We start from the raw sequence: 55,689 nt of genomic DNA, 5'->3' as shown, positions 1-55,689 counted from the left end.
AGGTAACCGAGCTGGAATCGTTTTGATGCGTCAGGTGCAACCAGTATTGCGTCGTAATCTGATTGAGAACAATACTCATGGTGGTTTAGTGGTTAATGGTAGGGCTAGACCAGATTTAGGCAATTCTCAAGACCCAGCGGGTAATATCCTGCGCAATAATGGTAAGGCTGATCTCCAAAATAGCACCTCTGTCAGCTTAGTTTCGGTGGGCAATCAGCTCAATCCATCTAGAATTGAGGGTGCGGTAGAGTTACGTTCATCTCAAGTTCCAGTCCGACAGACTGGTCCATTTCAATTCAGTGATTTGGCAGGTCATTGGGCAAGCCAGTTTATTGGAGAATTAGTGATTAGAGGACTAGTTAGTGGCTTTGGAGATGGCACATTCAAGCCAGAAGCCAACCTCACGCTTAGCACAGTATGCAGCAATTATTGCCAAAACATTTGAAAGCCCACGGCAGGTGGGTAAAGGCAGAGGGGAGTTTGTGGATTCGAGCGCGAAATTTTGGGCATCACAGGCAATTCGGAAAGCAGCAGTTATGGGTTTTATTTCCGGATTCCCCGATCGAACATTTCGCCCCCAGCAAAATCTGACCAGAGTGCAAGGTCTGGTATCCCTAGTGAAGGGTTTGGGGTTAACAGGTGGTGAGTCTAGCGAACTCGGGTTTTATCGCGATCGCACTCAAATTCCCAGTTATGCTACCCAAGCGGTAGCCACAGCAACTCAAAGACGAATGGTAGTGAATTATCCCCAACCCAATCAGCTCAATCCCATGAGGCCGATTAACCGTGCTGAGGTGGCAGCATTGATTTACCAAGCATTGGTAGCCACAGGCTCTGCAGATGCGATTGGCCGTAGGCCACGCGGGGCGCGTTCGCATCTCCTTATATTGTTAACCCTAACCCTGACATTACCTCCTTTAGCGATATACCTGGACACTGGGCAGAAGATTTTATTCGCCGCCTCGGTAGTCTAAACCTGATTAGTGGCTTTGCCGATGGCAGCTTTCAACCAGATGCCCCTCTAACTTGGGCTGATTAAGCTGCCCTACTGGTGAAAGTGTTTGACCCCAATCCAATCCGTCCAGTTACCCAATTTATTGATGTCCCCCTGAATTTCTGGGCATTACCAGCTATCAACCAATCCTATCGTGGTGGTTTTCTCTCTCGATACCCAGACCAAACCTTCCATCCTCAGCAGACCTTGCGCCGTGTTGATTTGATTGCCTCTCTAGTCAATGGGCTGTCTTTAGCCAAAACTCTAGGGAAGTCAGTGAAAGAGTCTTCTGACATTTCTAAAATTTATGAAGATTGGAAGGATATTCCTGCTTATGCTACCGAAGCAGTTGCGTACGCTACCATCGCCAAAATTGTCGTTAACCACCCCAACCCAACCCTGTTCCATCCCAAGGGAGAAGCCAAAGCGAGCTGATGCGATTGGCCGTAGGCCACGCGGGGCGCGTTCGCATTTATCGATCAGGCCTTGGTGAAGACAGGACGTGTCACTGAGTTCAACTCACCGTATAGTGTTGTCATAAGTCCTAAGTCCTGATTTCACTGACCAACCAACTCACTACCAAAACTAGTTGCAGGTTCTAGGTTACAGGTTGCTGGTTGCTGGTTGCTGGTTGCTGGTTACAGGTTGCAGGTTGTAGGTTACAGGTTGCAGGTTGCAGGTTACAGGTTGCAGGTTGCTGGTTGCAGGATATAGGTTATATTACCAAGCGACGTTGCCAGAAGCCGCTGTGCGTCAATAATTTGCCACATGTGCGACCTTTCCACCTGGAATCGTACCACCTTCCCACCTTGAGCCCTTTTACCCATGACCAATGACTCAGATTTAGCCATTGCCTATGCCCTTGCCTTGCTCAGTCACTATGGGTTTGAGCTCAGGGGTTACACTGTAGAAGAATTAGTCAATCTATGGCTTGAGAACTATCCTGCCAATTGGGTGCGTCTAGCGGTGATTGAGGCACTTTATCAAGGGCGTTACAAAGCGATATCTGTAGAGCAAATTTTGGCAGTCTGGTTACGACGAGGACAGCCTATATATCGCTTTAATCATGAGTTTGAGCGGATGGTTTGTCGTAAATTTCCCCAAAATTTAACCGCTCCGGTTGATAGTAGATCCACAACCGAGAGCTTAGAACTAAGTTTACAGTGGGTAGACAATGTTGCTGAAACCTCTCTAGGTACTAGTTCCGATGAAACTACACCAGAGCAAGGGATGCTTGAGTCAAAGACACTCCAAGCACCACCAACAGGCCAACAGGACACTTCCCCCCCAGCCAAGAGCATATCATCCAAAATACCTGAAAAATCAGTCAAGCCCAGAGAAAGCTTCCCAAAGCCTCTGACCAAAGCCCGTGCTAGTCCTAGCTACAATGTAGATTGGTCAAGTTATGAGCTTAACAAGAAGCCAATTCACCAATTTCATCCACCACCAGACTCTTCAGATGTCTACCAAAAGCTGAAGGCAGTTGTCCAGCACCAAGACTCTGGTACAGTCACAGCTACCGTAGTCGATAAGCAGGTCAGTGATTCAGCGGAAGATCAGGAGGTTGAAAATAGGTCAGAGGCACAGAGTCTTTCTCAGGCCACTGTTAACTTGGATCAAAGTTAACCATCCCACGATTAATCCCCGTGGGATGATTGGCCGTAGGCCACGCTACGCGATTGACCTTTGGTCACGCGGGGCGCGTTCGGAGCTAATCATACCAAATCCTCCCTGATCCCCCTATGGCATACCCCATTGTGATTAAATTATTTTTTATAAACTTTCATCAAACTATCAAGTAATCTTCATTAATATTTAATATATTAGGTATATATCTAGCGATTAATTTATATAATTAATTCCATTATAAAGTCCTTTAGTCACAGTAAATAGAGGTAAATTGGATGCATGAAAAAAGTTTTTATTTTCCCCTATTTTCTGGTTTAATAGCCGGACTAATTTTTGGAATACAGCTGACATTATTTGCCCAAATAATTTTTGAAAACTACTCTGCCCGAGCCTGTGCTAAGATTCCTGATGGCAAATTTGCTGTTTTTGTACCAACAAGTTATTTATTGAATAAAATAAATCTTAAACGAGTCGTTATATCTAACAAATGGGCTTACAATTACAATTGTAAGCTATTTAAATCAAAACATGATTATATTAAAAATTCTCAGGTGATTAAGTCTGATTCATTTATAAAAGATAACTATGCCCCAGCCGGTTATATACAGGTGCCATCAGAGAGATATATGCTCAGGAAAGTGTGGCGAGGTACCCTGATTGGCTATTTTTCTGAATATGAGGCAAATTTAGTCAGGAACAAAGTCCTGGAAAGTGCTTACAGTAAAGAACCAAAACCTATCGATAAGCCTTTTGTAGTCAATAACATAAATACTAATAATTGAGACTATAAGCATTCAGCGGTCAGCGGTCAGTGGTCAGTGGTCAGCGGTCAGCCGTGAGCTTTTGGCTCACGCTACTTGAGGTGCCTTGTGGCACAGGCTTCGACCCTGGGAGGTAACTCAGATTAAACCAATGCTTACCTGTTTTATTCAAAAGCACCTCAAGTAGCGATGCAGTCGGCCAAAGGGGGTTTCCCCCACTCGCTATTGCATCAAGACAGCGTGCGCGTAGCGCTAATCGCTGTTCGCTGATAGCTGATAGCTGATAGCTGATAGCTGATAGCTGATAGCTGACTGAATGCTTACCTTTCAGGTAACACCAAGACGAATTTCTGTGGCCAAAGAAGCCATGGTTAATTGCCCCCCCTGCTGGAGAACGTTAGTTCGTAAGCGAAAGTTAGGGCTAGCAAACCAAAAACGTTCTTCAGCATATAGAGTTTTCCCCTCTGTAATCATTGTTAAAACATCATCCTGGCTGATACTGTAACGACATTTTAGCGATGCAGTCGGCCAAAGGGGGTTTCCCCCACTCGCTATTGCATCAAGAAAGGAAGTTTCTTCAACATCACCATTAGTTCGCAATAGTTTGCCAATGTCAGGATTTTCTGGGTTGGGAACAGCTACAACAACAGTGGAACCAGTTTGCTTTTTCTGCTCTCCTACTACTGTACCGTCCCAAATCACTTTTAAACCAAATATAGCCATACCAGGCTCTATTTGGTATTGTTTACAGAGTGTTATCACCTCTGGGGCATCACCAGATAGCATTTCCATAGTGATGTTGGACTTACCATTTTTCATGGGTTGAGAGGTAATATGATTACTAGTACGTTGAGAAAACCATCTGCCAGCACTCTGCTCAAAAAACTCTTTAATATCCATTGGCTAAGATTGTAAAAATTTGTGGTAGATCGTGGTAGATCAGTGATGTTGGTAATTGGAATCAAGTGGTGCACTGTTGATTCTATCGCGCTATGATTAGCCCAATTACCAGGATGCTACACTAGCTTGAGGCTTCAGACAAACGCAATATAGCCATTTGAGCAGCTTCAGACACTTGAGGATGGCTGTCTTTTGCCAAATACTTTAATGCCGAGATACTTTTGTCCTGACCCAGTTGACCGAGGGCTTCTGCTAAACGTTGACGCACTATCCAATCCTCTGACTGGGCAAAGCGTAGAATATCGTCTATAGCTTCTGTAGCTTTGATTTCCCCCAAAGCAGCAATAGCAGCTTGTTGGACTAGTACTTCCTGACTATCTAACGCCTTGGTCAGCACATCACGAGCACGGGGATCTTGGAGATTACCTAGGGAAACAGCAGCACTAAAACGTACCAACCATTGAGTATCTTCGTAGAACGCCCTAACTAGAGGTTCAAAGGCTTTGGGGTCACCTAGATATCCCAAAGCCCCAGCAGCAGCAGCACGAATTCCGTAATCTGGGTCAGTTGCCATGAATTTGACCAAAATTGGGTAGCATTCTTCCGTAGGCTTGACTCCCAGGGCGAATATAGCCATAGAGCGAACTGGTAAATTGGGATCATCAAGTACCTTTTTAATTAGGGGCACGGCATCACTGGCTTGAACATCCCGTAGTGATGCCAGAGCCATCAAGCGATCGCGCATGTTAGGGCTTTCCAGCTGAGCCGAAAGTTGTTCTAAATTAGAGGACATCGTAGTTTGTTGGGGGTTTGGTTGACAATTAACCTCAGGGGAGTATGAGCAACGGTTGTGATCCGTTAAGAATCTACTCAGCTGTCTGGTAAAGTAATCGTTCTGACCTGCTTGCTAGATCAATGTTTCTACACAATTGTCGCTCTGAGTCATAGTTTTGGGAATGCTATGGCTGTATATATGGAAATTTTTTAGTCAACTAGCTATGGCAAATCAATTCAACTTTCTGCATCTGAGTACAGGTAAGAATAGAAAACAGGCTGATGTGAGAAATACAACCACCCCAGTCACTACAGCTACATTTGCTGATGGTAACTGTTGAATTGAGAGCTGATCGTTCGATTTTGAGACATCAATGATGAGATTAGAGCAGTTCCAGATTCTACGTGAGCTTACAGTCGATGAAGCAGCTTGTGAGCAGCTTCAAGAAATTTTATTAGCTCAGGAAACCAAATACCAAAAGGCACAAGAGCAAATTCACTTTCAGGCTTGTTTATTAGATAACTTACCTATTGGGGTTATTGCCATAGATATGGATGGAACAATTATCCATTGGAATAGTTATGCCTGTAAGCTATATCAATGGCAAGCCCAAGATGTTATTGGGTCGCAGCTATCCGAGATCATGTTTCCCCCTAGAAGTCATGCTGCCATCAAAGAAATTTTTGCTCAATTGTCCCAGTTAGAGTTTTGGCAGGGTGAGTTGCTCATTCAACGCCAAGACGGTAGCCAATTGGCTAGGGATTTTAGGATTAGTGTCCTGGAAGATCAGGTAGGGAAACAGATTGGTTTTGTAGCAACTGTCGTTGATGCTAAAGAGGGCAAACAGGCAGAGATTGACCGTAGGTCACGCTACGCGATTGGCCATAGGCCACGCTACGCGAACGCACTGTCTAACCAGGTGGCTCAAGATAAGCTGAGGCAGGCAATGGGTGATTCCCTTCGGGAAAACTTTGCAGCCCGCATTCGTAAGTCTTTAGATGTGGAGACAATTCTAAATACCACAGTTAATCAAGTTCGTCGATTGTTACAAGCAGATCGGGTAGCAGTTTATCGCTTCGAGTCGGATTGGAGAGGTAGATTCACAGTAGAGTCTGTAGAATCACCCTGGCAGCCGATTACAGGTAGGGAAATGTATAATCCCCACTTCTGGGAAACCCATGCTAATCAGTACCGGTATGCTCCAATCCAAGCGATTGAAGATATCTATTCTGATTCTGGGGGCTTGTCCTCCTATGAAGTTAATTGCCTAGCTCAGTTTCAAGTCGTTGCTAACTTGGTAGTTCCGATCATTTGTGACCCTCAACTAGACCAAAACCAACCTAAAGACTCACCTCTGTGGGGACTACTGGTTGCCCATCAGTGTAGTAGACCACGACAGTGGCAGTTTTGGGAAAGAAATTTGTGGAAATCAGTAGCAGACCATGTAGGAATTGCGATTCAGCAGGCTCAAATTTATCAGGAAAACCAACTCAAAGCCCAACGGGAAGCAACGCTCAATCAGTTTACTCAAAAGATTCGTAGCTCTCTTGATTTAGAGCAGATTTTTAGCACAGCCACTCAAGGAATTAGTCAGCTGTTGGACGTTGACCTAGTAGAAATTCAAGAATATCTGCCACAGCGGCAGGTTTGGTTAACGGTATCTCAATGTAGTAAACACCCTAACTTGAGTAGCCCTTTGGGGGCTGAAACTCCCGATGCGGACAATGAGATTAATCGCAAGATCAAAAATCTCGAAGTGGTGCGTATTAACAATAGCTGCAACTTAAACCTTGAGGATAGTTGCCATGGGTTACTTGTACCACTAAGGTTTCAAAACCGCCTTTGGGGAAAACTGTGCCTGATCAAGATTGATAGTGATTACCAATGGTCTGATGGCGCAGTGACTTTGGTGCAGTCGATGGCTGAGCAACTTGCGATCGCAATTCAGCAAGGCCAGCTTTATCAGCGTCTGGCTAACCTCAACACCGACTTAGAACGGCAAGTACTTGAGCGCACCCAACAACTACGAGAGAGAATCCAGGAACTACAGAGACTAAACATGCTCAAAGATGATTTCTTAAGTACCGTTTCTCATGAACTGCGCACACCTCTATCCAATATGAAAATGGCAATACAGATGCTCAAAATTGCTCCGGAGAGTCAACGACGACAGCGCTATACAGAGATTTTAGAATCTGAGTGTTACAGAGAAATTGAACTAATCAACGATTTACTCGACTTGCAGCGTTTAGAAACCGCCTCTTATCAGGTTTCGAGAACAGTAGTAGACTTGAAAATATGGTTACACCAAATCATTGATTCCTTTTGCTCCCGTATCCAGGCACAACAGCAAATCCTGAAGTTGACTCTGTCAGATAATTTGCCATCGGTTTTGATTGACAAGACCAGCTTCGGGCGAATTGTGACAGAACTGTTCAACAATGCTTGTAAATATACTCCAGCCAACAGGCAGATTATTCTTGAGTTTTTTTACCAAAACAATCAGGATTTGGTCGGATCATATACCGTACCCAAGGTAATATTTAAAATCAGCAATCAAGCTGAGATTGCTGATACGGAATTACCCCACATCTTCGATAAGTTCTATCGCATTCCTAATGCTGATCCTTGGAAGAGAGGTGGTACAGGATTAGGTCTAGCTTTGGTAAAGGAGCTAGTCAAGCAGCTCGACGGCATCATTCAGGTAGAAAGCTCTCAGAGATGGACTACATTTACCGTGCAAATTCCGGCTCCTCAAGGCTCCGAACTCAATGGACACGACAACAGTTTGACGATCAAGTTTTAATCTACCTTCTATGCTTAAGGGAATGCTTGGTCTGTTGCCCAAGGCTATGTTTTGCCTAAGGGTAGCGGTTAACTGATAGTTGAGTTGTGCTACCCTAATCGCTTGTGACTTTCCCGGTTTGAATGGAACACCATTTTCTTAGTCTTCATGTTCTTCAAACTGATCTACTAATTCCGCTGAAGGGGGTCCAAAAGCGGTGTAAATGGATATACCAGTGATACCGATCACAAAAACAAGGATAACAATGCTAAGGACTATTGCGGGTTCCATGGCTGAAATAAAATATTAGTTTGTTTTCTTTTTGAGACTCTGCTCTCTAAAACCTCGACAAACCTCCACATTTAGCTGACTACTTGAGGGAGAGCATGGGAGCAGCTACCCCTACCTGTGCTTTAACGATCAGGCCAAACGCGAGCTAAAGGGGATCTATTGTTAGGAGTAGAATCAGAGTCAATGGTAGCTTTTTTTGATGTTGTCTTAACAAATTTTAGTTTTATTGCTTTTTTTTAAGAATAGCACATAATCTTAACACTGTTAACAGACATGGCCAAACTGATAAATACTATACAGTGTTAGACAGTGTTCGACAATATTTTAGATTTTCGTGTACTTTTGTTGATGTTTGTTGATAAAAAAATCCTAGTCCCTCAAAAAGATTACTTGTGGTGAACGGCAGGCTTGACAAATATAAGGTACTGTGTTAATAATGTGTTAATTGTCTTGGGAAAAGGTGACGTGGCGCGTCATCACTGGGTATGTAGCCCCACATCCGGCAAATATAAATTTGTAATTTCCACGACCCTTACCTCACCAGGTACTTAGGCAAAAACCACGCTTTGATAGTCCTGCAAGTTAAACATGTCTTAAGGATGTGCAGCTGGCGCAAACTCTCTCAAACTATTGCCGAGTCTGGATTCATTGAATTCAAGCGGCTTGTTGAGCATAAATGTCTTTGGTTTAGTGCCTCCTTAGTGTAAGCTGATACATGGTATCCATCGACTAAGGTCGGTAGCTCACAAAATTTCCAACCTACACAAGGCTTGGGGTCTCCCGTTATACCCGTGTTAAGCAGCGTCTGGCAGTGCCAGTAAGGGTTAGCGGGTTAGAAGTTACCGTAAGATAGGGTCGCCTTTATAGGTGATGCTCGCCCATAGCCGCTCCGCGAACCGTCTTGCATAAAAGGGTTAAGTCTTTTGTAATAAGGCGACCCTATCTAAGGTTTCGTCTCCGGGGAATTGCCTGACGGGGTCTCTTGATTTTGGACTGAAACAGTGGTATCAATATTGAGGTGCGACCCAAGGCCGGGTTCCCCGGCCATTGGAAAATGCACCTATTGAATCGTGGATTAATGGCGGTTGGACTGCCGCTCAATGGCTGTGGTAAATCGGTACAGGATATCGAACGCGCCCCGCGTCGGCTTCCGCCGAGGAGCAGCAATTCTCATTCGTGAGTAAGAGCGCGCCCACATCATAATCTTTAATTTGATGTGGGAGTAGTCACAATATCTATTAACATAAATCTAAATTTACCATAAACTCAATTTACCCATGGCACAAAGAACTCGGCTAGGAGATATTCTCAAACCCCTTAACTCGGAATATGGTAAAGTTGCCCCAGGTTGGGGCACTACTCCTGTAATGGGAGTCTTTATGGGGCTATTTTTCGTCTTTTTGCTGATTATTTTGCAGATTTACAACAAATCAATCCTCATTCAAGGTTTCAATGTTGATTGGACAAGCCTAGGGCAGTAGTATACTGCCAGGCTCAACTGCTAATCAAACATTTCAAATATTTCAGCTCCCTCCCGGCTTGTCCGGGTTTTTTAATGCTGTTGACAGCAATGGATAGGCTAGGAAGTCCCTGGGATTAATACCTTTAGTTAAAATAATTTGGTTAAATTGGATTAGTTCAACTGGCTTAGTTCAACGGAACAGCGGTCAATTTGGGTCAAATGTGGAATACTAATAACAGCAAACTAGTAACAGCAAACCAGCACTTGACAAATCCCAGGAGGTTATATAATGAACGTTTTTGGTATGGGTTTACCGGAAATGGCGTTGATTATGGTCATTGCCCTATTAGTATTTGGCCCTAAGAAGTTGCCAGAAATTGGTCGTAGTCTGGGTAAAGCGATTAGAGGCTTTCAAGATGCCTCCAAGGAGTTTGAAAATCAGTTTAAGCTAGAGGCACAACAGATAGAGCAAGGGCTGAACACCCCTACCCCAAGTGAATCTGATCAAATTACCACCAAAGAAGTTGCTACAGCAGAAGTTGATACAGCAGAATCAAACAATCATGCTACGACTCCCTCTCAAAAAAGCTAATCCCAGGGACTTCGAGCCATTTCAGCAAGAGGCTAGACCAAAGCAGGGATGATGACTAGTACTGCTGCGGGGAATTAAAAATTATGGTATTAACAATTCTTGAATGCTTATTACATAAGCGTTTTGCTATTTTTGAATCCTATCTTTATTTCCGCCGTGCTCTACTAGACGACTCTTTAACTCTAGTCCGGTAACTCAGTAGTCGATTGCCTTGGCAACCATTGACGCTCCACGAGCAAGGGGTTTGAATAGTCGTGGAGTGTCAACAATGAGTTAGCTACTGGATTTACCATTTTTCTCATTCTTCTTAGTAGAAGGTGCCTCAAACTTGTAGCCAACACCTCGAACTGTCTGAATCAAGGAAGGGTCACTGGAATTCACCTCAATTTTACGGCGAATTTGACCGATATGGACATCAACTACTCGCTGATCTCCCACATAATCGTACTCCCAGACTTCCTGGATTAACTCAGAACGGCGCAAGACCCGACCCGGATGACAGGCCAGAAAATGGAGTAGATCAAATTCCAGAGCAGTTAGAGGGATAAGTATTTCGTCTATAGTTACCTCCCTGCGCCCTGGGTCGATGACTAAATGGTCGAAGACTAGGCGTTCTGCTTCAGTAGCAGTAACAGCCCGCTTCCGTTTCAAAATTGCTCTAACTCGATTTTCCAGCTCTTGTAAATCAAAGGGCTTGGTGATGTAGTCATCAGCACCTTGTTGAAATCCTTGATTTTTGTCAGCAGCATCCGACCGACTGGTGAGCAAGAGGACAAAGACATCAGTGCGGCTCTGCATTTGCTGACACAGGTTGTAGCCAAGGGCGTCAGGCAAATTCACATCTAGAATGACTAAATCTGGATTAAATTGCTCAAATGTGGCAAGAGCCGTCTTGCCATCTTGAGCAGCCTGCATTTGAAAATTCTTTTGACTTAAGAAGCGTAGAATTAAATTTCGGATTGCCGGATCGTCATCTACGACAAGAATCTTGGCGGCGGTCATAACTTTCCACGGAAAACGGGATCACAAATTTAAGACGCAGAGTGTTTTGACACCAACGGTGCTGTTGGGCATTGTAGACAATTATCCTCAGATTATTAGGCAATGCCAATAGTTGGTCAATCGCATAGGCAGATCAGTTATTTTCAAAATTCCCCCACAGTAGGACTTCCCGAACCACGGCAAAAAGTCTTTTTTTCTTGTTCTAAAGAGCAAAAAACCCATAGCCTTGATGAGTCTATATGGATTTACTAACGGTTCTAACATTATTCAGGAATTCTCCGGTGATTTGGCCAAAAAACTGAGATGCACCGGCATTGTGTTGACTTCACTGCGGCACTGCTGTTTGAAGATCAAGCTACACTAGCACCCAGGGGCATTGACACCACCCTCAACCAAGACGACTCTGTGAACAGTGGTTACCCAGAGCAAGGTTGAGAGTTTCTCGTGCCTAACCTTAACATATACATAACTAGTTTAAAGTTGCTGTCATACTAATGAAAAGAAGGTATGTGAAAACAAGGGATGTCTCGGAGGTCTTGAATGAGTGATAACAATCCCTATGATCAGCTTGGGGTTACGGAAGAAGCGTCCTTTGATGAAATTCAGGATGCCAAAGGTCGCCTGATCCAAAAGCATCGTGGTAACCAAAAGCTTTTAGATACCGTAGAGGCGGCCTACGATGCCATTATTATGGATCGACTTAGGATGCGCCAGGAAGGAAAGATTAAAGTTCCTGATCGCATTCGTTTCCCGGAGAAGGCTTCTCAAGCTCCACCGAGTTTTCCCCAAACACCAGTTAATAACTCTCCTGAGTGGCTGAAACGGTTGTGGGATACTCCGACAAGAGAAGACATAATCTGGCCGAGTGCAGTGTTCTTAATCTTAAGCAGTGCTACTGTCCTTGACACCTCATCCGGAAACTCGATTTTGCCGTTGGTGATGGCTATAGGCTTCGGATTCACGATCTATTTCCTCAATCGGAAAGAACAACAATTTGGTCGTGCGGTGTTGCTAACCCTGGCAGGTCTGTTTTTAGGTGTGGGATTGGGAAGTTTGCTGGGGAATTCTCTGGAAAGCCAATTCACCAACCTAGACTTGAAAACAGAAGAACTGGCTACATTGGTGACATTTGTCTTGCTTTGGGTGATTAGTTGCTTCTTACGTTGAAAATAGCCATGGGGGATTGGGGATTAGGACGTGCCTCCAAAAGCACTAACTTGTCTCGTAGTGGTGCTTTTCCCCTTGATGTGATATCTCCCAAACTTCTCTACCCTTGCCTGGGTTTGCCCCGTGGAAACCAAGCCAGTCGCTCATGGGGAGCGACTGCATCATGACCATGAAAAGCAGTTTTCATAAAAATTGCTTTTTTAAATCACCACAAGCCCTGTAAGCCAAGACTTTAGCGCGATTATTTTATAAATATTTTTATTTTATAAATATTTATCATAGCCACAGGCTAGAGAGCCAATTTTCTTAACTGTGTTAATAAAATTAAAGTTGATCAAACCCTTTCTGTTAACTGATCCGAAGTTCCCTGGTCTGCACGGCGAGTTAGTGATATAATTTCCTAAATTTTGAGATAATTTAACCAAGCCATTTTTTGAAATAAAAAATCACTTGAACTTTCACGGTTCATTTCATCCCACCCTGACCGAGGGTCAGGTGTAGGGCGCGCTCTAGCCGGATCAGCTAAAATCGCACAATCATACGGCTTGTAGCAGTGCTGTGTCTAGAACTAAATCTACCGCTTCAGTGAGATTATTGACGATAAAATCTGGTTCGTAGAGATTGAGCTGAGTGCGATCGCGTATTCCAGATAAAACTCCAATTGCTTTAATACCGTGGGTTTTGGCAGCCACTATATCCGCTTCTGTATCGCCAATCATCCAGACATCAGAGGCAGCTGGGAGTTTTTTTAGGGCTTTTGCCATTAGCAAAGGTTTATCTTTAGTGTCACCGGTCTTAACATAGTCGTTACTCAGGCAATACCGTCGGTTAGGGGGGAAAAATTGCTCCAGGTCTAAGCGACTGAACGCTTCATCAAGCTCTCGCACCCGACGCATGGTCATGACGGCTAAATCTATACCTGCTTGTTGTAATTTTTCCAGGGCATCTATCGCTCCGGGAACCGGTTGATCATGGACTAAGTAGGGCAGAGTGTGTACAGTTTGACGGCGCAGCTGAGCAAATGCTTCAGCTTGGCTGGGATCGAGACCTGAACGAATACCAATAATTATCTCCGGAACACGCCCCCTCTTACACTGCCAAAACTCCGCCTTGGACATGGGCAGGATTGGCTGGTTAGGGCGTTGGATTTCTTTGAGACAAAACTGGTAAACCCGATAGTAACGCTCCGACACATTCATGATCGGACCGTCAAAGTCTGTAAATACTCTAATCATTATCTAACAAAATGTAATATTTATTTACATTATTATCTCATCCCGTGAGTATTTATCACTAAAGTTACGAATTTGTAACATTGCCTATGTCTTAGGACTTACCCATTACTCCTGACAGGGGTAGGTTTTTGAGGTTTGGGTCGGGAGTCGGGAGTCGGGAGTCCGGAGTCGGGAGTCGGGAGTCGGGAGTCGGGAGTCGGGAGTCGGGGAAACGCCCTCAGCTGGGCGCACCCGTCCCTTAAATTCTTGTAGATTTGGATATCTATATTATTGGAGTTTTTTGGCAATGAAAGTACGTACTCCCCCCAAAGTTAAAAACCTACCCGGGCATCTTGCGTGGAACGAGCATCTTGCGTGGAACGGGCATCTTGCCCGTTACTGATCTTGTCGGGCAGGCAGGATGCCCACCCCACTTATTCATATTGATCCAAAGATTCAGCAATGCTGGATTTTTTACCGATTCCCGACTCCCGATTCCCGATTCCCGATTCCCGATTCCCGATTCCCGACTCCCGACTACTCTAGAGTTTTTACTGTTCAATAACTACCGCATTCAACCCGTCTAACCGTAAAGCCACTTGATAAGCTTTACCAACTTTCTTCAGTTTAAACGCTCCTAAGGATTGCAAAAATTTGGGGAATGTACCTTTTAAATTTAAGTCTCTCATCAACTGAGTAATGGGTCGAGAGTATTGTTTTTTAAATTCAGTAGCTATATGAGCGATCGGAACATAAGGATCTTTATAGTTTGTCTTCAAATCCTTGAGGAGTTTAACTAGTATCTCTTCCAAATCTGATTTAGATTCAATTTTAGATAAAGGCTTAACAGTAGGCTTTAACTGAATAGTCTTTAAAGAAGAGGTCTTTTTAATGAAAGAAATTGGCTTTTCAAATAGAGTTATATAAAAATTTGAAGTCCCCGGTATGTGATGAGTAACAAATTCCTTGGGGTAATCACTAAAAATATCGGTTGTTAGTTTTCCCGGCAAGCGCAGGGACACAACTTGATTGATGGTAAGCTGATACTTAGACTCAAATAGATAAGATAGTCTAGACAGGTTTATCCAAGCATTGGAAGTGCGTTTTTGTTCAGCTTTGAGGATGTCTTTGAGCTGATTAATAAATTCTTCAAGGGTGGGAATTTCTGGTACAGAAACCAGAGAATGGGCTTTAGTTTCACGAGTTTTGTTATTTAAAACAATGATTTTATCGTTTTGTTTACGCACCAAATAGACTGTTAGTCCATGGGTTTGTAGGGTGGTGCAAAGATGAGTCATTACCCCATCAGAGGAACAGACTAAGACTTCCTTGGCGGTTGGATAATGGATAAAGATAGAAGCGCCAACGGTAGCCATCTTAAAATCAGCGCTGTCCTTTCCTGGTGGGACATGAATTAGCTCATAGCCACGAGTATGCAGTTCAGTGTCATACTTACCCATAGCACGCCAATTGGCAACAGCAATTTTGATTTGGATCGGGTAGGAACAAATTTGAGCTAGGAACTTTTCGGTTTCAGTATTGAGCCGTAAATTTTCGGCATCTAGCAGTAAGATGGCAATTCCTGTGCCTAGCTTTGGCGAAGGGGAAACCGATGTTGGGGTTTTATTATTAGTAGAGACACCAGTAGAGACAGCTAAGTTATGGGAATTATTGGCTGGCTTGGGTCGGATAGAGTGACGAAGTTTTTGGGTCAGTTCCCTAAAGCTGGGGGATTTGAAATAACCAGGAATAAACAGAACTTGCAGTAATTTCCTGACTTTGATAACTCGTCGGGGCCAATCTTGCTCTTGGCTGAGTTCTGATTTGAACTTGGCCAGGAAAGCCGATTGATGACGGGGCTTATCCCAAGCGATTTTTCGGTATTTTTCCTTGAGTAATTCGGACTGCTGCTGCTGAACCTCAAGGATGGCTTGGTAGAGGTAAAGGCTAATTTCGTTGATCGCGGCAGAGTCATTCACGAATGGTTTCTGGTAGATTTGGTGAGTAATTTTGGGCAGAATATAAAAGCAGATCTATGAACCCAGTATATGTGAATAGCAAAGGGAACAGGGAGTAGGGAGTAGGGAGCGGTGCGACCCGTGGCGAATTTAATTCGCCTACGGAAAGCGCACCGAGGGAGTAGGGAGTGGGGAATATGGCATCAAAAATTATCACAATTCATTTAGGTACCCTAAATATAAGGAGTGGGTAGTGGAAAAATACGAGTTCCATAGAACTCAGGTGTTGGTAGATTGAAGGAGCTTCCAGCCAGAAGCCAGGAGTCAGAATCCTTGATAACGGAAATGTTTTCCGATCACTCGGTTTTTTGACGGGGTTAAATTTGCTATTATAGCGCTTCTCGGAGTAATAAGGTATACAGAATTTTTCCCCTGTTCCCTATTCCCTGTTCCCTACTCCCTGCTCCCTGCTCCCTACTCCCTACTCCCTACTCCCTACTCCCAATTAACCCAAGACTAAAGTCCCTCAGCCAATTGTGAACTGGTATAGTAAGAGGGACTCAGCTTAACAAATTGTAATCATGGCCAGAGACCTAAGGGGATTTATCCAAGAGCTAGAAGAGAAGGGGCAATTGCGGCGGATTAAGGCTTTAGTTGACCCAGATTTGGAAATTGCTGAGATATCAAACCGGATGCTACAAGCGGGTGGACCTGGCTTGCTGTTTGAGAATGTAAAAGGGTCATCCTTTCCGGTGGCGATTAATTTAATGGGAACAGAAGAACGGGTTTGCTGGGCGATGAACCGGTCAAGCCCGGAAGATTTGGAAACTCTGGGCAAGAAGCTAGGGATGCTGCAACAACCAAAGCCACCTAAGAAAATTTCCCAGGCGGTGGAATTTGGCAAAATTTTGTTTGATGTGGTGAAAGCTAAACCAGGTCGAGACTTTTTCCCTCCTTGTCACCAGGTGGTGGTCGAGGAAAATGATTTGGATTTGAATACATTACCCCTGATTCGCCCTTATCCCGGTGATGCTGGCAAGATTATTACCTTAGGATTGGTGATTACGAAGGATTGTGAGACTGGTATTCCTAATGTGGGGGTTTATCGGCTACAACTGCAGTCTAAGACTACGATGACTGTGCATTGGCTGTCGGTTAGGGGTGGAGCACGACATTTGCGCAAGGCGGTGGAGAGAGGACAGAAATTAGAAATTGCGATCGCACTCGGTGTTGACCCCCTGATTATTCTGGCCGCTGCTACTCCCATACCGGTTGACCTTTCCGAATGGCTCTTTGCTGGACTCTATGGTGGGTCTGGGGTTAACCTAGCCAAATGTAAAACCTTAGATTTAGAGGTACCAGCGGATTCTGAGTTTGTCCTGGAAGGCACGATTACTCCAGGGGAAATGTTGCCAGATGGTCCCTTTGGTGACCACATGGGGTATTACGGTGGAGTGGAGGATTCCCCGTTGATTCGCTTCCACTGTATGACTCACCGCAAGGATCCGATTTATTTAACTACCTTTAGTGGGCGTCCACCGAAAGAAGAAGCGATGATGGCGATCGCACTCAATCGGATTTATACCCCGATCCTGCGGCAACAAGTCTCAGAAATTGTGGATTTCTTCTTGCCCATGGAAGCTCTGAGTTATAAAGCCGCCATTATTTCCATTAAGAAAGCCTATCCAGGACAAGCGCGACGGGCTGCTTTGGCGTTTTGGAGTGCTTTGCCTCAATTTACTTACACCAAGTTTGTGATTGTGGTAGATGAGACTATTAATATTCGCGACCCCCGTCAAGTGGTGTGGGCGATTAGTTCTAAAGTTGACCCAGTGCGGGATGTGTTTATTTTGCCCAATACTCCCTTTGATAGTTTGGATTTTGCTAGTGAAAAGATTGGCTTAGGGGGACGGATGGGTATTGATGCTACTACTAAGATTCCACCGGAAACGGAACATGAATGGGGCGCAACTTTGGAGTCAGATGGGGATGTAGCAGCTATGGTAGATAGGCGTTGGGCTGAATATGGGTTAGGGGATTTGGATTTGAAGGATGTTGATCCCAATTTGTTTGGGTATGATATGTAATTTATACATCAGCGGTCAGTGGTCAGCGGTCAGCGGTCAGCTTCAAATAGATGACTAGAAAGCTTTGCTGAATCTTCGGATGAATAGCAGTAGAGTGGGCATCCTGCCCGCGCGAAAATATATTGAAAGTAGAGTGGGCATCCTGCCCGCGCGAAAATCTATTCAAAGTAGAGTGGGCATCCTGCCCGCGCCAAAATATCTTGAAACTGGCAAGATGCCAGTTCTACCAAGATGCCAGTTCTACCAAGATGCCAGTTCTACCAAGATGCCAGTTCTACCAAGATGCCGATTCTACAGGTGCGACCCAAGGGCGAATTTAATTCTTAATGCGAAACTGGCAAGATGCCAGTTCTACCAAGATGCCGATTCTACAGGTGCGACCCAAGGGCGATTTACTCGCCCATTGGAAAGCGCACCTACTCTTACAATCATTCAATAATTAAGCAATGCCTACTAAAAAGCGATTGACCGTAGGTCACGCTAAGCGAGTCACGCGATCGCATATATCTCCTAAGGGCTTCTATCTCAACTCATCCCCTGGGATAGGTTCTGTATCTGGTACTGATGCTAATATTGCATCAAAAGCGATGCAGCGCGGTCTTGGGGGTTTCCCCCATGAGCGACTGCATCAAGACACGCTTATAATCTGCTTTTTCAGCATAACTCTGCATTAGTTGTACAACTTTCTGAGCATGAAGCTTCCACCACCTGAACGAGGTGGTGGTGTCCTATGCTAACTTAGAACTACTGCTAGTCCACAAGTCACACAGGCAAGCCCAGCTTCCAGGCGGTCGTCCAGGTCTTTTGCTGGAACGACCCTCCTCGCCATTTCTGCGAGTGAGCTTAAACACACCTCTGGCACCGATATTGTAAGCCCCATTTAAATCTGCATTAAACCGCTTACCTGAAGGGAAGGTTGCCAAAGAGTATTTTTTTGAATTTCGTTTTACCGTACCCGAGCCATCAAAAGCCAACTTTGAAGTATAGGCCGCGACAATCTCTATCACCTTTCCACCTAACTCAGCCCATTTCATTTCCGTGAAGTTGCGGATTTTTGCCTTAAGCCATCCGTGGAATCTTTGCCTTAGATTAGATCGCTTTCGTCCACCTTTTGGCTTCCACCCCTTGAGATTCTCAAAGACAATTGCTTCAGAATTAAATTTATCCGCAATCTCTACAATTCGCTTGGAAACAACATGGCTGATTTGATTGTTAATTCTTTGGCACTTTTGATAAGTGTTGGAGCAAAAACCTTTATGTAGTTTCCCTCCTTTGCCCATCGTTTTTGATGCTCTTCTGGATACGGACTTTAGTCGTTTGTCTCTGCAGTCTATGTCTCTTCCAAGGTGAATAAAATCACAATGAATTACAGTGCCGTCATGAGTTACGACTGCCACGGTAGCCGTAGTGTTTATCCCTAAGTCTACCGCAGTAACATTGGCCTCGGGTTTGCGTTTCTCTGGCCTGCAAGTGAATGGAACAGATAAATGACAGTACTTATCGTTGAAAATCAACGACGGGGACATCATTTTGTTTGTAGTTACCTGATGGCGCTCTCTTAATCCTGCAATCTGAACTATAGTCCAGACCCAGTTTTTTCCATCAAAAACCTTAATTTCTACTTGGTTGAAGCCATGTAATTTGTAACACTGTCCCTTGTATAAGACTGGATAGCAGCCCGCCTCAGCGTTCAGTTTCGGCGGCTTACTACTTCTTTTTTTTCTATTCCCAGACTGCCATTCCCTATATCTAGTAACAAAGCTACTAACCTGCCCAGCCGCAAAAGCAATTGCAGCTCGACGGTAATAGCTAGGAAACTTGTAGAAAGCTTTATTGAATTGTGGGTATTTGATATTTGGACGTTTAGCTGTCTCATGCATCAACTTCTCAACAGCGGGAGTTAATTGCTCTGCTGTCAGTCCACCAAGATCAGACCAATGAACATAAACAATGCCAATTAAGTATCTACAAGCCTGACGATAAACTTTGAGTGTCTCCTCAAACAGTTCCTTCTGTTTGTAGGACGGGTTCAGTTTCCATTTGTCAGTTCTGATAACTTTAGTTGACGTTTTCACTGGCCTTGTAAAGCTTACTAGTTGAAATTTTAACCTACAGAAATATAGACGACAACAAATTAGCTGAAGTTCCAGTTTTTCTTGCTATTATTGTCGGCGTGGACTAACCCCCACTTGGACGTTCGCGTAGCGTGGCCTGCGGCCAAGTGGGGGGAATGCGTCTCACGTCTTGTTCAATTTTTTCGGTAACAGCACTCAGTAACCACTGCTCGATAGAAACTTGATTTTCTTGAGCAAGACGTTGAATTTCTTTCAACAAGGTCTCAGGTAATTCTAAAGGATAATAACTCATTCTATAACTTGCTCCTGTAAATTGAGAGAGTGAACCAACTCTCCTGGTCGAATAACTTCAATCCCGAAATATTGGGCAGCATAAAAAAAATCTTGTGTGGCTGATTCTGGCGATGATTGAGCCCCCCTAGCCCCCCAATTTTGGGGGTAACAAAACTCTTAAAGTCCCCCAATGTTGTATGATTAAGCCCCCCTAGCCCCCCAATTTTGGGGGGAACAAAACTCTTAAAGTCCCCCAAAGTTGTATGATTAAGCCCCCCTAGCCCCCCAATTTTGGGGGGAACAAAACTCTTAAAGTCCCCCAATGTTGGGGGATTTAGGGGGCTTGCCCAAAACCAGATGATCCCGCATTAATACTTCAATTCAGCAACGCCAAAAATCTTGTAAATTATAGCGCTTCTCATAGTAATTAGATACACACAATATTTTTCCCGACTCCCGACTCCCTACTCCCGATTCCCGATTCCCCTAAAGCGCCTCACCAATCAAGGTAAATGCCGCCCAATCTTTCGGATTACCTGACTTCGGAATCATGGTCAACATCGCTTGGCGCAACGCTTGAGCTTTATCCCCTGTGCTGTTCAGATTCCGATAAAACTCGGTCATCAATTCTGTGGTTTTATCATCAGGAATTGACCACAAGGAAACCATCACACTGGGAACACCCGCTGCAACTAAGGAACGAGATAAACCAATAACCCCCTCACTGTTGATGTGACCGACTCCGGTCTCGCAGGCACTGACTACTACTAGTTCCGCACTGAGTTTCATAGTAAAGATTTCTTCAGCAGTTAGCTTCATCCGCTCTTATGCCTCACATCTCAATGCTACGCCATGAGTGTCAGATGAATTGCGGACAGAATCTTGATCGTTTATACTAGATATAGTAGGGAAGACAAATTAAGAGCTAACCGCCACCTACGTGCCTAAGAAAAAACTCATTGTATGTTCCGGTGCGGAGGGGCATCCCGTATCGTTAATAAAGCTTACCGAGTATCCGAACTGTTGGGTGGAGTTGGTAAGAAGCCCACACTATAATCTTCGGCAAAGCCGACGCTACGCGAACGATTTAGTGTGGGAGTATGTCACTAGTCCGTTCTCTCCTAGAGAAGGAGTCAAGGCGATCGCACTCCCAATAGACATCTCCAAAAATTAACCTCAAACCCTTGCACTGCCTGGGTCAAAACCAAGTTTCTGGAGATGTCTAATACCTCCAATACCCTTCGGACCAAATAACCCATTAAGCATAGTTAGTTTAGGTAGCAAGCTTTAACTCACCACTAATCAGACAAGCTAAAATACCAGGTGAAAATCTGGATTACCTCACCCTCTACGGTTGAGGGGATCATGGGGGCAGGGGATAATTGGAGCAATGGGTAAGTCCTGTATATAGCCTATGGTGTTGATATGCCATTATTAAGGCGAATCATTCTCAGTATCCTGGTTATTGTATGGGAGCTGGGGAGGGAGCGATCGCCTTTGGCGATCGCTGAAAGGGGCTGCCAAAGGGCAGATCGCCCCCATCATTCTTATAAATAACCAGTTAACGAGAGGATGAACTTAGCTGGCTGGTTTCCTCAGTTTCTTCTTCTTCGGTATTGTCATTTGCTCCACTACTTTCTGTTGTGTCTATTTCAGTTGTGAACGTGATTCGCTCCAAGCTGAACTCTAGCTTGCTATTATATTTCCCTTTGAACTGAGATTTGGCAATCATGTGAGGTCCTAGGTTAGGAATTATAACAGATATCAGTAGTAAGGCAATTCCCGAGATGAAAAATGGCCTTACTACTGGGGACTCACCGTTTTTATCAGTTGTTGGAGTTGTGACTACAGTAGTTTTTTCTCTATTCTGTTGCGTATTATTCTGTGCCTTAAAAGTGCTAGTAAATTGCTTTAGTAAGTTGGTCATGGTTTTGTCCTGATGCTTGATTGCTTATAACACCATCCTAGATTTTGCAGATGGGTTTATCAAGCCCAGTAAAGGACAGATAAAGGACAGATAAAGGACAGATAATAAGTGTCTTTTTATAACTTCGATATTGCACCAAGTTTAAAATTTACCTGTAAAGCCAGAGAATAGGAAAAAGTAATAATATTTGATGATTTAAGTACTTAAATTGATTGTTATTGCTTCTGTTATTAAGTTTTTTTGTACTGTTGCAAGATCTCAGTCTAACTTCTTGAGTGACAGTTTTGGATCAATAAGTGTCCTTTTCTGTCCTTCTGAACAAGGACAATCACACGGATTGATGATCTATGAGTCAAAAGGGCAAGCTTGGTAGCATTAGAGCCACTCCTAAAGGAATAAGGCGTCTTAACCAAGCTAGAGCCAGTCAAAGAGATCACGAAGGTAAGCCCCTAACTTATCAGCGCCTTGCACCAAGAGCAAGCTGAGCGCTAAAATAGTTCAGCAACAGTAAAGCAAAGATAGATAAGTGTCCTTTTCTAAGCTCTTGAGTCATAGTTTTGGACTTATTGACTGACTTTACTCCTAAAACCCTTGATTTTACCTAGAGCGGTGGATCGGTAGCGAGGGTGCATCTCACTTTTGTAAATTTTGCTAGTGGTGCTTTAGGGACGGGCTCGCCCCCATTTTCTCGGTAGCCAGTTTTAGGACAGTGCGTCCGGAAATGAAACGGGCAAGATGCCCATTTCACCCGTGATGCCTGTTCCATGCCTGATGCCCGTTCCACCCACCGGGTCAAACAGCTTTAATCAGATGTACCCGGTAGTGAAACCCAACCAAACCATTGCCAGGGTTGGGTTTCACTCTGTTCCACCCAACCTACTAAGCCAGAAAAGTCAGTCAAGCAGCAGTTTTGGATCAATAAATGTCCTTTTCTGTCCTTCTCAACAACGACAATCACACGGATTTGTTATCTATGAGTAAACAGCGCAAGCCCCGTGGCGTTAGTGCCAGTCCTGAAGGACTAAAGCTTCTTAAAGATGCTAAAGCCAGTGGAATATATGACGAAGGTAAGTCCCTAACTTTTGACCGCCTTGCAGAAAGAGCAAACGAAATCAGCGATAGAACAGTTAAGCGCTTCTTCAAGGGAAAACCTGTGGATCTCGATTCTGCGATCGCAATTATCAAAGCTTTAAATCTAAAACCGGAAGATGTACTATTTTCAGAAGAATCCTTGCTATCAGAATCTATAGAACAAATCCAAGCCAAGGATACGGGAGACTCGGAGCGTGCGGGGGAGTTCATTAAGGGAATAGAGACAGGACTAAGTAAGTTTGAAAAACGTAAGGAGGCTAGCCTTGAAGCTATGGAATGGCTCAAGGCTAACCAAAAAGCTTTATCCCAAGAAGCTGCCGAAGCAGCTTTAAGGAAGCATTATGAACAGAATCAAAACAATGTAGATACAGATTACTCAGGAGATATTGAGGTATTTTCTAAAGAAATCCGAAAATACTTGAAGTTGATATATTTTTGTTTAGACGTAAGAAGTTGGGACTTGATGGATAGAGCAATAAAGGAATTAAAGATTCCTGTGAATAGGGATTTACAGCTTTATGTAGATGCACTAGATTTTATTAAAAACCAAAAGGTTAGTATAAGGTTTGCTCCCGAAGAAGCTAAATATCTAACCCTTTGCTTGAACTATCTCATCAAGATAATTCCTATAAGATGCTAAGTCGCTTTTTGAGTTAAAGCTTATATACAAAGTGTTATAGTTTTCCATAAATGTTTACCAGTCTTCATCCTCATCCTCTAGCCTTTGAAGCCTTGCTTTAATTTCTGCTTCCTTTACTTGTTCAATTTGCTCGATTGCCAACTCTAATATTTTAGCAGATTGTGGAAAGTAATAAAATTGTTTAACAAGTTCCTTTAAGTAAGTAATTAATTCGTCTTGAGGAAGTTGTGGCATCTTGAGTTTCTCTGTTTTATAAATTTTATATAGCTAAGCTAGCTTGAAATAAACTATAAAATCCAGGACAGTTAGGGACAGATAACTAAGTGTCCTTTTCTGTCCTTTTATAGTTCATTAACCCTGGTTTGCCCCAAGGCACAATCAAGATTGGGTAGAAGATAAATTATCCAGAAGCGATTTATGGTTTTCCATATCCTATAAATTTTTTCGGGATTAAAATCAGATATCCGGAGATAGCTAATTTTTTTTTAGAACCCCTAACTGTAGTAAATATCTTCACTAACCCAGTGGTAAATGCTGAACATTAACATTACTATTGACGGAAATAATCACAAATAAGTTCCAGCATTATCTCTTGAATCTATCCCCTAAAAATATCAACTTCTGCACCGCTATCCCATTAACTCTATCCTAGATAAGTTGTCAAAAAAATTTCCAAAAAACACCATCAGGGATTGACCATGACGAGACCATCACAATGGGAAAACCGGCTGTAACGAAGCAACAAACTAAACCAATAATGGCCTCACTGTTGATGTGACGTAGCATTAAATAATCAAATCATTGATTAATCGTTTATCCCACTGATTTTTGAATATACTAGTAAGAGGAAATTTAAGCGGTTATTAAGGAGAGATGTCACGCCGAAAAAAGTCGCCACAATTCGATGATTTAACTCAAAAACACTCAGGTGATGGGAAACAGAAGCCAGGCTCAAAGCAATCAGGAAGCCAAAGAGTAACCGAACCAGTCTGACAATACCAGATTGGGTTAGGGAGTTACCTGGGCATCAAGCTCAAGAAGCTTGGGATGAGGCGATAGACGCCTACAGGCAAGGCAAAGCTAATGGCGGTGAAGCCAAGTTCAAGTCTTGCCGAAGTAAATCTCAAACCATCATTCAACTCCAATTCCCCTTCCGTTATAGCCCTTAGACAAGCGCGGGATGGGAATTGGAGATCGATTTTGTTGCGTATCCTAAATATTTCCGCTAGTATAAATATATTATTACGCTCTATTGAGTGTCGGTTTAAGTGCAAGCTGAAAAGCCTCTGGTGGAAACTTAAATCAACAAAAACCTTCAAAAAGTAAGCCCAATGATTTTTTTTATTCGGAGGGTCTAGAGGCTGTTTGGCTCAGCCGTTAAGGGTTTTCTACTCTTAATAATCCCTCACTATAATCGCGTGATGAGCGTGATGGGAGTGTCAAAACTGCTGATTCAACTCAGATGCCTGGGGTTCCTGCCGCCAGGTAATTTGTGCCCCCGCCTGACCCGCCAACTCCTCCAACGCCTGCTGATCAGCTTGCTGGTTAAGATTGGCACCCTGACCCAAAATTGCCAGAATTCTGACCTTGCCCTTGGGGGTAGGCTGCCGGTTAAGGGGGTTGGGACAATCGTATTCAATCGCACTGAGGGCAACTTCGGCCTGGGCTTCCGCCAGTAAATCCCAGCGGTGCCAGGGAAACCGACGCAGCCAGGGATTATTGGTCTGTAACAGCAGTTGAAATTTTTTCCCCGAGCGCAATAACTTATCCCGAATCCCGCGAAACTCTAGATCAGTATTGAGCCAGTGATTAAGACTCTTTTCCAAAACCTCAGCTGCTCGCCGACAAGCCGCAAAGGCTTCCCCCCGCTGGGATGAATTGGTCACCTGTTCGGGATTGGCACTCAGAGCACGAAATAGCATTTCCAAACTCAGATACCGTTGCTGCCAATGGCGATAACAGTTGAGTAAGTCTCGATTCCCTGACAACCGCCCTTTAATCCGAGTTTGGGACGGAGAATGGAGATCCCCTTGCCGAATTTCCAGGGTGGCATCAAACCCCTGTTCAATTTCTCCGTCTAATATTAACGTTAACAGCCTCTTCATTGATCTATTTTTGACAATTTTAATAAGCAGTCAGCTTAAGCGCTACGCGCACGCTACGCGAACAGCTATCAGCTATCAGTTATCAGTTTTCAGCTATCAGCTATCAGTTTTCAGTTTTCAGCTATCAGCTATTTATGGGTTATCAGCTGTCAGCTATCAGCCATCAGCTATCAGCAAGTTATCTTTGAATAAAACCGGTAAGCATTGGTTTAATATCTGTTACGTCAGCTGACCACTGACCGCTGACCACTTACCGCTGACCGCTGACCACTGACCGCTGACCGCTGACCGCTGACCGCTGACCGCTGACCACTGACCGCTGACCGCTGACCGCTGACCGCTGACCGCTGACCACTGACCGCTGACCGCTGACCACTGACCGCTGACCACTGACCGCTGACCACTGACCGCTGACCGCTCTCGATCAAACCTGAAACCTTTCGATAATGGAGGCTTCACCTAAAGACACCTTAATTCCGAAGTTATCTCTCTGTTGGGCATTAAACTGATATTGGATGAATTCATCATTACTTCTAGCGGTTACTTCGGTAAAAATATCACCGGTTGCAGTTAGTACGGATAGTTTCAAATTCGGAGGCAAGGTTAGTGCTTCACCCTTGGGATAAATCTGTGCTCGAACGCTGGCCGTTTCCTTGTCGATTTTCCGGATAGTAATAATTAAAACGACAGGATTACCCGCTAGTTCTAGCCCTAAATCAAATAAATCAATCAGTTTACCTCGTTCTTGCTGGTCTTCGGTATTTCTAAATGCTGGTCTAAGTTTTGGAGACAGCAAATCGCTAACCGACTGCCAACCTACTTCAAAATTACCCTTAAACCATTCCAGTAAGTTCACGACATTTGATTCTAGCTCTGGTAATGGCTCTGGTAATTGCTTAATTAACTCCTCAAGAGAATCGATTTTACTAATCTCCAAGCTTCCTTTTACTGCAGTTTTGGCAAATCCTAGCAGTTTAGCTTGATTGTTTGGTTTATTAATTTCTACCACCACATAACCAACTCGGTCTTGGCGACTTTCTGGTGGTATGTCACAAACTTGGTCACCAGGTAAAACAGGACGACATTCCAATTTCCCCCAATCTTTAACCATCAAGTCGGATACATTCATTAGCGATCGCAGGGCTGGATTGCTGCTATCACTTGCTGGTAAATCAGTTTCTACTTCCAGACACTGTAAGTAGAAATTTACCGCATAAACTGCTAATGTATTGAGGTAAACGTCTTGAGCTTTATCCGGCTCGTCCTGTTCCCGACTAAAGGTTTCTGCTAGTTTATACCAATCTCTGGTAATAGGCACAGAAAATGCTAATTTTTCCGTTAAGTTATTCATGGTTACTCTCTAAATAAATTGAATCTTATTAGTCAGTTATTCCTGCAAGTATTCCTTAAACCTGTCAGCAAAATACTTGCAACAGCGCCAGTAGAAACTTTGCACCGTTGACGCTTGCTTTGGCTTTAACCCAACTGCTACAGCAGTCTGTTGCCAACTCTTCCGGTCTAGATATAAAAGAGCAATGGTTCTGAAGTTGGCTTTAGGATGTCCTTTAACGTGTTTGCTGGCAAACAGCCCATCAGAGTCTTCTTCAATACACTGACGTACAAGCTGTGAAGGTAACGGAGTGTCTTCTGGTTGGGCAACGGTATCTAAATAGGTCATACCTGATTGATTGACCTTACCCCCATCGGAAGAGTTTATTGGTGCATCTAGTGAGTACTCCTTTCCCCCTTTGGTATGTCTTTTCTTGGCATCAATCAACCGCCACTTGAGGACACTATTAATCCAGTTAATCACCGGACCTCTCGGTTCATAAGTATCAATTTTTTTGAACACATACAACCAAGTCTCTTGAAGTGCTTCATCGTAAACCTCCTGAGGGGTGTCATATCTCCTGTGAGATAATCTGCCTGATGCTTGAATCATTTGAATCAGCCGAGTCAGGACGACACGACGGCCACGGCTTTTTGGGGAATGCTTTTGAGCTTCTAACGCTAGCTGTTGTAGTCGTTCCTCCAGTTCGTCCATAGGTTAACTCCATCTCAATCCATCTCCTGGATTTACCTTTCTAAATAACTAACGGTGGCCAACCCCGGATTCTATGCAAAGTCGGAAAAAATTTTTGAAATGGCCTCTCTAGCTCGATTTGGCATGGAATCGGTCTTTGAGAAAGTTAACAAAAACAGATGAGGCTGTTGTTTTTATTCCTGCCCATGTATAATCCTAAAACCATCAAGCGTTGGCTAGTCGGACTGATTGCTATTCCTCTAATCTGGTCAGCCTACTCCGAGTATGAAGGTAAACCCTTTACCCAAGCCAGTGATGTGATCAATGCCCTGGTGCAAGTTACAGTATTAGTCGATGCCCTTCTCAAGCAAGAAGATCCAGACAATAACTAATTGTGAGCTTTTGGCTAGTTTTGAATGCGATCGCTAAACTGGCATCAGGCGTAGAACTGGCATCAGGCGTAGAACTGGCATCTTGGGTAGAACTGGCATCTTGCCAGTTTCCTCCTTATTTTCGCGCGGGCAGGATGCCCACTCTACTCCTATTCAGGGCGAAGACTGATGCAACGCCAGTTTTGAATGCGATCGCTAAACTGGCATCAGGCGTAGAACTGGCATCTTGCCAGTTTCAATTTGCGTAGAACTGGCAAGATGCCAGTTTCATTAGAATCAACTAACTATAAATGAACAGCTGTGTAATCGGAATAGATGGCGGTGCCACTAAAACCCTTTGTGTAGTACTCAACCACCAAGGTCAAATCCTAGGTCGAGGAGAAGCCGACGCCTCCAATTATCACACTGTTGGTATCAAAACCGCTTTCGCCTCTATAGAATCAGCCATTCGCCTAGCCACCCAAGAGGCTTCCGCTAAACTATCCATGGAATCGGTCACAGTGGAAGCGATGTGTTTGGGATTAGCCGGTGTTGCTCGTCCACGAGATCTAGAAGTAGTGCGAGGCTTCGTCCTACAGTTGTTGTCAAGTCAGACAATTCCCGTCACTTGGGCATTACTCCCCTCTAATGTTGTCATTTGTGATGATGCTTTGATTGCCTTAGTGGGGGGAGTCGGTAAGCCTGTGGGAGTTGTTGCGATCGCAGGCACAGGCTCAATCGTTTTTGGACGCAATGCCCAGGGAAATACCAAGCGAGTTGGTGGCTGGGGGCATATCCTAGGAGATGTTGGCAGTGCCTACCACATTGCCGTGTCTGGATTACGAGCCGCTATGAAAGCCTATGATGGTTGCGAAACAGTAACTAGTCTAACAGCAGCTAGTCTTCAGGAGCGCTTTACCACCCATTTTAACTTATCCAACTTTAATTATATCACAGATATCATCTATCAGCCAGGGTGGGGAGTGAAAGAAATTGCATCCTTAGCACCAATTGTGGATCAAGCAGCCGCTGAAGGCGATCAGGTAGCCATTAGCATTATCGAAGATACGGTTAATCAACTAGCTAAAGCTACCCAAGTTGTAATTGAAAGCGTATTTGCTCCTGACTCAGCATGTGAAGTAGTAACAACCGGAAGTGTATGGCATGCTCTTTCCTCAATCCGTCAGCAATTTGAATCATCTGTAGTCATGCTTAGCCCTAATGCTAAGGTGATTTGGCCTCGCCATCAGCCTGCTTATGGTGCCGGTTTGTTAGGCTTGCTGAGCCTAGGCAAAAGGCCATAGGCCATAGGCAATAGGCAAGAGTAACCCACCCCTAACCCCAGGGTCGAGGTGGGTTGTTGCACTATTTAATTAATTGGGCAAATGTTGAGTAAACTCGTCTAGGGAGTTAACGGTTAATGCTGTTGCCATCAACTCTTCTAATTGTTCGAGAGTTAAGGCTTGAATTTTGATGGATATCTCGACAGGAATCTCTGAAAATCGCAGTTTAAGGATGCGCTCTAAACTGCCTCGACGTTCTTGTTGGATGCCTTGTTCAATGCCTTGTTCAATCCCTTGTTCAATGCCTTGTTCAATGCCTTGAGCAACCCCTTGTTGGATGCCTTGTTCAATCCCTTGAGCAAGACCCTCTTGTAAAATCTCTTGATACCAGGGCGATTCCCGTAATACTGTCATATCCCACCTCATGATTTGTTGAATTAAGGGTATCTCTAGTACAAAGCTAGCGAAGAAAGCTAACAATGGCTCTAGTTGATTTAAAGTTTGATCCGCTCGTAGCGCCTGCACGGCTGAGCGCAATTTTGATTCACTACCACCTCCTTTTAAAATTGGTACAAATGGAAATAGGGGAGGCAAAGGTTGTCCTAATACTAATTCAGCATCTACTTCCCACAGATTAATTACCCGATAATCTTGACGAGCTTTTAATCCCATGAATTCACTGTCGTAACAGTCTTCAATGGTTACTGTTGCGGGAGGCGGCAAGATGTTAATTAATACCGGATAAGCGGATAGGTTGTATTTCTCCTCAGCTAAAGCCACATAATTGCGCATTCGCTTAGGCATGTTCTGGTCATAGCGTAGTTGTAATTCATTGAGAATCAGAAATTCGGAGTGTTCAGGACTAGACGCTTTTACAATGACATCACTTTCGCGACTAATCCATTGGAACTCAGCATCCAGTAACTGAGATGCCCGCACTTGGGAATTACCGGTTACCCATTGCACCCAAGCATTAGGAGCGAGACTGATTAGGCGTTTGCTACCAATATCTGCACGTTTTGCCATACAATTGATCCAATTAAGACTAATTATTGACTTACGCCCACCCCACGGTCGAGGTGGGGTGTGGCCTTATTTAATTAATTAGGCAAATGTTGAGTAAACTCATCTAGGGAGTTAACGGTTAATGCTGTAGCCATCAACTCTTCTAATTGTTCGAGAGTTAAGGATTGAATTCTGATCGATATCTCGACAGGAATCTCTGAAAATCGTAGTTTAAGGATGCGCTCTAAACTGCCTCGACGTTCTTGTTGGATGCCTTGTTCAATCCCTTGTTCAATCCCTTGAGCAAGACCCTCTTGTAAAATCTCTTGATACCAGGGCGATTCCCGTAATACTGTCATATCCCACCTCATGATTTGTTGAATTAAAGGTATCTCTAACACGAAGCTAGCAAAAAATGCTAAGAGCGGTTCTAGTTGATTTAAAGTTTGATCCGCTCGTAAAGCCTGCACCGCTGACCGCAATTTTGATTCACTACCACCTCCAAATAAGATCGGGACAAATGGAAATAGGGGAGGCAAAGGTTGTCCTAATACTAATTCCGCCTCTACTTCCCACAGATTAATTACCCGATAATCTTGACGAGCCTTTAATCCCATGAATTCCCTGTCGTAACAGTCTTCAATAGTAACTGTGGCTGGAGGCGGCAAGATGTTAATTAATACCGGATAAGCCGATAGGTTGTATTTCTCCTCAGCTAAAGCCACATAATTGCGCATTCGCTTAGGCATGTTCTGGTCATAGCGTAGTTGTAATTCATTGAGAATCAGAAATTCTTGATGTTGAGGACTAGACGCTTTTATAATCACATCGCTTTCGCGACTAATCCATTGAAACTCAGCATCCAGTAACTGAGATGCCCGCACTTGGGAATTGCCGGTTACCCATTGCACCCAAGCATTAGGAGCGAGACTGATGAGGCGTTTGCTACCAATATCTGCACGTTTTGCCATAGACAATTGACCAAATCAAGACTAATTTTTGAGTTACATACACCCCAGTTTGCAGAGCTGTTTCTGGGGTCGGACTAAAATTTGATTACTGAAGAGCTGGGCAAGTCACACTTCCCAAACTTCCTGCTTCTTAAGATTCTTCGTCTATAGACTCTCCCTCTATAGAATCGCTGTCTATAGGGTCTCCTAAATCGAAGATAATTATAAATTTTTCATCGGGCATCAGCCGTTTAAGAGCCTGCAAGTGCCCCTCCGCATCAGAACGGTTCCGAAAACGACGCACAACCACCCGCTGCATCTTCGGCAATAGACGAATGAGCGCCCATGGATATAGGCGTTGAGAGTACGACATAAAATATTAGGTATCTCCTTAACTGGGGCTCCAGAGCCAGCCTGTAGCTGGGAGAAACTGTCGGCTGGCTCTTACCGTGGAACGTTTCTTGATGCAGTCGCTCATGGGGGAAACCCCCAAGACCGCTTAGGTGCGCTTTCCGTTGGCGAATTAAATTCGCCACGGGTCGCACCTCTGCATCGCTTTAGCGCCCACGGTAATTTTATTATAACACAAAAAATATTCCATTATAACATTTTTTGAAAACTTTTGTAACAAATTTTTTTAGGGAATCGGGAATCGGGAATCGGGAATCGGGAATCGGGAGTAGTGGAGTGGGGAGTAGTAGAGTGAAAAAAAATCCTGTGTTGTATATTAATACATAAATTAGTTTATATAATAATTTATTGCTATAGGCGATGGGAGCTTGGAGCCGCTGCACGATTGACCTTGGCCTTTTGGCCACGCTACGGGAACGGTCATGCTATTTGCGATGCTCCTTGGCCTTTGGGCCACGCTACGCGAAGGTCGCCGCTCCGCGAAAGCATTTGCCGATCGAATAGTTATATGCGATCGCATTCCCGATTCCCGATTCCCGATTCCCGATTCCCGATTCCCGATTCCCGATTCCCGATTCCCAATTACCGACTCCCGATTCCCGATTCCCGATTCCCGAAAATTAATGGTCCTTGTAAGATTGTGTATCAGCCGGATCATCCACTAGATTCTGGTGCTCGTTTGTGGATTGAAACCTTCTGTGATATTCACTTTATGGGTGGTAGTTTTCCGGCTACTAGCTAAGTCGGTCAAGGGTTTTTATCAAATTCTTTTTGACAAGATTCTATATGATGATCCTTATTGTTATAAGCATAGTGTAGAGCATAATTGCTAGAGTTAGAGATTTTATCCCAACTTATTCGATACCACTTCGATAAATTTATTGGGTCAACACTTTCGACCTGTGGTATAAAATCAATGCCATAAGAAATTCCAGTTAAGTCTTTCAGAATATCACGCCGTATAACTCCTCTCAAACAAACTATATAATCACTGTGAAACCCATATTTTTTACCTAATATCTTATTTCCTTGCTTCTGGAAAATAAGATATATATTAGAGCCTTTGTTCTGCTGGTAAAAATAGATGCCATCAGTAAAGCCTTCTACTCCCACTAATTGTCTCCACTTTTTTTCCCACTTAAGGATCGCATCTTGAGCTTGATTATATACAGATGTTGATGAAGGAATTTGTTTGGCCAAGTTAATTGCTAATTTATAATTTTCATCAACTGGTTTCAACTCCTGTTCGCTTAGCGTGGCCTTTTGGCTATCGTTGATCACTTTCTCTGCTTGAGCCAACTGTCCTTGAGCACACTGATTCAGAAAAGCTCGTGCATTATAATATTTGTGAGAACTTTCAGGAATTTCTAGAGCTTTGTTCATACACTCCACAAAGTTTTTATTTATGATCAGGTCTTCCATCGTTTCCACAAATAGTTGCTCTTGATGAGATAGCCATTGCTGATAGCCAAAAATGGCTGCCTTACCAGTAATGAAAAGTGTTGCAATACCGATTCCTATCCATAAAAAATTCTTAACTAAAGATCTAGGTGGATTCTCCGGGTTTACTGACTTGTGATCTTGTTTGTAATTTTGCATATGATGGCTATAGTATTTATATGTCTAAAGATTCTAACCACTCCTCAAGTGATTGAAAAGGATCTGATCCCTTAAAGGTCATTCCTTACAACTTCAGATTTCCCTGCTCTTAGTACCGAAGAACCATAATGATCAGGTCACAGGATTGTCTTCTCTCTTCTGTTTTCCCTATAGCATCAGTATCCTCGTAGTAAAACAGATGCGATGCTCCTTTGGAGCATCGCATACCGTGACCATTCACGTAGGGTGGCCTTTTGGCCAAGGTCAATCCCATTACCTGAACCCAATGGCGTCCGCGTAAGGTATCCAAGGGGAGGATCGCAAAAGGGTGGATGCCATCGGGTTGGTTTTCAGGACTTACGCAAAATTAGGGCTTATACGCTATAAATAGCGTAAGGTGCGTTGTAACGCACCCTACAGGTAGATTTTCGGCGTAAGTCCTGGTTTTGAGACGATTATCGCTTAATTAGCTGGATTGGCAAGTCTCAGTTATCGTAAAAAATGAATCGAGTAGTAACATGGGGGTGTGAATATAGACGGATTTTATTGCCGCCAATTTCCCTACCATCTTCTAGCCATCGCCAATCCAAGATCCATGCCCAATCCCAAGGATTCGCTATATTCTGGATTATGCCGTCACCCAATATCCAACTGTAGTCACCACCACCTTGCTGGCGAGTCCAGCCATATCTGCCGCGAAACCGCCCACGGGTACCGAACTGATCGTTGGTGTATTCTGTCCCAATGGTGAGGTCAATGACGCGAACTTCGTCAGAGGTATTCGTTTCGTGCTGCATGATCATGCGGATACGACCACCATCTGCATCGAGCAATTGAGGAGGCATGTCCAATTCATAGTAATTGTATTCAGTAAGATCTCGAGCACCGACAGTGAAAAATGCGACCATGTTCGTCGAGGTTTTATTTGAGACCATGTTGTGTGTCAAGGCTTGATCTATGGACTCTGCATTTATAGTAACTTCTGCATCTGTTTGTTCTTTGACTTTTTGAAAGCGGCGAACACCTTCGTCACTTTCCTCGGTAACGTAGATGGGAGGTAGCACTTCTACATCGGGAGCAAAAGTGGAGCTGCTTTGGAATGCTGGGGAATCAGTGTTCGTATACATCGCTGCCATGGCTGGATTGGGACACCATACCAACAGAATGGATACCGCGACTAAAAAAGCTATACAAATATTTTTCAAGATTGGTTTCATCTTTCATTTACTCTTTTCTTTCAATATAATGTCTGATTTAACACAGACTTTGCAGTACCCCTGAGGGTACCTTTTGTACTAATAAAGTACTCTTTTAAAAAATTGTGTAAAAGGCCGTAGGGTGTGTTAGGGATGGGCTCGCCCTGATTTTTTTTATGGTCGCCAGTGTTGGTGCCCGTCCGTAACGGGCAAGATGCCCGTTCCACCCACTGGGTCAAACTATATTCGTTTATTAACTACGGGATTGGCCGTAGGTCACGCTACGGGATTGACCGTAGGCCACGCTAAAAGCGATTGACCTTTGGTCACGCTACGCGATCGCATTCCCAATCCCGATTCCCGATTCCCGATTCCCGATTCCCGATTCCCGATTCCCGATTCCCGATTCCCGATTCCCGATTCCCGATTTCCTAACTATTCCGATATTGACGCAGTCGCTAATAGTGGAAACCACAGCACTTGACTTGCTAGCCACCCTTACCATATTTACCACTTTTACCACCCTTTCCTCCCTATTCCCTGTTCCCTATTCCCTGTTCCCTAAAAAAATAAATTGTCAATTTTTCTTTTTTCCCTTATACTAGTATTATCGGAATAGTTAAAGGAGAGGTAACTGATGAACAAGTGCGTTGGAACTACTGAAGCAGCATCTCTATTAGGAATTTCTTCTCGACGATTGCGCCAACTCCTAGACAAGGGTCGGGTGCGGGGTGCCTATAAAAGCGGGAAATTCTGGATTATTCCTCTGTTCAACCATTTGCCACAAATTACTAAAGGTAATCGTGGACCAAAGGGCAAATGGCGCACTAGTCGTACGACTGCTTTAGCTAAGATTAATGTTAACCGCAATCACATTGGCTCTAATATGAAAAAAAGCCCGGAAGACCGGAAGCCAGTGATTTCAGTTAAACGAAAGGGCACCAATCTCTACGGTAATGAGGTAGAAATTCTCGGTCCTTGTAAGATTGTGTATCAGCCGGATAATCCTCTCGATTGTGGCGCTCGTTTGTGGATTGAAACTTTCAGTGATATTCACTTTATAGGTGGGAGTTTTCCGGCTAGTAGCTGAGGGGGTAATTGGAGAACGGTTAATCCCATTTACAATAGGCGGGTGTTAACCCACCCATTTATATTTTTGTTATTAAGTTTAAGCTAGGATTCGCTAGCCTCAACTAACAGCTCTATCTGATGGATTAACACCGCGCGCTAATACTTAGAGGGGTAGTCATTTACGATTTGCGTCTAACCCCCAAGGTAAGTCGTTCTCGATAGCATTTCGGACATGCCGCTGGAAAGGACGATCAATTTCTTCGCTGAAAATCTCCAGTCCTTGTTTTTCATTCGTCTCAGGAAAATCGCCTCGTCCCTCTCCAATTGTAGATACCCAAACCGCACCATCTTTTTCAATGACTTGTCTAACAACTCGACCTGGAAAAAGAGTATGAGTTGGTAAAGTGTAGTTAATGGCAATAAACTTGTCTTTGTTTACCATTACTACGACCTTATCTTCAGTACCAAATAAAAACCTCCCCAAGTTGTCCTTCCAACCTTCAACATTTAAGTCAACTACCATACAGTTTTTAACTGGATTGGACGCCTGTTTGGGTCTAGAAGGTGCAGTAAATATAGCCTGTGAAATCATCTCTGCAAAGACATTTTCTGGTGTGCATCCCTTGTCTACAATATCACAGATTTTATTGTATTGAATTATGTCATCCTTGTATTCACTTGGATAAATATTAGGAAATGTAGAGTAATAATGATATCTGCCTTCTAAAAGATTATCATTCTCTGATTTAGAGGTAAAAAATGAATCATCCTTTAATATATCATTTCTATCAATTCGATCTTTGTTATCCTTGTTAGGCAAAACAAATGGATCATCAAAATTATCTAAGTATAAGTGCTCATTGAGCTTAAAACTGGGCTCATTTTTGCAAGGAATATTTTCCTTATACAAAGATCTTTCCCGATATCCTTGCGCAAAATACATTTGCTTATCTTCACTAAACCTTAACTCATGATCTGAAACTAAATTCAGTGAGATATCTTCTAGGTCACATTTTGGACTACCTTCTTTTTTTGTCAGCACAATTGAGGAATCTGTTACAGTTTTAACTGTAAATTCACTCTTACATTCACTAGAAGTAAGCTTAAATACTCCCGTTGCCTCACCAGCTTGTGAGTTATTAGCCAATGTCATAGTAACATACATTTTAGCTTTATCTTTCTGCCGAGTGAGATATCCTGACCATTCACCAAGAAACTTATCTGGTAGAAGTGTATCTTCAGATACTACAACACCTGTATTAGAACAATGAATAGTATACCACCATCGAGTGCCCTCATCACGATTACCAATTACCTTAACTCCCACATACTTCGCATTATCAGGAAGGTTACCAATACGTTTAGTATCACGCCCTGACTTTGGTCCTACTCCGAAAATACGAGACCCTTCATAGAAAATTTCCAGTCTATCCGGAATAGTATAAAACTCATACTCTAAGGCAACTTTTGGGTTTGTGCCTGGTGGGATCTTAAATAGGTCAGTCCTAACTTCGCTGGCTCCCTTGTAAGTATGCTTAACATTACACTGAACTGGAGCTTGACAACTAATTGATTGTATGGTTTGATTTCTGCTATCGGGTAGTAGAGAGTCTGCTAATCCTTCTCTACCGAAGGTTCCAGCCCAGGCCAGCAGTCTGGCTTCATCAGAAGTACCTAATTGTGCCAGGTTCAAGTTCTTTAAATTAGCATTATCCAGTGTTGCTTGTAAGCGCTGCTTGACATTGGATTCACATTTTTGCTTTCCTGTGTTCTTTAATGCTATATAATTTTCTGAGGGGTTAGCATTTGCTTGAGACAAGGTGATGGTTTCTATGGTTTGCCCTGATGCACCATAAATAATAGCCTGACTATTGCTAAATTCAGCTTTAGTGCCATCAGCTAGAATAATCGCCTGCACTTTATTTTGGGCATCGTATTCAATTTTGAACTCAGATAACCGGTCTCTAATTTCTGATTCCTGTAGTGGGCTTTGTCCACCTACAACAGCTTTGGGTTTGGGAACTGAAACACCTTTAAAGGCAATCTCATAGATCCGAAATTCTTCCTCTGGTAAATTTACCTGCATGCGTTGTTCTGCCCCTGTGGATGGAGAGACGATCAGCACTTCGTTATATCCGGCAGAATAGGGTGTCTGTTGAATAACACCATAATCTTTGGCGAGGGCTCCAAACAGTCGATCCACCAACTCTTCAATTGAACGGGGAATGCCATAGGGAATAATTTCATCTACTGCGTCATCAATCGTGTCATTTATCACGTCTTCGATTTCTTCATTAATTCCCCCAGGAAGTTTGGGAACCTTAACTTTTGGAATAATATCGTCTAAACCAAAAGCCCAGGTGTAACTTGCTGAAAACACTATGGATAATGTGACTAAGGATGACCGAAAGATCAGCTTTCGGATTGAGAACTTGGTTCGGGATACTTGTGCCATGATCAGTGTGTAGGAATGGAACAATTATCTGAAGAGATATAGCGTTATGGGCAAGGCAAGAGGCAAGAGGCAAGAGGCAAAAGTTAACGTGCATTAGCTTTTGCTGCTTTTATCAATGTCAAACACCTTAATACCTAGTGCTATATCTGATCGAGAGGTTGAGCGTTATGCCGAATCTTCTAGATATAGAGCAGCTAGCACCTGAATCTGTAAATCACTGGAAGCGTTATCTGGCTGTTCAATAATTTGGTTGGATTGTGCCAGTTCAGTAGGGTGCGTGATAAGACGGGCTCCCTCCAATTTTATAGGTAGCCAGTATTGGGACAGTCCGTCCCGTAACGCACCACTGGATTAAACAGCATGGATTGAGATGCATCCCTTTTAGAGTGACCTGTAGACTATTACAGTATCTTGAACATTAGTATTAGTAAGTGGCTCCCATCAACTTACTAATCGTGACAATTTTTAAACAGACTTAAGAATTGGATAATAAGGGTTGGATTGATTACAATCTCAAATCAAATTACCTATCAGATAGTTAATATAATATTTTCTACCTCGACTATATTAACTAGACATACAGTCAATGTAGGCGAAGCTTTGATGAAGTATCACTCAAGTTTTATTAAACTTAAGTTAAGCAGAGCTTTCACATTTCATCCTAAAAGGGTGACAAGCATACTGTAACTCTTGTAAAATCTAGTAAGTAGATAGGTTAAATTATCCGTTAAATAGTGTTGAATTCACATTTGTGAAAACCTTTTGAATACAGGCTTCCAGCTTCATTCTAGAATTATGAAGTTTAACCTGTATTTATGCCTACCTAGCCTATAATTGTGATAATCTATATTAAATGGATAATGGCGGAGCATGCAAGGAAAATCTTTCTTAGGATTGCTTAGGATTGGCAGCTTAGCAGCCTTCATAGTTGGTAGCCAGGTAAGGATTAATGCTCAAGTGCCTTCACACTTAGTATCATCCAATTGGAGCGGTGAATATTCACTATCGATTAATGGACAGACCTTTGAAAACATCCCGATTTCCGTCCAGTTAGATTTTTCACTGAGGTGACGGGAAACTGGTCAACTGGTACTGGTATATCTGGATCTGTAGCGGCAACCTTTGGGGATGACTGGGAATGGAAGGTAGACTCTGGATTGGGCAAGGATGGTATCTCTACCGTTGACAGACCTGAAATAACAGCTCCTTTCGATGTGCCTGCGACTGTCCCCACCTGCTTGAGTAACTACAAAGGAACTGGAACATTAGCCCCTAATACCCGAGAAATAACTTTTAATTATATTGGCTACCACTGCCATGGCAGCAAAACAACCGGAGAGGGAACCTTGAAGCTGATAGAAGAAGTGCAATCTTGGTATAACCAAGGTATAATTAAGGAGTAGGGCTTGTTAATAAAGTCACTATGAAAACCGCAATTTCACTTCCAGACTCAGTTTTTGAAGAGGCAGAAGCCCTTGCTTAACAGATGGGCTTGTCACGTAGTGAACTGTACCTAAAAGCATTAAAAGCTTATCTTAAAAGGTACAATCGCCATCAAATTTTACACAAGCTCAATGAAGTCTACTATAAATAGTCTTCTGAGCTAGATCCAGTGATGGCAAAGATACAATTCATGTCTCTAGCTCATGGTGAATGGTAATGTATCGTCCTAACGCTTACCACTAAGCTGATGAGTGCGATCGCACTATTGCCTATTGCCTATTGCCTATTGCCTATTGCCTATTGCCTATTGCCTATTGCCTATTGCCTATTGCCTATTGCCTATTGCCTATTGCCTATTGCCTCACTTCGCCTCCATCCAATTATCCCCAGCATGTATTTCCACAACTAAAGGAACACTTAACTTAACTGCTGATTCCATAGTTTCCCGAATTTTTACCTGCAATTCTTCCCATTCATCTGGGGGAATTTCAAATATTAATTCATCATGGACTTGTAATAGCAACCGCGCCTGATATTTCTGTAATTCTTGATACAGATTAACCATAGTAATTTTGATGATATCAGCGCTAGAGCCTTGAATCGGGGAATTAGCTGCTGCTCTTAATGACCCAGCATCATAGGGATTGATACTCTTAAGTTTATCGAGATCAATCTGATCGAGAGCTTTACCTTGCAGCCTTCTAAGACTGTTACCACCAAAGCTAAAGTAGCGACGGCGTCCGAGTATAGTTTCTACATAGCCTTGTGCGATCGCTTTTTTCTTAGTTTCCTCTAAATAAGCAAACACTAGAGGATAGCGTTGGTTCAATCGATCAATAAATTCTTTTCCTTCAGCTGTCGATACCTTAGCTTCGCGAGCAAACCGTTGTGCTCCCATGCCGTAAATTACGCCAAAATTAATTATTTTACCCAAGCGCCGCTCTTCAGCAGTAATGTCTTCTTTATCAAATAACATTTGCGCTGTCAAGGTATGGACATCCGCTTGAGTTTGATAAGCTTCCACTAGCACTGGCTCTTGACTCAAGTGAGCTAGGATTCGTAACTCAATTTGGGAATAGTCAGCAGATACCAACAGCCAACCGGATTCTGGAATAAAACCCTTCCGAATCTGGCGACTAAAATCAGTACGAATAGGAATATTTTGTAAATTAGGACTAGATGAAGATAATCTACCAGTTGTGGTCACGGTCTGGTTGAAATCCGTATGTACTCGTTTAGTATCAGAACGCATCAGTGCTGGTAAAGCATCCACATAAGTAGATTTCAATTTAGATAAACTACGGTATTCCAAAACAGCATCTACTACGGGATGGTCTCCTTGTAATTTAGCTAAGATAGTAGCATCGGTAGAGTAACCGGTTTTAGTTTTACGAGACTTCCTACGATCTAACCCTAGTTTCTCAAATAGTAACTGACTAAGCTGTTTAGGGGAACCTAAATTGAATTCTTGTCCAGCATCTTGATAGGCTTGCTGCTTAATTGCCACTAAATCCTTTTCCAGCTCTTGAGAGAACTGTTCCAGATAATCCTTATCAATACTAATCCCCTGGTATTCCATCTCAGCTAATACCGGTTCCAGGGGTTGCTCTACATCTAGCAACAATTCCTGCAATGCTGGAATTTTCGCCAATTCTTCTCGTAATTTAGAAACTATTCCGAAGGTGGTATAAGCATCCATCCCACAGTAATCCGCTACAGTGGGAATGTCTAAATCTCTGATAGTTTTCCCTTTTGGAACCAAGTCATTATAACTTTGTGCTTCTATTCCTAAATAGTGCAGCCCTAGGTCACTAAGTTTATGGCTAGTTTCGGGATTGAGTACATAACTCGCTAGCATGGTATCGAATACCACTCCTGCTAGCTGAATCCCGTTACAACGTAAGACTAGTCGGTCGAATTTACTATTTTGTAATACTTTGGGATAATCTGAGCTTTCTAAAATTGGACGTAGGGATTCTAAGACAATATCCTTGTCTAAATTAGTCCCATCCTTATGACCGATAGGAATATAAGCAACATCAGTAAATTCTTTTCCCCAACAACAGCCAATCCCCACCAACTGAGCATCTCGTGGTTCCAAATCACTGGTTTCTGTATCCCAAGCCACAGGATTTCCAGCATCGGTATAGTATTTCAGCTGTTCAACTAATTGATTGAGCTTGTCTACAGTATCGATAATTTGTGGTTGAATCGAACCAGTATTAGACCCTTGCTCTTGAAACTCTTCCGTTTCCGCTACACTGAAAAAGGAAATATCATCATCTTCCTGAGTATCAGTATCACTATCAGTATTTGAAACAGTATCACTAACAGTATCATTTGGGGCATTATTTTGACTATCCTCTAGCACTACGCCACCAAAACGCTGCTGAAGTTTATCTATTTGACTGATAAATGACTTTAATTCTAATCGCTCCAATAGCGGTTTGAGCACTTGAGGATCGAATCCTTGGAGCTGACATTGGTCTAAATCAATATCGATAGGAGTATCAAATCGTAATTGAGCCAAATAGCGAGCATGTTCCGCATCTGACTTACCTACTTCCAGCTTTTTCTTAACGGCACCCTTAATAGTATCAAGGGAAGCATAAATATTATCCAGGTTTTGGTATTCTTTGAGTAACTTAACTGCAGTCTTTGCTCCGATGCCCTTAACTCCAGGAATATTATCGGATGGATCGCCACAGAGGGCTTTATAATCCACGACTTGAGAGGGTAATACTCCCAATTTTGCTTCTACTTCCTCTAAGCCATATTCCGTTGGGCCAACTGTAGCACTCCCCCTAGAAAACGGACCACTGAGATATAAAACGGTAATTCCTTTGTCTGGAGCAACTAGTTGAAATAAATCGCGATCGCCAGATACAACTTTGACACGATAGCCTTGATCAATAGCTTGGTGAGCTAAGGTTGCCAATACATCATCAGCTTCATAACCAGGAGAAGTTATTACTGGGATTCTTAACCCTTGTAGTAACTGCTGGAGATTCTTGACATCTGGTAAGAAATCTTCTGGTGTTTCGGTGCGATTGGCTTTATAAGTAGCATCGGCTTGTTGGCGAAAGGTGGCTTCTTTGGTATCGAAAGCAATTGCGATCACATTCGGGTTTTCTGACTCCATTACCTCTAGCAAAGATTTAATGAAGCCAAAACAGACACTGGTCGGAATTCCAGTTTTAGTCCGTAATCCACCCTGACGACTTTTGGCAAAAGCAAAATAGGAGCGAAAAGCCAGAGAATGACCATCAATTAGGATCAGTAGGGGGGATGCTACCATTGGGGAATCATCAGGGACCGGGGGAGAGTTCTCAGAAGAAGTAGATTTGGGCATATCCCTATTTTAGCTATATTGTAGCGATGGCTTGTTTGTTGACAGCCAGGGAATTCCGGATTAACTGAGGCTTAGCAGGTAAGTAACTAAGGATGAATCATTAACTGTCTAGGGTATAGGTTAACTGGCTAATGGGATCTCAACTATAGTTAATTAACTACTATTCCGTTAGGGTGCTGGTTGTCTGATCGACTTTGCGATGAAGCGATCGCGCCCCGCGTGGCCTACGGCCAATCGCATCGAAGCCACTCACTGAACTCGGGAATTTACCATATAGTCAACTAACTACTATTCCGTTCGGGTGCTGGTTGTCTGATCGGCGTTGCGATGAAGCGAACGCGCCCCGCGTGGCCTACGGCCTCAGCTTCCGCGCTTATGCGATCGCATGGAATAGCCATGTGTTGATCACAGCTTACTCACTAACTCTACCGGGAAGGTGTGTTATTAACGAAACCTGAGCAGTGTTTTGCTCACAGCTTACTCAGTAACTCTACCGGTAAGGTGCGTTATTAAAGAATCCTAGCAATTCAGCACCTTTGTGGTGTGTCTATTTTTGCGTAAGTCCTGTTGATGATGAAGGCATCAACTTTTGTTTTATGGAGTATAAGAAACAACTATACCGAATTGGACAGCATCAATCCTAGCCAGGAAACTTCCTAGAAATAGTCTACGATTGTTTCTAACGTCATGCAAAATCAAAATATGGCAATTTTGTCAAATACTTGTTACGATTCTTCATTAAAGGTCAGATAGGTTAACGGTTGATACATTTACCGATACCTAGGGTGACCATGACTAGGGCTGCTCTAGCCAGCCAAAACCCATGATTAGTTTTTAAGGAGCTCAACTATGTCTAAACCTGTAGAACTTTCCCTGGAACAAAAATTTAACCTGCGGTCCTTTGAATCTCAGGTCCAGAAAATGAGCCGTGAGCAAGCTCAGGAATTCCTAATCAAACTCTATGAGCAAATGATGATGCGTGAAACAATGTACAAAGAAGTCCTAAAACACGAGTGGGGATTATAGCTAAAGCCCTAGTCTGATTGTTATTGGCCTTAATTGAGCCGCGACCTCCTTCTCTTGCTCAATTCCGTAGGTAGGAAAGGAGCTGGGGATGCTGGGGCGTCAACTCGAATTATATTAAGATTTAATTAAAATTAAAATTGATTGATTCAACTTATTGTTAACTAATATCATCAGCGTAAGTATTATCACCGTAGGCTTGCTTAAAGGGAAGTCTTCAGCCTTCAGCGTTCAGCCGTCAGTAGACGTAACAGATATTAAACGAATGCTTACCTGTTTTATTCACAAGGTGTTCGCGTAGCGTGCGCGTAGCGCTAATCGCTGTTCGCTGATATCTGATAGCTTACGGATTGGCAATACCCCAATTCACTCTAGGGCAGCCAGGATGAATAGTTGATAAATTTATATAAAATAATCCCAAACTCTCTAAAACTATCTAAAGTAATTGTAAAGTGTTCTAGTCTGAAAGAAACTCTAAGAAAAAGCGATCCTCCCTGCATATGTTTCAGCATTGCCTAGTCTGCACCGACTTCTCCGACGGTTTATATCGGCTAGTAGATTTTGTCCCCAGTTTAGCGGCTGGTGGGCTCAAGAAAATCATCTTCTGCAACTTTGTTCCGCTTTGGGAAGAGGGAGAAATACCTCGTATTGATGAAGAAGGAATAGAACAAGCTCGCCGCCGCTTTGAAGAGGGTTTGACCAATATACCTGAAGGGGTAGAGGTTCACATCGAAGTGACCTCAGGTCGTCCTAGTGACAGTATTCCTAAAATCGCCAAACGTTACGATGCTGATGTCATCCTGATTGGCACGCCAGTGCGCAGCTTATTACAAGAAAAGCTTTTCGGTAGCACTACAGCAACCTTGACCAAGGAATGTAGTACACCATTGCTAATGCTGCGACCACAACTGATTTCAGCTTACACCTGCGAAGAACTCGATCTACGCTGCAAACATCTATTCCGGTATTTACTAATTCCCTATGACGGCACTACAGCCTCGAACTATACCGTCGAAAGGGTCAAAGAGTATGCTAAACAAGCACCAGATAACTCAATCAAGCAGTGTATGCTGTTGTGGGTAGTCAGCGAAGGGGGGCGCAGAGAATTATCCAAGGACCCTCAGTTACAAAAAGCTCAAGACAAGCTAGAACCAGTAAAAGCAGAGTTAGAAGAGCTGGGCTTACAGGTCAATACGGACGTGCGAGTGGGCAATCCCCGTGAAGAGATTTTAGACACAGCCTTAGAATTTGATATTACTGCGATCGCAATCTCTTCCGATCACAAAGGAAAATTCTTAGATTGGTCAGTGCGTAGCTTAGCCGGTGATTTAATGCGCAGCAGCTGGCACCCTGTTCTCTTCTTTCCACCACAAAGCTAGGATCGAGAGTATAGGGTTTTATGCAGAGTTCTAATAAAATAAAGCCGTTCCACTTTGATAGTGAATAATAAATCCAACATATGATCAGAAAGATTAGTGGTTGGCGAAGATTACTAGTGGTGTGCATCTCTGTGGCGCTAGCTTTTACAGCTTTTCCTGCGCCATCTTATGCTACTAGTCCTGCGATCGCTCAATTTACCCCATCATCTCGTTTAGAAAACATCTCATTTGAGAACCAGGTAAAATTTCAACTTGCTGCGGCTACAGACAATTGCCGCAAAGTGGTGACTAGAGGCAGTGATCTCAATGTCCGCAGTGGACCCGGTAGCAATTACCGGATTATCGGTTTTGTCAAAAACGGGTCTGAGGTTACCCTTGAGCAAATAGTAAACCAAGACTGGGCAAAAATTTCTTCTCCCTTGTCAGGTTATATTTCTCAGCGGTATCTCCAATCCTGTCCACCACCACCTAAACAGGAATGTCGCATAGTTTCGACCAATACTGGCAGGGGTCTGAATGTACGTCAGAGTCCTGGTGGTAAGATTATTGGTGACTTGGACAATGGCGCTAAAGTCACTATCGTCAATACCATTACTGATGGTTGGGTACAGGTTGTCTCTCCCCTAAAAGGTTATGTTTCCGACCGGTATCTTAAACCCTGTCCACCTCCTCCTCCGAAAGAAGAATGTCGTCTAGTTTCGACTAAGGGTAACCCGCTCAATGTGCGTGCGACCCCCGGTGGTACCATTGTCGGTGTTGTAGAAAATGGTACTAAGGTCACTATCAAGGGTACTAGTACTGATGGTTGGGTACCGATTGTTTCGCCCCAGAAAGGTTATGTGTCTGAGGCATATCTTCAACCCTGTCCCACCGTCAAAGAACAGTGTGGTACAGTTACCACTCGTGGTAGTGATCTGATCGTGCGTTCAACCCCTGGTGGTCCCAGTATCGGTACATTAAAAAATGGTACTGAGGTCAAGATTGAGAGTATAGGTGCCGATGGCTGGCTGAAGATTTCAGAACCCATAATCGGTTATGTGTCTGGCCAGTTTGTTACGATAAAACCTTGTCCAACACCACCACCATCTGAAGAGAATTGTCGGCAAGTTTCAGCACCACAGGGTTTAAATGTCCGCAAAGCACCGTCAAATGATGGCGAGATTATTGGAATTCTCGCTGATGGTTCTAAGGTAACGATTGTTAATCGTGGAAATAATGGCTGGGTTCCTATTTCTGCGCCCTTACAAGGTTACGTTACTGGCAAGTATCTGATCTATTGTCCTGAGTCTAAGCCAGAAGAGGAGTCAGAACCAGTGGGTTAACGCTGAGATCTGGCTGAGATCTGGCAGCATTGTCGATCTAGCGATGCAGCTAAGATTGTAGGGTGCGTTAATAACGCACCCTACTGCTGATCTGTAAGTATCGAGCATGCACGTTGTTATAAGCTATAATTCTTTAACCATTCAGCTATCAGCTATCAGCTCTCAGCTATCAGCTCTCAGCTTTGGAATCAAACAAGTAAGCATTGCTTTAATCTCTGTTAAGTCAGCTGACGGCAGCTCAAGTAGCTTGGCCATTCCCCTAGCCTGGCCAACGGCTGACCGCTGACTGCTGAATGCTTACATAATTTTAAGTCCACTTCCGGAAAAATGTATTGTCTTTCCAAGCAGAAGCTGTCCGTGCTTCAATAGCAGTCATTTGTTCTGAACTCAACGATTGAAATGCTTGGGCTACTTTAAAATTTGATTCTAATTGCTTGACGGATTCGGCAGCAATAATACAACAATGTACTCCCTCCAGAGACAAAACATAACCCATAGCTTGATCCATTCCATCTAAGACACCATTTTTGAATAACCTGCCATAAGCCGGAACTTTCATAGCAACGACTCCTACATTTTTCTCTCGCGCCACTGGTAAAACAGTTTTGGCAAAAGGACGAGGATGATGAACATCTGCCGCATTGAGAGAAATTAAGGTGGTATCAAAGGGATAGCGCCGCAACCCTTCTGCAATCACATCCGGTTCGTGATGTCCGGTAATACCTAAATATTTTACAATTCCTTGTTCTTTTGCTTCTTCAAAGGCTTTGATAGCGCCATTGGGACTAAAAATCTGATCTAACGTTTCGTGAAAAGAAACATGATGTAATTGCCATAAATCGATAGAATCAGTTTGAAGGCGTTTAAGCGATCGCTCTAACTCTCGCCAAGCCCCATCTCGATCTCGTTGTGCTGTTTTTGTTGCTAAAAATAGATTAGAGCGATAAGCGGGTAATACCTTACCCATATATTCTTCGCTGGGGCCATAACTAGCCGCCGTATCAAAATAACGAATTCCAAACTGTAACGCCGCTTCAATTTGGGCGACGGCATCAGCTTCTCGATTCATCTTCGACAAAGGCGTTTTTCCTGCACCTCCCAATCCAAAGATTGGAACTTTCACCCCCGTTTTACCTAACACTCGTTCTGGCATTGTAGCTGCTGTTGGCAGTTGAATAGCTGCTGTTGCTGACAGTTGAGACTGCTGTTGATGCCATGCTGCACTTCCAACAATACCACCCGCAGCAGCAACACTGGTCACGATCAACTGACGTCGAGTTGTTTTACGTGTCATCGCTCGCCTATTTTACAGTAGGTTTGCCCGTATTTTAGCCTGGTTTCTGCAACCTAAGCATATGCGCTACGCGCACGCTACGCAAACAGCTGACAAAGTACTTGTCGCCAAGATTGCTAACTTGATCTATTCCAATGGTGGAAACATTATCTACGCCGATAAACATACAGGTTTGGCAACTGGAATTAAATCAGGAAAAAAAACTTAAACTCTTATCCCTGTATTGATGCAGCCCTTCCCTATCAGCAACTGTATCGCTTTATGATAACACTAAAAACTCCTCAGATATCTTGACACTGTTCCCTATTCCCTATTCCCTGTTCCCTTTTGATATCAATCTTATGTTTACCTATCACATAAAAATACTATATATAGCAGTCGCCAGGGCAGTTAGGACATGACAAAAGTCTCAAAGCTAAGTATAGCAATAGTTTTACTTCTGACTTCTGACTTCTGACTTCTGACTTCTGCTATATTCATAGTAGCTGAGGAAATTTTAGATGGACTTTACCTTAGGGCGTCAAGGGTTTTACACAGAAATAAATCAGCCAGATGACCAAATTCATTTGGCAAGAGCAGCGCTTTACATAGCTGAGGAAGAATACCCGGATCTGGCTATTGATGATTACTTGAATGCCTTAGATGTGATGGCATCTGAAGTAGAGGAGCGTTTGCCTGAGCAACGCTATCCCCTGCGAGTGATTAAAACTCTTAATCAGTATTTCTATGATGACCTAGGATATTCGGGCAATAGCAGTGATTACTACGATCCCCGTAATAGTTTCCTAAATCAGGTCATGGATCGGCGCACAGGTATTCCGATTAGCCTTTCGGTGGTGTACCTGGAAGTCGCTCGACGCCTTGATTTTCCCATGGTTGGTATTGGGATGCCAGGGCATTTCCTAATTCGCCCAGAGTTTGAGCAGGTGGGGATCTTTGTAGATGCTTTCGATGGTGGTGAGATTTTATTTGAACAAGATTGCGAGGAACGACTAACCCAAATTTATGGTCATCCGGTAACCCTACAACCAAGTTTCCTAGCACCGGTGAGTAATCGGCAGCTGTTAGCAAGGATGCTCATGAATCTTAAATTGATTTATCTCAATGGCCAAGACTTACCTAGAGCGCTAGCCGCAGTTGAGCGCATGTTGTTGCTGTTTCCTAATGCACCGGTACAACTGCGGGATCGGGGGCTGATTTACTCCCAGTTGGGATATTTATCAGAAGCATGCCAGGATTTGGAACATTATTTGGAAATCCTGCCCCAAGCTGAGGATGCTGATATCATTCGTCGGTTACTTCAACAGATCGGAAATCTGTAGAGGCTTCTATGCATATGTTTACCTAATCCCTAATCCCTAATGACTACACTCACGTCGGTAAATCTCCTCTGCTACTAACTTAAGGCGTCTGAGTTGGGCTTTCATATCATTCTGAGTCCATTGGGCAGCAAAGCTGTTGAATCCCCAGCTAACGATGGGGTTGGGAATTTCAAATTCAAAACGGTTGACCAAACGGGTGCCTTGTTCAGCTGGCTGACACTCCCAGCGGTCTCGTCCTTTGAAAAAACCCTGGAACTGCCAAACCACTAACCCTGGCTTGCGCTCAATAACCACACTCTTGAGAGTCGGCTGCAACCAGGGAATGTTAATAATAAACCGCGAGCGACTCCCGACATCAGTACTCCACTGCCCCACTGATTCACAACGCAAAATCGGGTTGAGCCAGCGATGCATTAAGCTCTGGTCAGTGATACAGCGCTCGACAATGGTGGCGCTCGCATTAATTTTAATGGATTGTTCAAAAATTTGGGCGTTTTGCATGTAAAATTTCCACATTATCGAAGAGGGGAGTTTGAGGGGAAAATTCATCCGAGACCTAAGAGGACGGGGTATTCTTTTCCCAATATGCGTTAATAAGCGAAAAAACTGGGTATCGATCCTACCCGGCTACCCCCGGAACGTTCGCGCAGCGTGGCCTACGGCCAGGGAAAGTTACGCCCATGGAGTTAACAGCCACTTAGTTGGTTGTGCCTGGGAATCCCCATCCTATACCGGTTGGGGAGGTTCAATGAACTATCTTGATTACCGTGGCAGCTAGCCACACTACCAGACCACTAGAGTTGTGAGGAGGAAAAATTAATCAAGACTTGATTTTTGTACATCAATTCGCTCTAAATATAAGGGTTACGTCTTGAGTGACTGACAAACCTACCAAGAAATCTTTCAGCTCCCGAGTGTCCGACGTCACATCGGGGCAAATGCCGATTCAACACTCAATCAAGTTACCCAGCTAACCAGCGGGGGTAAGACCCCCTAAGCCAAGCAGTTGACTCCTGTCGGCAACTATGGGTAAATTCTATCAGCACTCCTGGGTCAAGATTTGTCAGTTAGGCAAGATTAAGCCACATCTGTGGAAAATTTGAGGAGTAAAACGTTCTCCATGAACATCTCAACCTTTACTTTTAAATCTTCTTGTCGTACCTTCTGCTCAAGGTTATTTTCAGTCAGCACCCTCCTCTGAAGAGACCAGGCGTAGATAGCCTCCCTTCAGGTAGCTGACCAGCCTAAGACCTTGACCCAAGGGGTTGCCCTTAAGGTAAAGGATCTACGTTGTTGGCAAGTGTTAAAGTTCCTACCTTGGGGTACTTTGCCCGCTCCAAGCTCTAGAACCGAGTCGTTAAACAATTAGACGAGGGCTAAGACAGTGCGGTTCGGAAAGTACCGACCAACAACGTTGGCGAGGCAAACGTTACCTTGTGCAGAATCGGCGATTCCGGCTTTAACTGGAAAGCACAACAACTGCACCTCTTGTTGTCCAGCTCTTTTTGGGACGGCAGTCTATACCGCAGCGTCTCGGTTCCTCTGGGGTCACCAGACGCGCAGCTTCCCCGCTGCTCAACTTATCTAGTTGAGACGATAATACCGTGCTCCTCACCAGACCACAGTAGTCACAAGGAACTTAAAAAACTTAGGGTTGCCTGTGACATTGGACAATTTAAGTAAGAACAAAGACTATGAATGGAACTTGGGAAGGTATCTTCCAAATTGTAGGAGTGGGTGTGCAGCCATCGGCACACCTGGTTTTAGCCCAGACAGGAGTTCCCGCATTAGACCAAGTTTTGGCAGATGGGGGAACCACCTTACTGAATGTGGTTAAATCGATCGCAATCTTAGTCATTGGTCTTATCCTTGCTAAGATTGCTGCTGGTATTACCAAAGCAGTACTGAATCGCACCAATATTGACAACAACATTGCTCAGTGGGCTACTGGCGGTCAGCCAGGAAGCGAGCCTCCTCCCATTGAGCAATGGTTATCCGGGGCAGTTTTCTGGATTATCATCGTTTTCACGGTAGTGGCGGTTCTAGAAACCCTCAAGCTAGATACGGTTTCCGGACCCCTGAATAGTTTTCTAGACACCATCCTCGGCTTCCTCCCCAGTGTCTTTGGTGCGGCGATTCTATTGGGCATTGCCTGGTTAATCGGAACTATCGTCAAGATGATAGTAGTCAGGACCCTCAATGCATTGAATCTCGATCAGCGCTTGGGTGAGCAAGTCGGCGATGGTGGTACTAGTCAGTTCTCTCTGGCTCAAACCATTGGCAATGCCCTTTACTACTTAATCTTCTTACTGTTTCTGCCATCGGTCTTAGAGACCCTAGGCTTACAGGGAACTCTCGATCCAGTACTAACTATGCTGGGTGAGATTTGGGGGATTGTGCCCAATATTGGCGCAGCCATAGCAATTGGTGCTATTGGTTGGTTTATTGCTCAACTTGTGCAACGTCTTGTCACTAGTTTCTTGACAGCAGCAGGTACAAATCAGATCGGGGAGCGGTTTGGACTAAGTAGCTCTGGTGGTCGCTCCCTAGCGGGGATTATCGGTACGATTGTCTATGTCCTGATTTTGATTCCCGTTGCTACCGCTGCCCTTAATGCCTTGCAGATCCAGGCCATCTCTGGCCCTTCGATCGCAATGTTAAGCCAGGTTACTAATACCATCCCCAAACTATTTGCTGCGGCTGGTATTCTGGCAGTTTTCTACGTAATCGGACAGTTTGTTAATGATCTGCTCACCAACGTCCTGACAGACCTTGGCTTCAACAATTTATTTAATTGGCTAGGTTTTTCCGCCAGCGCTCCTAGCACCACTGATGAAACAACTGATGAAATAGCAGAATCAGACACACCACAGAACCCACTTACCAGTCGCACCCCTTCTGAGCTAGCGGGACTGCTTGTACTGATTGGTATCATGATCGCTGGTATTGTGGCAGCAACGGATGTGTTACAGATTCCCGCCTTAACTGACATTGTCGGTGGGGTTGGTTTCATTGGTGCTCGGGTGCTGTCCGGGTTAGTAGTCCTTGCTATCGGTCTATTCCTAGCCAATTTTGCTTTCAACTTGATTACTGGCTCCGGCGCTCGCCAATCAAATATCCTGGCACAAGTAGCTAGGATTGCGATTATTGCCTTTTCTTTAGCCCTAGGTCTACAACAAATGGGCATTGCCCCTGATATTGTGAACTTAGCCTTTGGTTTGCTCTTAGGTGCAATCGCGGTTGCGATCGCATTAGCCTTCGGTCTCGGAGGTCGCGATGTTGCTGGTGAGCAAGTTAGAGAATGGCTAGATTCTTTCAAAAAGTAACTCGAAGTTATTCGCGTAGCGTGGCCTAAAGGCCAAGGTTGTTCGCCCTTTTTGAATTAAGAATTAAGAATGTAGAATGTAGAATTAAGAATTCTACATTCTACATTCTACATTCTACATTCTTACAAACAACTTTCAACCTTCAACTTTCGATAATCTTGCCCTCAATTCTCCTTTAATGCGATGGAGAATTGAGGTTTCGTCTAAAGAGGAGAGAATTCGTCTAACAACGGCTTTTGGTCCATCTTCTCCCCAGGATGCTCCATTGGCTAAATAGGTTTTGGTAATTTGTCCAATACCATAGCCAGAAACTCCAGCAACACTAGCTTGGGTGATGGCAACGGACATATATGGCGCTAGGGAAACCCCACCAGTGACAGGAGCAGAAATGCCTAAAATACTTTTTAAGCTACTCAGTCCCAAGTTAGCCAAGAGTTCACTAGCACCAATACCTCCCATACTCATAGCGATTTTTTGTAATAATTGAACAGCTCCCTGCTCAGTCATAGCAATACCATAGAGACGGGATAAAGTAAGAATCATTACCACATCAACTACAGTAGCGGTGAGGATATCCACAACAGTAACTGGATTGAGAGCAATCACAAATGCTTTAGTTATCACTGCTTTCCAGATAATTTGATTGGCACTGTCATCCCGAATCTTCATTTTTCGGTTGACCAAGTTTTCATTCAACTCATCCGCGTAAAGCATGGTGTTAAGAGCAACAAGGGATTTACCTTCCCGATGTAAAATCTCCAGAATTTTTAGTTTCAAATCTTCAATCTGGGGTTTCCCTCGGCGGCGCTTGACCTGAATGTTGCCATTAGGCGATCGCACTGCTACAGATACCAAAGGTGAAGCAGCAACCATCACAATTTCTGCTGGTGAAAGCAACTGCTTGACCCGTTCATCCCGAATTTTTCTGTAAATTGCCATGCGATCAGCATCGGGATATTGGTCAATCTTGTTCAACACCAGTAACATCGGTTTCCCACTAGCTCTTAACTGAGATAGAGCTTGGTACTCTACCTTAGTCATATCACCAGCAATAATAAACAGCAGTAAATCTGCCTGTTTAGCCACCTCTAGAGCTAAGGCTTCCCGAGTTTCCCCATCTACTTCATCAATCCCTGGGGTATCGATTAGCTGAATTTGGGAATTACCAATACTGGGTAGGGCAACCTGTAGAATATCCTGTTGGCTATGATTTGGACTAGGGGTTTCTTGACTAGAGGTTTGACTAGGGCTTTGATTATGGCTTTGATTATGGGGCTGCCAATGGGCAGTTTGAGCATTCTGAGTCACCCCATGTAGGGCACCAGTTTCAAATACAGGTTGACCGACTAAGGCATTGAGTACAGAGGATTTCCCTCGTCCCACCATGCCAAAGGCCGCAATTTGGATACAGGTATTTTCCAGCTTCTCAAGCAGATTGCCTAAGTCTTGGATTTGAGCATCTAAACCAGCTTTTTCTCTACGGGATAAGTCAAGATTAGCGACTAGATCCCTGAGGGAGTCTTGTGCCTGTTTGTAGTTCAGTTCTGCCTGGATTTGCTCAAAACCTGAAATTGCGCTATCTAAATCCTGATCAAAATCTAGAGAGTTAACAGAGTCAGACTCAGGCCAGAATTCGGTCAAAACGGCACCTCCTGGTTAGGACACTTCTGCTTTCGATCCTAGAGCATCAGTTCAGGAATCACTTTTGAGAAGAGGGCGAATATAGAAATAGATGCGTAAGCATTCAGCTATCAGCCGTCAGCCGTCAGCTTTTGAATAAAAGAAGTAAGCATTCGAATAATGCTGAGTTAGGTTCCAGCCTCGAAGCCTGTGGCACAAACTATTTGCCTGTGCCACAAAGCACCTCAAGTAGCGTGCGTGGCCTACGGCCAATGGCTGATAGCTGTTCGCGCAGCGTGCGCGTAGCGCTTAAGCTGACGGCTGAATGCTTACATAGATGCTTCACAGCTGACATGGGTTACAGCCATTATTCATCCCTGGTAACTTCCTGATTCCAACCCACAGCTGTCGAAGAGTTAATCATTGCCTTACACCATTGATTCGATGCAAACCATAGGAGAGATATGAGATGATCAGCCAATTCTTAAGTGTTAGTCTAACCTTGCCGATGCTACTGAACTTAGGTCAGAGTCTCACGGATACCCAAATCGTAAATTATGGTAAAGTTAATGATCATACACCAACATGGACTAATTTTGAGGGTAAACTCAATAGTCAAAACCCACCGTCGTTATCCTTGGCCAGCCGGGATGAAGCAAAAGACCAAGAGCAAAAGTGTGAGTGGCTAGACATATGTTCAGAATTGACGGGGGCATCTTTATTGGTTAGCAAAACGCTTTTATAAAAGGTAAGTTAGGTGCTAAAAAAACGTGGGAATTAGCATTGTCCTGCGACTAAATCAGGAAGGAAAATTACGCTATAATGGTACTAGATCTGCCAAGATTCTACAAAGCTTGTAATCCCAGCAAGCCCCTGAGTATGGGAGATGTCAATGATAGAAAATACTATATTGATTTTTCCCCAGTCAGAGGAAATAAAATTATTGAATCCCTCAAGCGAACCATCACCTTAATTTCTCCAGATGAGCCGACTTGTCAGCTATTTACAGGGCATATTGGCTGTGGTAAATCCACAGAATTACTTAGACTAAAAGCTGAATTAGAGCAACAAAAATTTCATGTGGTTTATTTTGAGTCGTCTCAAGATTTAGACATGGCTGATGTTGATCTAAGCGATATTTTGCTGAGTATAGCTGGTCAAGTCAGTGAAAGTCTGGAGAAAATTAAAATTAATATAAAACCAGGCTATTTTGTCAATCTTTTTACAGAAATTACCGATTTTTTGCGCACACCAATTGAATTAGGTGCTGAAGCAGAATTGTCGGTAGGCATTGGCAAAATAACGGCTAAAACTAAGGAAAGTCCTAAACTGCGGCGTCGATTACGGGAATATCTCGAACCTCGCACTAGTGGCATCTTAGACTCGATTAATGAAGAACTACTAAAACCTGCTACCACTACCCTGAAGAAAAAGGGTAAGGCGGGACTAGTGGTGATTGTGGATAATCTGGACCGGGTGGATATTCGCCCTTTACCCTCTGGGCGTACGCAACCA

General features: G+C 43.7%; 66 protein-coding genes and 2 pseudogenes (2 of these 68 cut by a window edge). 37 read left to right on the top strand and 31 right to left on the bottom strand.

Annotation, left to right across the window (positions count from 1 at the left end; all coding sequences use genetic code 11):
* The 6 genes from F6K64_RS09050 to F6K64_RS09020 all read left to right on the top strand — a co-directional run.
* On the top strand, positions 1–445 hold the final stretch of the coding sequence (locus tag F6K64_RS09050; RefSeq protein ID WP_008180492.1) for a DUF1565 domain-containing protein. Its footprint begins 605 nt before the window's first position; only the last 445 of its 1,050 coding nucleotides appear in the window; its start codon lies off the left edge, out of view; it ends in the stop codon at positions 443–445.
* Positions 375–974 carry an S-layer homology domain-containing protein gene (locus F6K64_RS09045; protein ID WP_229414341.1) on the top strand — a complete coding sequence of 200 codons (600 nt, stop codon included), beginning with the start codon at positions 375–377 and terminating at the stop codon, positions 972–974. Before F6K64_RS09050 ends, F6K64_RS09045 begins: the two co-directional genes overlap by 71 nt.
* Complete coding sequence (locus tag F6K64_RS09040) at positions 926–1,039, top strand: S-layer homology domain-containing protein (RefSeq protein ID WP_353736736.1); 114 nt, start codon at positions 926–928, stop codon at positions 1,037–1,039. The genes F6K64_RS09045 and F6K64_RS09040 overlap by 49 nt, the downstream gene beginning before the upstream one ends.
* 12 nt (positions 1,040–1,051) lie before the next feature.
* On the top strand, positions 1,052–1,429 hold the full coding sequence (locus F6K64_RS09035; protein ID WP_008180496.1) for an S-layer homology domain-containing protein: 378 nt from the start codon (positions 1,052–1,054) through the stop codon (positions 1,427–1,429).
* Between the two features lie 390 nt (positions 1,430–1,819).
* Positions 1,820–2,620: a hypothetical protein gene (locus tag F6K64_RS09025; protein ID WP_008180500.1), complete on the top strand. Its 801-nt coding sequence runs from the start codon at positions 1,820–1,822 to the stop codon at positions 2,618–2,620.
* A gap of 278 nt (positions 2,621–2,898) precedes the next feature.
* Complete coding sequence (locus F6K64_RS09020; protein WP_008180502.1) at positions 2,899–3,405, top strand: hypothetical protein; 507 nt, start codon at positions 2,899–2,901, stop codon at positions 3,403–3,405.
* A gap of 306 nt (positions 3,406–3,711) precedes the next feature.
* On the opposite strand, the gene F6K64_RS09015 is transcribed toward F6K64_RS09020, so the two are convergent.
* Together F6K64_RS09015 and F6K64_RS09010 are read right to left on the bottom strand one after the other, a co-directional pair.
* Positions 3,712–4,284, bottom strand: coding sequence for a phycobiliprotein lyase (locus F6K64_RS09015; RefSeq protein ID WP_008180504.1), 573 nt, complete (start codon positions 4,282–4,284; stop codon positions 3,712–3,714).
* A 121-nt stretch (positions 4,285–4,405) separates the two neighbouring features.
* Positions 4,406–5,077, bottom strand: coding sequence for a HEAT repeat domain-containing protein (locus F6K64_RS09010; protein WP_008180506.1), 672 nt, complete (start codon positions 5,075–5,077; stop codon positions 4,406–4,408).
* Positions 5,078–5,432: 355 nt separating this feature from the next.
* On the opposite strand from F6K64_RS09010, the gene F6K64_RS09005 reads away from it, so the two are divergent.
* The gene (locus tag F6K64_RS09005) at positions 5,433–7,865 is read left to right on the top strand and encodes a sensor histidine kinase (protein WP_081431866.1); all 2,433 of its coding nucleotides are present in this window, start codon (positions 5,433–5,435) and stop codon (positions 7,863–7,865) included.
* A gap of 138 nt (positions 7,866–8,003) precedes the next feature.
* On the opposite strand, the gene psbN is transcribed toward F6K64_RS09005, so the two are convergent.
* Positions 8,004–8,135: a photosystem II reaction center protein PsbN gene (gene psbN, locus F6K64_RS09000; protein ID WP_008180512.1), complete on the bottom strand. Its 132-nt coding sequence runs from the start codon at positions 8,133–8,135 to the stop codon at positions 8,004–8,006.
* Between the two features lie 1,277 nt (positions 8,136–9,412).
* Here psbN and psbH point away from each other — a divergent pair.
* A complete protein-coding gene (gene psbH / locus F6K64_RS08995) occupies positions 9,413–9,616 on the top strand; it encodes a photosystem II reaction center phosphoprotein PsbH (RefSeq protein ID WP_008178875.1) in 204 nt (67 codons plus the stop codon).
* Between the two features lie 270 nt (positions 9,617–9,886).
* The gene (locus tag F6K64_RS08990; protein WP_044492070.1) at positions 9,887–10,189 is read left to right on the top strand and encodes a TatA/E family twin arginine-targeting protein translocase; all 303 of its coding nucleotides are present in this window, start codon (positions 9,887–9,889) and stop codon (positions 10,187–10,189) included.
* 273 nt (positions 10,190–10,462) lie between these two features.
* Here F6K64_RS08990 and F6K64_RS08985 read toward each other — a convergent pair whose 3' ends face one another.
* Complete coding sequence (locus F6K64_RS08985; RefSeq protein WP_008178873.1) at positions 10,463–11,191, bottom strand: response regulator; 729 nt, start codon at positions 11,189–11,191, stop codon at positions 10,463–10,465.
* Between the two features lie 303 nt (positions 11,192–11,494).
* Here F6K64_RS08985 and F6K64_RS08980 point away from each other — a divergent pair, with 303 nt between their 5' ends.
* The 3 genes from F6K64_RS08980 (at position 11,495) to F6K64_RS08970 (ending at position 12,525) form a co-directional block, all read left to right on the top strand.
* Positions 11,495–11,626 carry a hypothetical protein gene (locus F6K64_RS08980; RefSeq protein WP_271969968.1) on the top strand — a complete coding sequence of 44 codons (132 nt, stop codon included), beginning with the start codon at positions 11,495–11,497 and terminating at the stop codon, positions 11,624–11,626.
* A gap of 105 nt (positions 11,627–11,731) precedes the next feature.
* Entirely contained in the window at positions 11,732–12,358 is a 627-nt protein-coding gene (locus F6K64_RS08975; protein ID WP_008178869.1) for a CPP1-like family protein, read from the top strand.
* An 8-nt stretch (positions 12,359–12,366) separates the two neighbouring features.
* Entirely contained in the window at positions 12,367–12,525 is a 159-nt protein-coding gene (locus F6K64_RS08970) for a hypothetical protein (RefSeq protein ID WP_008178867.1), read from the top strand.
* A gap of 369 nt (positions 12,526–12,894) precedes the next feature.
* Here F6K64_RS08970 and F6K64_RS08965 read toward each other — a convergent pair whose 3' ends face one another.
* Positions 12,895–13,593, bottom strand: coding sequence for an HAD family hydrolase (locus F6K64_RS08965; RefSeq protein WP_008178865.1), 699 nt, complete (start codon positions 13,591–13,593; stop codon positions 12,895–12,897).
* A gap of 105 nt (positions 13,594–13,698) precedes the next feature.
* Positions 13,699–13,824, bottom strand: coding sequence for a hypothetical protein (locus F6K64_RS08960; protein WP_267871975.1), 126 nt, complete (start codon positions 13,822–13,824; stop codon positions 13,699–13,701).
* Between the two features lie 101 nt (positions 13,825–13,925).
* Between F6K64_RS08960 and F6K64_RS08955 the strand changes: the two genes are divergently transcribed.
* The gene (locus F6K64_RS08955) at positions 13,926–14,159 is read left to right on the top strand and encodes a hypothetical protein (RefSeq protein ID WP_131827003.1); all 234 of its coding nucleotides are present in this window, start codon (positions 13,926–13,928) and stop codon (positions 14,157–14,159) included.
* On the opposite strand, the gene F6K64_RS08950 is transcribed toward F6K64_RS08955, so the two are convergent.
* Complete coding sequence (locus F6K64_RS08950) at positions 14,124–15,551, bottom strand: NYN domain-containing protein (protein ID WP_287265314.1); 1,428 nt, start codon at positions 15,549–15,551, stop codon at positions 14,124–14,126. The genes F6K64_RS08955 and F6K64_RS08950 overlap by 36 nt on opposite strands.
* Complete coding sequence (locus F6K64_RS08945; protein ID WP_137985451.1) at positions 15,544–15,747, bottom strand: hypothetical protein; 204 nt, start codon at positions 15,745–15,747, stop codon at positions 15,544–15,546. The genes F6K64_RS08950 and F6K64_RS08945 overlap by 8 nt, the downstream gene beginning before the upstream one ends.
* Before the next feature lie 364 nt (positions 15,748–16,111).
* Here F6K64_RS08945 and F6K64_RS08940 point away from each other — a divergent pair, with 364 nt between their 5' ends.
* From F6K64_RS08940 to F6K64_RS08930, 3 genes are all read left to right on the top strand, one after another.
* Positions 16,112–17,617, top strand: coding sequence for a UbiD family decarboxylase (locus F6K64_RS08940; protein ID WP_287265312.1), 1,506 nt, complete (start codon positions 16,112–16,114; stop codon positions 17,615–17,617).
* Positions 17,618–17,831: 214 nt separating this feature from the next.
* Entirely contained in the window at positions 17,832–18,056 is a 225-nt protein-coding gene (locus F6K64_RS08935) for a hypothetical protein (RefSeq protein ID WP_287255847.1), read from the top strand.
* A gap of 7 nt (positions 18,057–18,063) precedes the next feature.
* Positions 18,064–18,291: a hypothetical protein gene (locus F6K64_RS08930; protein WP_158026410.1), complete on the top strand. Its 228-nt coding sequence runs from the start codon at positions 18,064–18,066 to the stop codon at positions 18,289–18,291.
* Positions 18,292–18,345: 54 nt separating this feature from the next.
* Here F6K64_RS08930 and F6K64_RS08925 read toward each other — a convergent pair whose 3' ends face one another.
* The 3 genes from F6K64_RS08925 to F6K64_RS08915 all read right to left on the bottom strand — a co-directional run bounded on the left by F6K64_RS08925 (position 18,346) and on the right by F6K64_RS08915 (position 20,784).
* Entirely contained in the window at positions 18,346–19,692 is a 1,347-nt protein-coding gene (locus F6K64_RS08925) for an IS200/IS605 family accessory protein TnpB-related protein (protein ID WP_071104216.1), read from the bottom strand.
* 103 nt (positions 19,693–19,795) lie between these two features.
* The gene (locus tag F6K64_RS08920; protein ID WP_193431446.1) at positions 19,796–19,984 is read right to left on the bottom strand and encodes a hypothetical protein; all 189 of its coding nucleotides are present in this window, start codon (positions 19,982–19,984) and stop codon (positions 19,796–19,798) included.
* Positions 19,985–20,451: 467 nt separating this feature from the next.
* A complete protein-coding gene (locus F6K64_RS08915) occupies positions 20,452–20,784 on the bottom strand; it encodes a CHAT domain-containing protein (RefSeq protein ID WP_353813961.1) in 333 nt (110 codons plus the stop codon).
* A 214-nt stretch (positions 20,785–20,998) separates the two neighbouring features.
* Between F6K64_RS08915 and F6K64_RS08910 the strand changes: the two genes are divergently transcribed.
* The gene (locus F6K64_RS08910) at positions 20,999–21,139 is read left to right on the top strand and encodes a hypothetical protein (RefSeq protein ID WP_158026411.1); all 141 of its coding nucleotides are present in this window, start codon (positions 20,999–21,001) and stop codon (positions 21,137–21,139) included.
* Between the two features lie 387 nt (positions 21,140–21,526).
* Here F6K64_RS08910 and F6K64_RS08905 read toward each other — a convergent pair whose 3' ends face one another.
* Positions 21,527–21,892 carry a hypothetical protein gene (locus F6K64_RS08905; protein ID WP_287265311.1) on the bottom strand — a complete coding sequence of 122 codons (366 nt, stop codon included), beginning with the start codon at positions 21,890–21,892 and terminating at the stop codon, positions 21,527–21,529.
* A gap of 601 nt (positions 21,893–22,493) precedes the next feature.
* Entirely contained in the window at positions 22,494–22,688 is a 195-nt protein-coding gene (locus F6K64_RS08900; RefSeq protein WP_287265309.1) for a hypothetical protein, read from the bottom strand.
* A gap of 126 nt (positions 22,689–22,814) precedes the next feature.
* Between F6K64_RS08900 and F6K64_RS08895 the strand changes: the two genes are divergently transcribed.
* Positions 22,815–23,624, top strand: coding sequence for a bilin-binding protein (locus F6K64_RS08895; protein WP_287265307.1), 810 nt, complete (start codon positions 22,815–22,817; stop codon positions 23,622–23,624).
* Positions 23,625–23,678: 54 nt separating this feature from the next.
* Here F6K64_RS08895 and F6K64_RS08890 read toward each other — a convergent pair whose 3' ends face one another.
* Entirely contained in the window at positions 23,679–23,858 is a 180-nt protein-coding gene (locus tag F6K64_RS08890; RefSeq protein ID WP_287265305.1) for a hypothetical protein, read from the bottom strand.
* Between the two features lie 1,205 nt (positions 23,859–25,063).
* A complete protein-coding gene (locus F6K64_RS08885) occupies positions 25,064–25,729 on the bottom strand; it encodes a hypothetical protein (RefSeq protein WP_287265303.1) in 666 nt (221 codons plus the stop codon).
* A gap of 10 nt (positions 25,730–25,739) precedes the next feature.
* Here F6K64_RS08885 and F6K64_RS08880 point away from each other — a divergent pair, with 10 nt between their 5' ends.
* The gene (locus tag F6K64_RS08880; RefSeq protein WP_137985453.1) at positions 25,740–25,961 is read left to right on the top strand and encodes a hypothetical protein; all 222 of its coding nucleotides are present in this window, start codon (positions 25,740–25,742) and stop codon (positions 25,959–25,961) included.
* Here the strand turns inward: F6K64_RS08880 and F6K64_RS08875 are convergent.
* The 3 genes from F6K64_RS08875 to F6K64_RS08865 are packed head-to-tail and all read right to left on the bottom strand — an operon-like array spanning position 25,954 to position 27,773.
* A complete protein-coding gene (locus F6K64_RS08875) occupies positions 25,954–26,157 on the bottom strand; it encodes a hypothetical protein (RefSeq protein WP_287265301.1) in 204 nt (67 codons plus the stop codon). The two genes, F6K64_RS08880 and F6K64_RS08875, sit on opposite strands and share 8 nt — an antisense overlap.
* The gene (locus F6K64_RS08870; RefSeq protein WP_287265300.1) at positions 26,154–27,080 is read right to left on the bottom strand and encodes a DUF1822 family protein; all 927 of its coding nucleotides are present in this window, start codon (positions 27,078–27,080) and stop codon (positions 26,154–26,156) included. The genes F6K64_RS08875 and F6K64_RS08870 overlap by 4 nt, the downstream gene beginning before the upstream one ends.
* 36 nt (positions 27,081–27,116) lie before the next feature.
* Complete coding sequence (locus F6K64_RS08865) at positions 27,117–27,773, bottom strand: hypothetical protein (RefSeq protein ID WP_287265298.1); 657 nt, start codon at positions 27,771–27,773, stop codon at positions 27,117–27,119.
* A 158-nt stretch (positions 27,774–27,931) separates the two neighbouring features.
* Between F6K64_RS08865 and F6K64_RS08860 the strand changes: the two genes are divergently transcribed.
* Genes F6K64_RS08860 through F6K64_RS08850 form a run of 3 tightly spaced genes read left to right on the top strand, consistent with a single transcriptional unit; the run spans position 27,932 to position 29,427 of the window.
* Positions 27,932–28,144 carry a hypothetical protein gene (locus F6K64_RS08860; protein WP_287265297.1) on the top strand — a complete coding sequence of 71 codons (213 nt, stop codon included), beginning with the start codon at positions 27,932–27,934 and terminating at the stop codon, positions 28,142–28,144.
* Positions 28,145–28,146: 2 nt separating this feature from the next.
* Positions 28,147–28,392: a hypothetical protein gene (locus tag F6K64_RS08855; protein ID WP_287265295.1), complete on the top strand. Its 246-nt coding sequence runs from the start codon at positions 28,147–28,149 to the stop codon at positions 28,390–28,392.
* 42 nt (positions 28,393–28,434) lie between these two features.
* On the top strand, positions 28,435–29,427 hold the full coding sequence (locus tag F6K64_RS08850; protein WP_287265294.1) for an N-acetylglucosamine kinase: 993 nt from the start codon (positions 28,435–28,437) through the stop codon (positions 29,425–29,427).
* A gap of 69 nt (positions 29,428–29,496) precedes the next feature.
* On the opposite strand, the gene F6K64_RS08845 is transcribed toward F6K64_RS08850, so the two are convergent.
* The 4 genes from F6K64_RS08845 to F6K64_RS08825 all read right to left on the bottom strand — a co-directional run bounded on the left by F6K64_RS08845 (position 29,497) and on the right by F6K64_RS08825 (position 32,155).
* Positions 29,497–30,432, bottom strand: coding sequence for a DUF4351 domain-containing protein (locus tag F6K64_RS08845; RefSeq protein ID WP_287265292.1), 936 nt, complete (start codon positions 30,430–30,432; stop codon positions 29,497–29,499).
* Between the two features lie 74 nt (positions 30,433–30,506).
* Positions 30,507–31,382: a DUF4351 domain-containing protein gene (locus tag F6K64_RS08840; RefSeq protein ID WP_287265290.1), complete on the bottom strand. Its 876-nt coding sequence runs from the start codon at positions 31,380–31,382 to the stop codon at positions 30,507–30,509.
* Positions 31,383–31,639: 257 nt separating this feature from the next.
* On the bottom strand, positions 31,640–31,897 hold the full coding sequence (locus F6K64_RS08830) for a hypothetical protein (RefSeq protein WP_287265340.1): 258 nt from the start codon (positions 31,895–31,897) through the stop codon (positions 31,640–31,642).
* Positions 31,898–31,939: 42 nt separating this feature from the next.
* Positions 31,940–32,155, bottom strand: coding sequence for a hypothetical protein (locus F6K64_RS08825; protein ID WP_287265287.1), 216 nt, complete (start codon positions 32,153–32,155; stop codon positions 31,940–31,942).
* Positions 32,156–32,388: 233 nt separating this feature from the next.
* On the opposite strand from F6K64_RS08825, the pseudogene F6K64_RS38795 reads away from it, so the two are divergent.
* Positions 32,389–32,514, top strand: a pseudogene (locus F6K64_RS38795) (DNA-binding protein); the annotation flags it as partial.
* Between the two features lie 5 nt (positions 32,515–32,519).
* On the opposite strand, the gene F6K64_RS08815 reads toward F6K64_RS38795, so the two are convergent.
* The 3 genes from F6K64_RS08815 to F6K64_RS08805 all read right to left on the bottom strand — a co-directional run bounded on the left by F6K64_RS08815 (position 32,520) and on the right by F6K64_RS08805 (position 34,531).
* Complete coding sequence (locus tag F6K64_RS08815) at positions 32,520–33,371, bottom strand: hypothetical protein (protein WP_071104226.1); 852 nt, start codon at positions 33,369–33,371, stop codon at positions 32,520–32,522.
* A 109-nt stretch (positions 33,372–33,480) separates the two neighbouring features.
* Positions 33,481–33,681, bottom strand: a complete 201-nt coding sequence (locus tag F6K64_RS08810; protein ID WP_287265284.1) for a hypothetical protein — start codon at positions 33,679–33,681, stop codon at positions 33,481–33,483.
* A 175-nt stretch (positions 33,682–33,856) separates the two neighbouring features.
* A complete protein-coding gene (locus F6K64_RS08805) occupies positions 33,857–34,531 on the bottom strand; it encodes a hypothetical protein (RefSeq protein WP_158026415.1) in 675 nt (224 codons plus the stop codon).
* Between the two features lie 358 nt (positions 34,532–34,889).
* Between F6K64_RS08805 and F6K64_RS08800 the strand changes: the two genes are divergently transcribed.
* Together F6K64_RS08800 and F6K64_RS08795 are read left to right on the top strand one after the other, a co-directional pair.
* Complete coding sequence (locus F6K64_RS08800) at positions 34,890–35,051, top strand: hypothetical protein (protein ID WP_287265283.1); 162 nt, start codon at positions 34,890–34,892, stop codon at positions 35,049–35,051.
* 153 nt (positions 35,052–35,204) lie between these two features.
* On the top strand, positions 35,205–35,657 hold the full coding sequence (locus F6K64_RS08795; protein ID WP_271969961.1) for a MerR family transcriptional regulator: 453 nt from the start codon (positions 35,205–35,207) through the stop codon (positions 35,655–35,657).
* Between the two features lie 156 nt (positions 35,658–35,813).
* Here the strand turns inward: F6K64_RS08795 and F6K64_RS08790 are convergent, their stop codons facing one another.
* Positions 35,814–38,093, bottom strand: a complete 2,280-nt coding sequence (locus F6K64_RS08790; RefSeq protein WP_137985457.1) for a hypothetical protein — start codon at positions 38,091–38,093, stop codon at positions 35,814–35,816.
* Between the two features lie 1,067 nt (positions 38,094–39,160).
* Here F6K64_RS08790 and F6K64_RS08785 point away from each other — a divergent pair.
* The 3 genes and pseudogenes from F6K64_RS08785 to F6K64_RS08780 all read left to right on the top strand — a co-directional run bounded on the left by F6K64_RS08785 (position 39,161) and on the right by F6K64_RS08780 (position 39,945).
* Positions 39,161–39,496, top strand: a complete 336-nt coding sequence (locus F6K64_RS08785; RefSeq protein ID WP_287265281.1) for a hypothetical protein — start codon at positions 39,161–39,163, stop codon at positions 39,494–39,496.
* Positions 39,497–39,516: 20 nt separating this feature from the next.
* Positions 39,517–39,753 (top strand): annotated as a pseudogene (locus F6K64_RS38790) (ribbon-helix-helix domain-containing protein).
* A gap of 30 nt (positions 39,754–39,783) precedes the next feature.
* Entirely contained in the window at positions 39,784–39,945 is a 162-nt protein-coding gene (locus F6K64_RS08780) for a hypothetical protein (protein ID WP_287265280.1), read from the top strand.
* Here F6K64_RS08780 and polA read toward each other — a convergent pair.
* The gene (gene polA / locus F6K64_RS08775) at positions 39,898–42,888 is read right to left on the bottom strand and encodes a DNA polymerase I (protein ID WP_353813944.1); all 2,991 of its coding nucleotides are present in this window, start codon (positions 42,886–42,888) and stop codon (positions 39,898–39,900) included. The two genes, F6K64_RS08780 and polA, sit on opposite strands and share 48 nt — an antisense overlap.
* Positions 42,889–43,737: 849 nt before the next feature.
* On the opposite strand from polA, the gene F6K64_RS08770 reads away from it, so the two are divergent.
* From F6K64_RS08770 to F6K64_RS08755, 4 genes are all read left to right on the top strand, one after another.
* Positions 43,738–43,914: an NblA/ycf18 family protein gene (locus tag F6K64_RS08770; RefSeq protein WP_008178810.1), complete on the top strand. Its 177-nt coding sequence runs from the start codon at positions 43,738–43,740 to the stop codon at positions 43,912–43,914.
* 497 nt (positions 43,915–44,411) lie between these two features.
* A complete protein-coding gene (locus tag F6K64_RS08765; RefSeq protein WP_008178808.1) occupies positions 44,412–45,290 on the top strand; it encodes a universal stress protein in 879 nt (292 codons plus the stop codon).
* An 80-nt stretch (positions 45,291–45,370) separates the two neighbouring features.
* A complete protein-coding gene (locus F6K64_RS08760) occupies positions 45,371–46,612 on the top strand; it encodes an SH3 domain-containing protein (protein ID WP_008178805.1) in 1,242 nt (413 codons plus the stop codon).
* Between the two features lie 106 nt (positions 46,613–46,718).
* Positions 46,719–46,898, top strand: a complete 180-nt coding sequence (locus F6K64_RS08755) for a hypothetical protein (RefSeq protein WP_008178803.1) — start codon at positions 46,719–46,721, stop codon at positions 46,896–46,898.
* A 21-nt stretch (positions 46,899–46,919) separates the two neighbouring features.
* Here the strand turns inward: F6K64_RS08755 and F6K64_RS08750 are convergent, their stop codons facing one another.
* Positions 46,920–47,906, bottom strand: a complete 987-nt coding sequence (locus F6K64_RS08750) for an aldo/keto reductase (RefSeq protein WP_008178801.1) — start codon at positions 47,904–47,906, stop codon at positions 46,920–46,922.
* A gap of 61 nt (positions 47,907–47,967) precedes the next feature.
* Here F6K64_RS08750 and F6K64_RS08745 point away from each other — a divergent pair, with 61 nt between their 5' ends.
* Positions 47,968–48,114 (top strand): hypothetical protein, encoded by a 147-nt coding sequence (locus tag F6K64_RS08745; protein WP_287265338.1) that lies wholly within the window; start codon positions 47,968–47,970, stop codon positions 48,112–48,114.
* Positions 48,115–48,406: 292 nt separating this feature from the next.
* The gene (locus F6K64_RS08740) at positions 48,407–49,228 is read left to right on the top strand and encodes a SirB1 family protein (protein ID WP_287265278.1); all 822 of its coding nucleotides are present in this window, start codon (positions 48,407–48,409) and stop codon (positions 49,226–49,228) included.
* A gap of 36 nt (positions 49,229–49,264) precedes the next feature.
* Here the strand turns inward: F6K64_RS08740 and F6K64_RS08735 are convergent, their stop codons facing one another.
* On the bottom strand, positions 49,265–49,729 hold the full coding sequence (locus tag F6K64_RS08735) for an SRPBCC family protein (RefSeq protein WP_287265277.1): 465 nt from the start codon (positions 49,727–49,729) through the stop codon (positions 49,265–49,267).
* A 1,193-nt stretch (positions 49,730–50,922) separates the two neighbouring features.
* Between F6K64_RS08735 and F6K64_RS08730 the strand changes: the two genes are divergently transcribed.
* On the top strand, positions 50,923–52,554 hold the full coding sequence (locus tag F6K64_RS08730; protein WP_287249027.1) for a mechanosensitive ion channel: 1,632 nt from the start codon (positions 50,923–50,925) through the stop codon (positions 52,552–52,554).
* Between the two features lie 135 nt (positions 52,555–52,689).
* Here F6K64_RS08730 and F6K64_RS08725 read toward each other — a convergent pair whose 3' ends face one another.
* The gene (locus F6K64_RS08725) at positions 52,690–54,195 is read right to left on the bottom strand and encodes a GTP-binding protein (RefSeq protein ID WP_008178786.1); all 1,506 of its coding nucleotides are present in this window, start codon (positions 54,193–54,195) and stop codon (positions 52,690–52,692) included.
* Between the two features lie 199 nt (positions 54,196–54,394).
* Complete coding sequence (locus F6K64_RS08720) at positions 54,395–54,529, bottom strand: hypothetical protein (protein ID WP_287249029.1); 135 nt, start codon at positions 54,527–54,529, stop codon at positions 54,395–54,397.
* Between the two features lie 114 nt (positions 54,530–54,643).
* Here F6K64_RS08720 and F6K64_RS08715 point away from each other — a divergent pair, with 114 nt between their 5' ends.
* Complete coding sequence (locus F6K64_RS08715; protein ID WP_008178783.1) at positions 54,644–54,919, top strand: hypothetical protein; 276 nt, start codon at positions 54,644–54,646, stop codon at positions 54,917–54,919.
* Positions 54,920–54,996: 77 nt separating this feature from the next.
* On the top strand, positions 54,997–55,689 hold the 5' portion of the coding sequence (locus tag F6K64_RS08710; protein WP_287265276.1) for a P-loop NTPase fold protein. The gene runs 669 nt beyond the window's last position; the window shows 693 of its 1,362 coding nt (coding positions 1–693); its start codon is at positions 54,997–54,999; its stop codon lies beyond the right edge, outside the window.

This window comes from Moorena sp. SIO3A2 (genome assembly GCF_010672265.1).
GTDB lineage: Bacteria > Cyanobacteriota > Cyanobacteriia > Cyanobacteriales > Coleofasciculaceae > Moorena > Moorena producens.
Note: the sequence above shows the minus strand (reverse complement) of the source record. Positions and strands in the feature narration are given on the sequence as shown.

Bases quoted from the DNA above. Each gene is read 5' to 3' on its own strand.
- F6K64_RS09045 (WP_229414341.1), top strand. From the start codon at position 375: ATGGCACATTCAAGCCAGAAGCCAACCTCACGCTTAGCACAGTATGCA.
- F6K64_RS09025 (WP_008180500.1), top strand. From the start codon at position 1,820: ATGACCAATGACTCAGATTTAGCCATTGCCTATGCCCTTGCCTTGCTC.
- F6K64_RS09020 (WP_008180502.1), top strand. From the start codon at position 2,899: ATGCATGAAAAAAGTTTTTATTTTCCCCTATTTTCTGGTTTAATAGCC.
- F6K64_RS09015 (WP_008180504.1), bottom strand. From the start codon at position 4,284: ATGGATATTAAAGAGTTTTTTGAGCAGAGTGCTGGCAGATGGTTTTCT.
- F6K64_RS09010 (WP_008180506.1), bottom strand. From the start codon at position 5,077: ATGTCCTCTAATTTAGAACAACTTTCGGCTCAGCTGGAAAGCCCTAAC.
- F6K64_RS09005 (WP_081431866.1), top strand. From the start codon at position 5,433: ATGATGAGATTAGAGCAGTTCCAGATTCTACGTGAGCTTACAGTCGAT.
- psbN (WP_008180512.1), bottom strand. From the start codon at position 8,135: ATGGAACCCGCAATAGTCCTTAGCATTGTTATCCTTGTTTTTGTGATC.
- psbH (WP_008178875.1), top strand. From the start codon at position 9,413: ATGGCACAAAGAACTCGGCTAGGAGATATTCTCAAACCCCTTAACTCG.
- F6K64_RS08990 (WP_044492070.1), top strand. From the start codon at position 9,887: ATGAACGTTTTTGGTATGGGTTTACCGGAAATGGCGTTGATTATGGTC.
- F6K64_RS08985 (WP_008178873.1), bottom strand. From the start codon at position 11,191: ATGACCGCCGCCAAGATTCTTGTCGTAGATGACGATCCGGCAATCCGA.
- F6K64_RS08980 (WP_271969968.1), top strand. From the start codon at position 11,495: ATGCACCGGCATTGTGTTGACTTCACTGCGGCACTGCTGTTTGAAGAT.
- F6K64_RS08975 (WP_008178869.1), top strand. From the start codon at position 11,732: ATGAGTGATAACAATCCCTATGATCAGCTTGGGGTTACGGAAGAAGCG.
- F6K64_RS08970 (WP_008178867.1), top strand. From the start codon at position 12,367: ATGGGGGATTGGGGATTAGGACGTGCCTCCAAAAGCACTAACTTGTCT.
- F6K64_RS08965 (WP_008178865.1), bottom strand. From the start codon at position 13,593: ATGATTAGAGTATTTACAGACTTTGACGGTCCGATCATGAATGTGTCG.
- F6K64_RS08940 (WP_287265312.1), top strand. From the start codon at position 16,112: ATGGCCAGAGACCTAAGGGGATTTATCCAAGAGCTAGAAGAGAAGGGG.
- F6K64_RS08935 (WP_287255847.1), top strand. From the start codon at position 17,832: ATGCCAGTTCTACCAAGATGCCAGTTCTACCAAGATGCCAGTTCTACC.
- F6K64_RS08930 (WP_158026410.1), top strand. From the start codon at position 18,064: ATGCCTACTAAAAAGCGATTGACCGTAGGTCACGCTAAGCGAGTCACG.
- F6K64_RS08920 (WP_193431446.1), bottom strand. From the start codon at position 19,984: ATGAGTTATTATCCTTTAGAATTACCTGAGACCTTGTTGAAAGAAATT.
- F6K64_RS08915 (WP_353813961.1), bottom strand. From the start codon at position 20,784: ATGAAGCTAACTGCTGAAGAAATCTTTACTATGAAACTCAGTGCGGAA.
- F6K64_RS08905 (WP_287265311.1), bottom strand. From the start codon at position 21,892: ATGACCAACTTACTAAAGCAATTTACTAGCACTTTTAAGGCACAGAAT.
- F6K64_RS08895 (WP_287265307.1), top strand. From the start codon at position 22,815: ATGTCCTTTTCTGTCCTTCTCAACAACGACAATCACACGGATTTGTTA.
- F6K64_RS08890 (WP_287265305.1), bottom strand. From the start codon at position 23,858: ATGCCACAACTTCCTCAAGACGAATTAATTACTTACTTAAAGGAACTT.
- F6K64_RS08885 (WP_287265303.1), bottom strand. From the start codon at position 25,729: ATGAAGAGGCTGTTAACGTTAATATTAGACGGAGAAATTGAACAGGGG.
- F6K64_RS08870 (WP_287265300.1), bottom strand. From the start codon at position 27,080: ATGAATAACTTAACGGAAAAATTAGCATTTTCTGTGCCTATTACCAGA.
- F6K64_RS08865 (WP_287265298.1), bottom strand. From the start codon at position 27,773: ATGGACGAACTGGAGGAACGACTACAACAGCTAGCGTTAGAAGCTCAA.
- F6K64_RS08860 (WP_287265297.1), top strand. From the start codon at position 27,932: ATGAGGCTGTTGTTTTTATTCCTGCCCATGTATAATCCTAAAACCATC.
- F6K64_RS08850 (WP_287265294.1), top strand. From the start codon at position 28,435: ATGAACAGCTGTGTAATCGGAATAGATGGCGGTGCCACTAAAACCCTT.
- F6K64_RS08845 (WP_287265292.1), bottom strand. From the start codon at position 30,432: ATGGCAAAACGTGCAGATATTGGTAGCAAACGCCTAATCAGTCTCGCT.
- F6K64_RS08840 (WP_287265290.1), bottom strand. From the start codon at position 31,382: ATGGCAAAACGTGCAGATATTGGTAGCAAACGCCTCATCAGTCTCGCT.
- F6K64_RS08815 (WP_071104226.1), bottom strand. From the start codon at position 33,371: ATGCAAAATTACAAACAAGATCACAAGTCAGTAAACCCGGAGAATCCA.
- F6K64_RS08795 (WP_271969961.1), top strand. From the start codon at position 35,205: ATGAACAAGTGCGTTGGAACTACTGAAGCAGCATCTCTATTAGGAATT.
- F6K64_RS08790 (WP_137985457.1), bottom strand. From the start codon at position 38,093: ATGGCACAAGTATCCCGAACCAAGTTCTCAATCCGAAAGCTGATCTTT.
- F6K64_RS08780 (WP_287265280.1), top strand. From the start codon at position 39,784: ATGAGTGCGATCGCACTATTGCCTATTGCCTATTGCCTATTGCCTATT.
- polA (WP_353813944.1), bottom strand. From the start codon at position 42,888: ATGCCCAAATCTACTTCTTCTGAGAACTCTCCCCCGGTCCCTGATGAT.
- F6K64_RS08770 (WP_008178810.1), top strand. From the start codon at position 43,738: ATGTCTAAACCTGTAGAACTTTCCCTGGAACAAAAATTTAACCTGCGG.
- F6K64_RS08765 (WP_008178808.1), top strand. From the start codon at position 44,412: ATGTTTCAGCATTGCCTAGTCTGCACCGACTTCTCCGACGGTTTATAT.
- F6K64_RS08760 (WP_008178805.1), top strand. From the start codon at position 45,371: ATGATCAGAAAGATTAGTGGTTGGCGAAGATTACTAGTGGTGTGCATC.
- F6K64_RS08755 (WP_008178803.1), top strand. From the start codon at position 46,719: ATGCACGTTGTTATAAGCTATAATTCTTTAACCATTCAGCTATCAGCT.
- F6K64_RS08750 (WP_008178801.1), bottom strand. From the start codon at position 47,906: ATGACACGTAAAACAACTCGACGTCAGTTGATCGTGACCAGTGTTGCT.
- F6K64_RS08745 (WP_287265338.1), top strand. From the start codon at position 47,968: ATGCGCTACGCGCACGCTACGCAAACAGCTGACAAAGTACTTGTCGCC.
- F6K64_RS08740 (WP_287265278.1), top strand. From the start codon at position 48,407: ATGGACTTTACCTTAGGGCGTCAAGGGTTTTACACAGAAATAAATCAG.
- F6K64_RS08735 (WP_287265277.1), bottom strand. From the start codon at position 49,729: ATGCAAAACGCCCAAATTTTTGAACAATCCATTAAAATTAATGCGAGC.
- F6K64_RS08730 (WP_287249027.1), top strand. From the start codon at position 50,923: ATGAATGGAACTTGGGAAGGTATCTTCCAAATTGTAGGAGTGGGTGTG.
- F6K64_RS08720 (WP_287249029.1), bottom strand. From the start codon at position 54,529: ATGTCAGCTGTGAAGCATCTATGTAAGCATTCAGCCGTCAGCTTAAGC.
- F6K64_RS08715 (WP_008178783.1), top strand. From the start codon at position 54,644: ATGATCAGCCAATTCTTAAGTGTTAGTCTAACCTTGCCGATGCTACTG.